Source organism: Achromobacter sp. MYb9 (assembly GCF_002975275.1).
In the GTDB taxonomy this organism is placed as follows: Bacteria; Pseudomonadota; Gammaproteobacteria; order Burkholderiales; family Burkholderiaceae_B; genus Achromobacter.
In genome coordinates, this window is sequence record NZ_PCOQ01000002.1 from 390706 (window position 1) to 446214 (window position 55509).

The following is a 55509-nucleotide window of genomic DNA, read 5'->3' on the forward strand; positions in this document are numbered from 1 at the left end:
GTTCCGGCAACCATTGCGCGGCGGCGCGGGCCAGCCGGGCCTGCTTGTCGCGGCCGATGCTGGCCGCGGCGCCACCGTAGCGGGTTGGGCCGCGGGCCCGGACCTCCACGAACACCAGCGTGTCGCCGTCGCGCATGGCCAGGTCAATTTCGCCCGCCCGGGTCCAGAGGTTGCGGGCCAGCAGCACCAGGCCCTGGGCCAGCAGCAGGCGCAGCGCGGCGTCTTCATGGAAGTCGCCGCGGCGTTGCATGGGTGAGCGGCGCACGGGCGCGTCTTCCGGCGCGCCACGTGGCCGGGCGCGGCGGCGGCGCTTGTCCGCGCGGCGCCGCGCGGCCAGCGCCAGTTCGCAGGCCAGGCGCAGGGTGTCGTCCGTCATGGGGGCTCCGAAGGGGCGGGCATTGGCGGCTACACTGACATGGTTTTCCGTGTCAGTAGGCTGCAATGAATCAAAATGTCTCACCCCCGCCTGCCGGCGATGCCTGGAACCGCGTGGCTGAACGCGTGGCCGGGCAGCATTGGCCTGCGTCGACGTTGTACGTCGTGGCCACGCCGATCGGCAACCTGGGCGACCTGGGGCTGAGGGCCTGGCATGCCCTGCAACGCGCCGATGTGATCGCGGCCGAAGACACGCGGGCCAGCCGGACCTTGTTGGACGCCTGGGGCGTCAGCACGCCGCTCATGGCGGCCCACCGCCACAACGAGGCCGCCGCCGCGCAGGCCATCTGTGAACGCTTGGCGCAAGGCCAGCGCGTGGCGCTCGTGTCGGACGCGGGCGCGCCCGCCGTCAGCGATCCGGGCGCGCGCGTGGTGCGCGCCGTGCGCGAAGCGGGGTTCACCGTGGTGCCCGTGCCCGGTCCCAGCGCGGTGATTACGGCCCTGATGGGTAGCGGCGTCACCACCGACGAAAACCCGGCTTATGCCTTCGCCGGCTTTCCGCCGCCCAAGGCCGTGGCGCGCCAACGCTGGCTGCGTTCCTGGTGCGCCTTGCCGGCGCCGGTCGTCATGTTCGAGTCGCCGCACCGGTTGGCCGCCACCCTGGCCGATCTGCTGGAGGTCTGCGGCCCCGACCGCCAACTGACCGTCGCGCGCGAGCTCACCAAACGATTTGAAGAGATCGCTACCTTCACGCTGGGCGAGGCCGCAGGTTGGCTGGCCGCGGACTCGCATCGCGAACAGGGCGAATTCGTGTTGATTGCCCACGCGCAAGCCGGACAAGACGTCGACGAGGAAACCGACCCTCGCACGGACGTGCTGCTGGACGCGTTGCTGGAATCGATGTCGGTGCGCGACGCCACCCGCGTGGCTGCCAAGGTCACGGGCGTAGCGCGCGACGTGTTGTACAACCGGGCGCTGGCCCGCAAGAAGTCGTCGGAGTAAGGCATGGTGTATTCAACGGTCGTGGCGAACAAGCCCGCCGATCCCCTCGAACCGATCACCTATCGCGATATGCCCACGCCGCTGGGTGAAATGCGCCTGGTCGCCAGCCCCAAGGGCCTGCGCGGCGCGTGGTTCACTGACCAGGAACTGCTGCCGTCGGCCGAAGGCTGGACGCATTCCGAAACCGATCCCATCCTGGAGCAGGCGCGGCGCGAGCTGGACGAATGGTTCTTGGGCAAGCGCCGCGGCTTCGATGTGGCGCTTGATCCCGTGGGCACGACATTCCAGCACAAAGTCTGGCACGCGCTGTGCGCGCTGGATTTCGGCAAGCTCGCCAGCTATGGCGATCTGGCGCGCACCGTCGGGCGTCCGAAGGGCGCGCAGGCGGTGGGCGGCGCAGTGGGCCGCAACCCGATCATCATCATCATCCCCTGTCATCGCGTGATCGGCGCCGATACCTCGCTGACGGGCTTCGGTGGCGGCTTGCCGCGCAAGCAGGCGCTGCTGGCGCACGAAGGCAACCGGTATGTCAGCCGCAACGCGCGTGCGCGCCGCGTCTGCGACGGACAGGCCGAACTGCCCTGGTAAGTGCGGATAGGGGGCGGGTGTGACCCGCCGCCGTGCTTATTGCGCGGCGATGCTCGGCAGGATGCCGATTCGGTCCGACACCAGCTGCACGGCGTCCAAGGCGCTTTGCCGATCGGGGTAAGGCCCGATTCTGACCCGATACAGGTTGTTGGATTGTTCCACCTGCGCGGGCGGCGCGCCCGCCGTGCCCAACTGCGAATTGATGCGGGCGACGAGCGATTGCGCGTTGGCCGGCTGGCTGAACGCGCCCACTTGCAAATAGACCGTGCCCGCGCCGCCCGACGGGGTTTGGCGCACCGGCGCGGAGCCCGGGGCAGGGCCTGGCAGCGGCTCGGCTGTCAGCGCGACGGGCTCGGCGGCCACCGGCGCCAGCACGGGCAACGAGCCCGTGGCGGAAGCGGGTTCCGGCGCGGCCGGCGCGCCCTGCGAGGCCAGCCGGCGGATCTCCGCTTGCGGAATGCTCTCCACGACCACCTGGCCGCTGCCCGGCCCGATGATCCCCAGCTTGTACGCCGCGACATAGGACAGGTCCATGATCCGGTCGCTATGGAACGGCCCGCGGTCGTTCACGCGCACGACGATCGTCTTGCCGTTGACCAGGCTCGTGACGCGCGCATAGCTGGGGATGGGCAGCGTCGTATGGGCGGCCGTCATGGCGTACATGTCGTAGGACTCGCCGATGGACGTGGAATTGCCGTGGAATTTCTTGCCGTACCAGGACGCAATGCCGCGCTGCTTGTACGGTTGGCCGCTGGTGTCCGGCACATAGCGCTGGCCGAACACCACGTAGGGCCGGTTGGCGCCGCTGGCGTAGGGTTCGATGCGCGGCACCGCGTCGGGTATCTGGTCCAGGTTGGACGGCGGGTTGGCGTCCGGGCCGTCGTCCTTGTAATAACCGCCGCCCTTTTTGCGTCCACCGGTGGATGAGCATCCCGCCACGGCAATGGCCAGCAGCAACATCAGGATAAGGTGGAGCGGGCGGGACAGGATCATGCGGATTCGGTGGGCAATTGGTTGCGGTGGCGCACCAGCAGGGGGTCGTGATCGGCGAAGCGCAGGGCCAATTGCTCGACCACATAGACCGAGCGGTGCTGGCCGCCCGTGCAGCCGATCGCCACGGTCAGGTAGTTGCGGGTGTCTTGCGTGTACTGCGGCAGCCAGCGGTTCAGGAAACCGGCGATATCGTCGATCATCTGCCCGACCTGCTCATACCCCGCCAGCCACGTGGCCACGGGTTCGTCGCGGCCAGTCAGCGGGCGCAGGTTGCGGTCGTAATGGGGGTTGGGCAGGCAGCGCACGTCGAACACCAGATCGGCGTCGCCGGGCACGCCGCGCTTGTAGGCGAAGGATTCGAACGTCAGCACCAACGGCGCCCGGTCGGCCTGGATCAGGTCGCGCACCCAGGCGCGCAATTGGCCGGGCGTCAGGTCGGACGTGTCGATCACGTGTTCCTGCTCGCGCAGCGGCGCCAGCAGTTCGCGCTCCAGCGCGATGCAGTCGGTGAGCGACGGCGCGGTGCCGCCGCGCTGCAGGCGGTCGGTCAGCGGATGGCGGCGCCGGGATTCCGAGTAGCGTTGCACCAGCGTCGAGGTGTTGGCGTCCAGGAACACCACGCGCAGGCTGGTGCCCATGGCGCGCAGGGCCGTGACCACGTCGGGCAGCTCTGCCAGTTCGCCGGGGGACCGGACATCGATGGCGACGGCAACGCGCTCCAGGCCGTCATCCCGCGCGTTGGCGATGAACTCGGTCAGGAAGCGGACGGGCAGGTTGTCGACGCAGGTGTAGCTGGCATCTTCAAGCATGCGCAGGGCAACGGATTTGCCTGAGCCTGAGATGCCGGTGACAAGGACGACTTTCAACATGGACATGATTGTGGCACGCTTTTCCAGGACGATGCCGGCGGGATGGCATCTGGTATGGCCGTAAACTGGGAATCTGCGCCTGTACCGTTTCGTGTGCCCTGGCGTAAGCTTGGGGCCGGATACTTGATCGATTCACTTACGCGCCCCGCCGTCATGCGTTTCGGGGGATTGGAATTCGACCTAGATGTTAGCCCTCATTTCGTTTTGTAGTGTTTCACTGCCGCGGTTTGGGGCGATTTTCCGCGTGATGCCGGCAGCTGTTGTTGTCTTTATGGCAACGTCCGTCCTGGCGCAGCCTGCCGCTCCCGACACATTGCGCCCCGACACCATGGCGGCCCGGGTCGCGGCCTGTACGGCCTGCCATGGCGCGCAGGGCAAGGCCGGCACCGACGGCTATTACCCGCGCCTGGCCGGCAAGCCGCAGGACTACCTGTATCACCAATTGTTGAATTTTCGGGACGACCGCCGCCAGTACCGCCCCATGGCGCATCTGCTGGCCGGCCTGCCCGACGACTACCTGCGCGAGATGGCCGCGTATTTTTCCCAGCAGCATGTGCCGTATCCGCCGCCGACGCGCGCGCAGGTGTCCAACGCCACGATGGAAGCCGGCCGCACGCTGGCCTTGCACGGCGACGCTGCCCGCGGCCTGCCCGCCTGTGCTTCCTGTCACGGCGCCGCCCTCAGCGGCCTGATGCCGGCCATCCCCGGTCTGCTGGGCTTGCCGCGCGACTACATCGGTTCGCAGATCGGCAGCTGGAAGAACGGCCTGCGCCGCGCCGCCGCGCCGGACTGCATGGCCGATATCGCCAACAAGCTCACTCCCACCGACATCGGCGCCCTGGCGGCGTGGCTGTCGTCGCAACCGGTCGTCGAGCCCTATGCGCCCGAGGCCGCCGGATCGCTGCGCCTGCCTGCGGAATGCGGCAGCCAGGCTCAACGCTGAAGGGCGCCCGATGAAATTGCTGAAGAGAATTCTCTGTGCATTGTTGCTGGCCGTGGTGGTTACCGCGGGCGCCCTGTATTGGCTGGGCACGCGTGATGACTCCAGCACCGGGCCCGCCGCGGCGCCCGCCGACGCCTCCACGCTGATCGAGCGCGGGCGCTATCTGGCGCTGGCGGGCAATTGCATGGCCTGTCACACCAGCCGGGGCGGCAAGGCGCTGGCGGGCGGCACGCCCATCCCGACGCCGTTCGGCACCGTGTTCGGCCCGAACATTACCCCCGACGACAAGACCGGCATCGGCACGTGGACCGCCGATGACTTCTGGCAGGCGCTGCATAACGGCAAATCGAAAGACGGCACGTTGCTGTATCCCGCCTTTCCGTACACGGAATACACGCGGGTCACGCGCGCCGACGCCGATGCGCTCTATGCCTATCTGCGCAGCGTGGCGCCCGTCAGCCAGCCCAATCGCCCACCCGAATTGGACTTCCCGTACGACCAGCGCGCCTTACTGGCCGCATGGCGCGCGCTGTACTTCAAGCCCGGCGTGCGGGAAACCGACGCGAGCCAGTCGGTGCAGTGGAACCGCGGGCGCTATCTGGTCGAAGGGGTGGGGCACTGCGCGGCCTGCCATACGCCACGCAACAGCCTGGGTGCGACGCGCGCGTCGGCGTCCCTGACCGGTGGCGTCATTCCCGTGCTGGACTGGTATGCCCCGCCGCTGACCAACGACATGCAGACGGGCATGGGTCGCTGGACGGCGGCCGATATCGCGGCCTTGCTCAAGACCGGCATTTCCGCGCATTCCAGCGCTAGTGGACCGATGGCCGAAGTGGTGCTGGGCAGCACGCAGCACCTGACCGACGACGATGCGTTGGCGATCGGGGTCTACATCAAGTCGCTGCCAGCCACGCCGGCCTCCACGCCGCGCCAGCAGGTGGCGGCCGCGCCGGCTGTGATGGAGCTGGGCAGCAAGATCTACGAACAACAGTGCGCGCAGTGCCATCAGTCGAAAGGCGAGGGAAGCGGCACGGCCTGGCCTGCGCTGGCGGGCAACCCCACGGTGACGGCGCCGTCGCCCGTCAACGTGATCCGCATGGTGCTGGATGGCGGCTATGCGCCGGCGACGGCGGCCAACCCCCGGCCGCACGGCATGCCGCCGTTCGGGCAGATCCTGAATGACAACGACATCGCCATGCTGGTGTCGTACCTGCGCAATAGCTGGGGCAACGAGGCCGGCGGCGTCACGGCGCTTGAGGTCAAACGGGCGCGCGCGGCCTCGACGTTGAACTGACGTTGCCTTGACGGCGCGCTAGCGCGGCCGGACCGCCTGCGCGCAGGCTTGCCGCGCCAGGGCCCCCAGCGTTTGGATGGCGGTGTCGTGCGCAGCGTCCCAGGGGTGCCCATAGTTCAGGCGCACGGCGCTGGCGAACTGGCCGCTTGCCGAAAATATCGGGCCGGGCGCCACGCTGATGCCGCGCGCCAGCGCATCGCGATGCAAGGCCAGCGCATCCACCGCTGCGGGCAACTCCAGCCACAGGAAAAATCCTCCCTGCGGACGCGTCACGCGCGTGCCGGCGGGGAACTCGCGCGCAATCGCATCGGCCATGCGTTCTTGCTGCGCCTGCAGCGTTTCGCGTAGCCGGCGCAGATGGCGGTCGTAGCCGCCTTGTTCCAGGTACTCGGCGATCGCACCCTGCGCGGGGCCCGACGCGGACAGCGTGGACGTCAACTTCAAGCGCTGCACGCGCTGCGCGTAGCGGCCGGCGGATACCCAGCCGATGCGGTAGCCAGGCGCCAGGCATTTGGAAAACGACGAGCAATGCAGCACCAGCCCCTGCTTGTCGTAGGCTTTGGCGGGCACCGGCCGCGCAGCGCCAAAATACAGTTCACCGTAGACGTCGTCTTCGATCAGCGGGATGTCGTGGCGCGCCAGCAATTCCACCAATTGCCGCTTCCTGTCGTCCGGCATCAGGCTGCCCAGCGGGTTCTGGAATTGCGTCATCAGCCAGCAGGCCTTGGGGGCGTGCCGCTGGATGGCGGCTTCCATCGCGTCCAGGTCGATGCCGGTACGCGGATGGGTCGGCACTTCCAGCGCCTTGAGCCCCTGTCGTTCAAGTGCCTGCAATGCGCCGTAGAACGTGGGCGCTTCGACGATCACGGTATCGCCCGGCTGGGTGACAGCTTGCAGGCACAGGTTCAGCGCTTCCAGCGCGCCGTTGGTCACCACGATGTCGCTGGCGGGCACGTTGATGCCGCCGATCAGGTAGCGCAACGCGATCTGCCGTCGCAGGCCCGGATTGCCAGGGCTCAAGTCTTCGACGGTATCCAGGGGATCGTGGCGCTTCAGGTGCGTGGCCATCGCTTGCGCCAGCCGCGCCAGCGGAAACAGCAATGGCGAGGGAAAGGCGGACCCCAATGGCGTCACGTCGCGGTTGCGCACGGACCCCAGGATGTCGAAGATGCGTTCGCTGATCGCGAGTTCGGTGGACTCGCCGTCGGGGCTGGATGCGCCTGGTTCGGGGGGAAGGGATTCCGCGGGGGCGTGCACGTAGTAGCCCGAGCGTGGCTGCGCACGGATGAGGCCGCGCGCTTCCAGCAGGTAGTACGCCTGGAATACCGTGGAAGGGCTGACGCCCCGGGCCGCACAGGCATCGCGCACGGACGGCAGTTTGTCGCCGACACGCAATACGCCATCCGCGATCGATTTGGCGATCTCGGCGGCCAGGGTTTCGTACAGGCTCACGGTGCCGCGTGGCGACGCGCGTTCATTTACTGCTTTGCAGGATCGCCATGGCCTGGCGTTCCATGAACTCGCCCAGCGTATCGATACCGCGCAACTTGAGTATCGTGTTGCGCACGGCGGCTTCGACCAGCACGGCCAGGTTGCGGCCGGCGGCCACTTGCAGCATCACCTTGCGCACGGGCAGGCCCAGCATGTCTTGCGTGATGTCTTGCAGCGGCAGCCGTTCGAACTTGTCTTGCGCGGTGGCGCGCACCAGATGCACGATCAGTTTCAAGCGCATCTTCCGGCGCACCGAGGTTTCGCCGAAGATGGTGCGGATGTCGAGCAAGCCCAGGCCGCGCACTTCCAGCAGGTTCTGCAGCAGTTGCGGGCAGTGGCCTTCGATCATGTTGGGCGCGGTGCGCGAGAATTCCACGGCGTCGTCGGCCACCAGGCCGTGCCCGCGTGAAATCAGTTCCAGCGCCAGTTCGCTTTTGCCCAGGCCGGACTCGCCGGTGATCAGCACGCCCAGGCCCAGCACGTCGAGGAATACGCCGTGCACCGTGGTGGTGGGCGCAAGCTTCTTGCCGAGGTAGATGCGCAGCAGGTCGATCAACTGGGCGGCGGCCACGGGGGTGGACAGCAGCGGAACCTGATGCTGGTCGCATTGGTCGACCAGGTCTTGCGGCGGCGTCAGGCCGTCGGCCAGCAGGATGGCGGGCACGCCGCCGATCAGCAGCTCGTCCATGTGGTGCATGCGGCGGCGCAGGTCGAAGCGCGTGTAGTACGCCAGTTCTTCCTGCCCGAACACCTGGATGCGCGAGGGGTGGATCAGGTTCAAGTGGCCGACGAGGTCGGCGGCCGCCATGCCGTCATCGGGAATTGCGCGGTCCGCGGCGCCTTGGCCCGAGATCCAGTTGAAGGGGATTTTGTCGGCGTTGTCGTCGACGAGTTCCTGCACCGTGAGCATGGCAGCGTTTCCGCGGAGGGTCAGAGTTGGCCGGTCGTGAGCATCTTGTGGACGATGGCCGGATCGGCCTCCGTGGCCAGGGCCTCGCGCAATGCCTTGTTGGACATCAGTTGAGCGAGTTCGGCCAGGATGTCCAGGTGCTGCTGGGTGGCCGTTTCCGGCACCAGCAGGCAGAGCAGCATCGACACCGGTTGCCCGTCGGGCGCGTCGAAGGTGATGGGCTGCGCCAGGCGGATGAATGCCGCCAGCGCCTGCTCCAAGCCCTTCACGCGGCCATGGGGAACGGCAACGCCCTGCCCAAGGGCAGTGGAGCCTAGGCGTTCCCGGGCAAACAGGCTGTCGAACACGAGCGCACGCGCCAGGCCATGGTTGTTTTCAAAGAGAAGGCCGGCTTGTTCGAATGCTCGTTTCTTGCTCGTTGCGAGCATATCGAGCACGACGTTGCCGGCGGGTAGGATGCGCGACAAATGATTCATCGGATCATTATATGGTTATATGACGCAGTGCAATAAATTGGCCTCGCGCCGTGCCCATAGTGTGGGCGGACGGCCGTACGGCAAGAGCGACAGCATAGACTGATCGCGCCGGATTGTGGGCATTCCAGGGGGCGAAGGTGTTTTCAAAAGCGCCAATAGGGTGCGAAAAGCCGGAAATCCACTACGCAACGAGGCTTCTCCGGAAGAAACCGAAGATTCAGGGACAAAGCTCTTGGGGGAGTCACGCGGAAGGGGGAGTGCGGGGACTTTTGCCGATGCCCCGGCTGGACTGACGTCTAGCGGGACACCGGGACTTAGGCAGGATTTCTAGAATCGCTGTTTAGCTTGATCGCCCAGGGCGAGTGATCATGAAGCGCATTACTGCTGGGGTGGCGAGAGGCTCGCCGCTTGCCGCTTCACGGACTCCGCTGAGTGACTTCGTACCTTGTCCTTGTGCTTGATGACCTGACGGTCGACTTTGTCAGCAAGAAGGTCTATGGCTGCATAGAGATTTTCATCGGTTGCTTCACAATGAATGTCTTTACCGCTAAGACGCATGGTGATTTCGGCTCTATGCCGCAGGGGCTCTACTGAGAGCATGACCTGGGTATCGATGACGTGATCGAAATGCCGCAGCACTCGCGCCAATTTGTTCATGACATATTCCCGGATTGCCGGGGTGACGTCGAGGTGACGACCGCAGATGCTCAGGTTCATAGCGTGCTCTCCTTCTAAAAGAGAAAAATGGGTGCGCAAAATGCGCGGTGAGGTCGTTAGGCGTTCTCCTTTATTTGGGTGGTTCGTTAAGTACTAGTGTATAGACTCGGGCCGATAAAACAAGCTGACCTAGCGCAAGAACATGGCATTTTTATGGCGGAGTCCCAGGGGAGTATCCCTCCTTGCCCGCAGGGGGCCTAGGGGTCTTCCCCAGGGTGCCAGTTACATGCGGAAGTGCTCGCCCAGATAGACGCGGCGCACGGCCGGATCGCCCACGATTTCGTCGGGGTGGCCGTCGGTCAGCACTTTGCCTTCGCTGATGATGTAGGCGCGGTCGCAGATGCCCAGCGTTTCGCGCACGTTGTGGTCGGTGATCAGCACGCCGATGCCGCGGCCCTTCAGGAACCGGACGATGCGCTGGATTTCGATGACGGCGATGGGGTCCACGCCGGCGAAGGGCTCATCCAGCAGGATGAAGCGCGGGCTGGTCGCCAGCGCGCGCGCGATTTCCACGCGGCGGCGTTCGCCGCCCGACAGCGAGATCGCGGCATTGCTGCGGATATGGCCGATCTGGAGCTCTTCCAGCAAGGCTTCCATCTGCTCGTTGATCTTGGGCGTGGAAAGCGCACGGCCGTCTGCGTCGACCTGCAATTCCAGCACGGCGCGGATGTTCTGTTCCACCGTCAGCCGACGGAACACGGAGGCGTCCTGCGGCAGGTACGACAGGCCCATGCGCGCGCGCTTGTGGATCGGCATTGCCGTGATGACCGAGCCGTCGATTTCGATGCGGCCGGCATCCGCGGGCACCAGGCCCACGATCATGTAGAAGCTGGTGGTCTTGCCGGCGCCGTTGGGGCCAAGCAGGCCGACGACTTCGCCGCTGACGACGGACAGGGACACGTCCTGCACCACGGTCCGGCCGTTATAGGTCTTGCGCAAACCGGTTGCGCGCAGGCTGCCCTGCTTGACCCCCGAGGGGGCGGAGGTCACGGGGGTCGGCACAGAAGGTTGGTTCATCGTGGCTGCGAGTGGTGTTGCATGGGGGGCGGCTTAGCGCCCTTTCTTGGCGGCTTGTTGCTTGCGGCATTCGGCGACCGCCGCGTCCGACTTGGCGCGGGGTTCGGCGACCGAGCGGACGCGTCCGCCAGCGGCTGCGGAATTGGGGCCGCCTTGGGCTTCGTACGTGCCGGTTTTCTCGTTGTAGCGTACCCGTTCGCCGCGAATCGTGTCGAACGGTTTGCCACAGACATAACGGACGACCACGGCTTGGCCGATCAGGTCGAAGGTGTTCTTGGTGCCGTCGTATTCGGCGCGCAGCCCCTTGCCTTCGATCAGTTCGAAGGTCTCGGGACGTTCCTGGCGGATGGTCACGACTTTGCCTTTGTTGGCCGTCGCCGTGCCGTATTGGCCGCCCTGGGCGTCCTCGTGCATTTCCAGCGTATCGGAGGTCAGCGTCATGAGGCCGCGCGTCATGTTGACGTTGCCCGTGAAGACGCTTTGCTTTTTCACGTCGTCATAGTGCAGGGTGTCCGACAGGATCAGCGTGCTGGGCTCCTCGGCGGGGGTTGCCGCCTTGCTGGCGCCGGCTGCGGGCTTGGGCGCGGCGTCCTGGGCGTGGGCCGGCGCAAGCACCGAAGCCGTCAGCAGGACCGCGCCGAGCAGGCGGGTCGTCGGGGCAAGGAGAATCCGGAGGTCGGTCATGGCTTTTTCTGGTCAGAGTTGTTGGCGGGTATCTCGGTCCGGCGTTGTTGCCTGCCTTCGGAACCGGAGATCTCGACGTCCGTCGACGCGGATACCTGCAATTGGCGTGTTTTGTTGTTGTAGTGCATGCCCTTGCCGTTCATGCGCGAACGGCCCTTGATCACCTCGGCGGGCAGATCCGTGAAAACCACATCTTCGTCCGGCAGGATGATCAACTGCTGGCTGCGCACGTCCAGCACGTCGTTGTTGGCGTCGGGCTGGCGATGCACGTGCGCGTCGCCGTTCATGACGATGCGCTTGCCGCCTTGCTCCATCACGGCGGTCTTCGAGACGCCCACCGTGATCGGGTTGGCTTCGCGTTGGCCCACCGCGCGCGGCGCGGTGATGTGGTACGAGTCATCGTCCGGAAAGTGTTCGGCGTATTCGCCTTCCAGCCGGTTGATGGGGCGTCCCGACGGATCGGTGCGCAGCATCACGAAATCGCGTGACCACGCGTCCATCTCGTGCGTGAGGCGCCGCGGCGGGTCCACCTGGATGGCGCGCTGCGCGTAATCGGCCGCCCACCACGAACTGGTGACGAGCACCAGCAGGAGGAACAGCGCGATCAGTGAAGGGAAACGTTCTTTCATCAGGTTCGCCGCGCGGGCGTGTGCGGGTTCAAGAGGGTCATTGGATGGCGCCGGGGCCAAGCAGGCCCGGCGCCGCCAGGAATGCGCCAAGGCGCCCCTGGGAGGCCAGCAGCAGGTCGCAGCATTCGCGCACCGCGCCGCTGCCGCCCGGTTGCGTCGAGACCCAATGCGCTGCCTGGCTGACATAGCCGGGCGCGTTCGGCACGCTGACGGCGAAGCCGGCGCGCTGCATGGCCGGCAGATCGATGATGTCATCGCCCATATAGCCGGTCTGATTCAGTTGGACCGCGTTGCGCTGCGCAAGTTCTACCAGGGCCGCGCCCTTGTCGCGAACGCCCTGCATGACTTCCGCGATGCCCAGTTCGGCGGCGCGGCGCGCCACGATGGGGCCCGAGCGGCCCGTCATCAGCGCCACCTTCAGCCCGCCTTCCATCAGCAGGCGCAGGCCGTGGCCGTCCAGTGCGTGGAAGCGCTTTTGCAGTTCGCCGCTTTCGCCATAGTAGAGGCTGCCATCGGTCAGCACGCCGTCGACGTCGAAGACCATCAGGCGCACCGCTGCGGCACGGTCGCGCACGGTGGCGGGAATACGGGCAAGGACCAGCGCTTCGGCCGGGTGAGTCACGGAAGCAGGAAGATTCATAGTCATACCACTTTAGCGGCCATCAGATCGTGCATGTGCAAGGCGCCGAGCAGCGCGCCATCGTTGTCCAGCACCAGCATCTGGCTGAGCCGGAGCTCGTCCATCTGCTGGGCGGCTTCGACGGCAAGCGCGTCGGGGTTGATGCTGCGTGGCGACCGGGTCATGCCGGCCTCCACGGTCAGACTGCGGATATCGCCGTGCCGGGCGATCAGGCGGCGCAAATCGCCGTCGGTGAAGATGCCCAGCGGGCGGTGCTGCGCGTCGGTGACGACGGTCATGCCCATGCCTTTGGCCGACATGACTTCCAGCGCCTGGGACACCGGGGTGCCGGACAGCACGATCGGCAGGGCGTTGCCCTGGCGCATGACGTCGCGCACGTGGGTCAGCAGGCGGCGGCCAAGGGCGCCGCCCGGATGCGACCGCGCGAAATCCTGGGGGCCGAAGCCGCGGGCTTCCAGGCAGGCGACCGCGAGGGCGTCGCCCAGGGCCAGCGCTGCCGTGGTGCTGGCCGTGGGCGCCAAATTCAACGGGCAGGCCTCCAGCGCCACGCTGCCATCCAGGTGCACATCGGCCAGCAGGGCCAATTCCGATTGCGGGTGGCCGGTGATCGCCACCAGCTTCGCGCCCATGCGGCGCGCCACCGGCAAGATGGTCAGCAGCTCTTGGCCGGCGCCCGAATACGAAATGGCGATGACGACATCGTCCCGCGTGATCATGCCCAGGTCGCCATGGACGGCTTCCGCGGCGTGCACGAAGAAGGCCGGGGTGCCGGTCGAGGCGAACGTCGCGGCGATCTTGCGGGCGATATGGCCCGTCTTGCCGATGCCGGTGACGACGACCCGGCCGCGGCAGGCCAGCAGCAGGGCGACGACCTGGGTGAAGGTGTCGTCCAGCCGGGCGGACAGGTCCAGCAGACCCTGACTTTCGATTTGCAGCGTTCTGCGCGCGGATGCCAGCGCGGTATCGGACGATGTAGTGGGATGATCAGTCATGCGGCGATTTTAATATCAGTATGCGGGTTTGCCCCCAGCAGGGGCGTATGGCATCCTGGCGGCTGTTTTCAACGGCTTTCAATCCTTCTATCCAGGCCCGCTCCATGTCCAGCATTTCCAGCCCCGTCCTTGGCACGCCCCTGTCCCCCCTGGCCACCCGAGTCATGCTGCTCGGGTCGGGTGAATTGGGTAAAGAGGTCATCATTGCCCTGCAGAGGCTGGGCGTGGAAGTCATTGCGGTGGACCGGTACGCGGATGCGCCGGGCCACCAGGTGGCGCACCGGGCGCACGTGGTCTCGATGACCGACGCGGACGCCCTGAAGAAGATCATCGAACAGGAACGGCCGCACGTTATTGTCCCCGAAATCGAGGCTATTGCCACGAGTTTGCTGGTGGAACTGGAAGCGGCCGGCGTGGCGCGCGTGACCCCGACCGCCCGCGCGGCCCAATTGACCATGAACCGCGAGGGTATCCGCCGCCTGGCGGCCGAGACCCTGGGCCTGCCGACTTCCCCCTATAAATTCGTCGACACCGAGGCGGAACTGCGCGCCGCGATCGACGGCGGCATCGGCTACCCCTGCGTCATCAAGCCGGTCATGTCTTCGTCCGGCAAGGGCCAGTCGGTGATCAAAAGCGCGGACGATGTGGGGCAATCGTGGCGCTACGCCCAGGAAGGCGGCCGCGTGGGCGGTGGCCGGGCCATCGTCGAAGGTTTCATCCGCTTCGACTATGAAATCACCCTGCTGACCGTCCGCGCCCGGGGCGCCGACGGCCGCGTCGAGACCCACTATTGCGAGCCCATCGGCCACAAGCAGGTCGATGGCGACTACGTCGAAAGCTGGCAGCCGCACCCGATGTCGCCCGCCGCGCTGGCGCGGGCCCGGGAAATCGCCCTGGCCGTCACGGCCGACCTGGGCGGGCTGGGCATCTTCGGCGTCGAACTGTTCGTGGCCGGCGACCAGGTCTGGTTCTCGGAAGTCAGCCCGCGTCCGCACGACACGGGCATGGTGACCATGATCACGCAGGCCCAGAACGAATTCGAATTGCACGCCCGCGCGCTGCTGGGGCTGCCGGTGGACACCCGCCTGCGCCAGCCGGGCGCCAGCAGCGTCATCTATGGCGGGGTGGATGCCGCCGCCGTGTCGTTCCATAACGTGGCGGAAGCCCTGGCGGAAGCCGGCACGGATATCCGCCTGTTCGGCAAGCCCGAATCCTTCGTCAAGCGCCGCATGGGCGTGGGCCTGGCCGTCGCCGACGATGTCGCGACCGCCCGCGCCAAGGCCAAGCGCGTGTCCGCCGCCGTTTCGGTTAAGGCGGGCTGATATCGCCGGGCGACGCCCGACCTGTTGTCGTTCCCCCGGGGTACCGCCCCGTTCGCAGCCACCCGCCTTTCGGCCGGTGGCTGTTTGCATTGGGTGTCTCCCCGACCGAAGCGAGGCTTGCGCCGTTGCCCCTACCGCCAGTGTGGTTTGCGCTTTCGCACAGTTTGTTCGATAATTTCAGGAATTACTGAAAGCGGTGTAACTGTATTTATCAGCCATGCCGTGATCCGACTCGTTGGCGCTGATAACTCATGGTTCTTACCCCTCAAAACGAACGCTTCGTGCTGCATTTCGGCGAAATGGGCAGCCGCTGGGGCGTGAACCGCACCGTGGGCCAGATCTACGCCCTGCTGTTCCTGCATCCCGACCCGCTGAATGCCGACGACATTGCGGAAACGCTGGGGTTCTCGCGCTCGAACGTCAGCCTGGGACTGAAAGAGCTGCAGTCTTGGCGGCTGGTCAAGCTGATCCACCAGGTGGGCGACCGCCGCGACTACTTCGAGACGCCCAAAGACGTGTGGGAGATCTTCCGCATCCTGATGGAAGAAAAGCGCAAGCGCGAAATCAATCCCACGCTCACCTTGCTGCGCGACACCTTGCTGGAAACCCCTTCGGGGCCCAACGACGCCTACGCGCAGCAACGCATGACCGAAATGCTGGAGCTCATCGAACTGTCTTCCGGATGGTTCGATGAGGTTCAACGCCTGCCCCCGGAGACCGTGCAAAAGCTCATGCGACTGGGTTCGCAAGTGCAAAAAGTGCTGGGCTTCGCCGGCAAATTGCGGGGCAAGGGCTAAGTGGCTCATCCGCCCCGATTTTTCAGGAAACCTCTATGAAGTTGTTTGCAACGCCCGTAACATGGCGCGAGAGACGGCCTGGGAACCATGCCGGTTGCCGCGGCACCTCCACTGCTTGGGAGCGCCCCAATGATTGATCTCGACGTTGTAAATCTGTCGCGATTCCAGTTTGCCGCGACCGCGCTTTACCACTTCCTGTTCGTCCCTCTCACGCTTGGCCTGTCGTTCATCCTGGCCATCATGGAAAGCGTGTACGTCATGACCGGCCGCCCCATCTGGAAGCGGATGACCATGTTCTGGGGCACGCTTTTCGGCATCAATTTCGCGCTCGGCGTCGCCACCGGGGTGGTGATGGAATTCCAGTTCGGTATGAACTGGTCTTACTACAGCCACTACGTAGGCGACATCTTCGGCGCCCCGCTTGCGCTGGAAGGGCTGATGGCCTTCTTCCTGGAAGCCACCTTCGTCGGCCTGTTCTTCTTCGGCTGGAACCGCATGTCCAAGGTCAGCCACCTGGTGGTGACCTGGCTGGTGGCGTTCGGCACGAACTTCTCGGCCCTGTGGATCCTGATCGCCAACGGCTGGATGCAGAACCCGGTGGGCGCGATTTTCAATCCCGACACCATGCGCATGGAGATGACCGACTTCGCGGCGGTGATCTTCAACCCGGTGGCGCAAGCCAAGTTCGTGCACACGGTCAGCGCGGGCTACGTGGCCGGCGCCATGTTCGTGATGTCGATCAGCGCCTGGTACCTGTTGAAGGGGCGTCATACCGACCTGGCCAAGCGTTCGATGGCGGTGGCCGCCAGCTTCGGCCTGGCGGGCGCGCTGTCGGTCGTGGTGCTGGGCGACGAAAGCGGCTACCTGACCACGGAACACCAGAAGATGAAGATCGCGGCGATGGAGTCGATGTGGCACACCGAGCCCGCGCCGGCATCCTTCAACCTGATCGCGATCCCCAACCAGGCTGAACGCAAGAACGACTTCGCCATCGAGATCCCGTACGTCATGGGCATCATCGGCACGCGTTCCCTGACCACGCCGCTGCTGGGCATCGATGACCTGATCCTGCGCGCTGAAAACCGCATCCGCGATGGCATGGTTGCCTACGACGCGTTGCAGAAAATCCGCGCCAATCCCAAGGACGTGGACGCGCGCCTGACGTTCGACAAGACCTGGCCCGACCTGGGCTACGCCTTGCTGGTCAAGCGGTATCAGGAAGACATGAGCAAGGTCACCGAAGCCGATATCAAGAAGGCCGCGGTGGACACCGTGCCCAATGTGGCGCCGCTGTTCTGGGCGTTCCGCATCATGGTGGCGGTGGGCATGTACCTGATTCTGTTCTTCGGCGTGGCGTTCTGGCTGGCCTCTCGCGGCCGCCTCGATAGCCGCCGCGGCCTGCTCAAGGTGGCGTTGTGGAGCCTGCCGCTGCCATGGGTCGCCATTGAAAGCGGCTGGTTCGTGGCTGAATACGGCCGCCAGCCCTGGGTGATCGAGGGTGTGCTGCCAACGTACTACGCCGCCTCGGGCCTGACGATCGCCGACCTGGCCATCAGCCTGGCTATCTTCCTGGTGCTGTACACGGTCCTGCTGATCATTGGCGTGAAGGTAATGTTGCACGCCATCAAGGCGGGTCCGAAATCCGATGGGCCGACGGCGGGCAACGCCGCCGCCGATCCTGTGCGCGCCGCCGTGCGCGCCTGAGGGGGAGAAGCAGATGGATACCCTTATTCCTTTTGACTATGGCACCTTGCGCGTGATCTGGTGGGTGCTGCTGGGCGCGTTGCTGATCGGCTTCGCCGTCATGGACGGCTTCGACCTGGGGGTGGCCGCCTTGCTGCCCGTCGTGGCCAAGACCGACGCCGAGCGCCGCGTGGTGATCAACGTGGTCGGCCCCGTGTGGGAAGGCAACCAGGTCTGGCTGATCACGGCGGGCGGCGCGATCTTCGCTGCCTGGCCGCTGCTGTATGCCGCGTCGTTCTCCGGGTTCTACCTGGCGATGATGTTGGCGTTGATTGCGCTGATCCTGCGTCCCGTGGGCTTCAAGTACCGCAGCAAGATGGAAGGCAGCCGCTGGCGCAACAGCTGGGATGGCGTGCTGTGTTTTTCGGGCGTGGTGGCCTCGCTGGTATTCGGCGTGGCGGTCGGCAACATCATTCTGGGCGTGCCGTTCACGTTCCAGGGTTCCGCGCTGCGAATGATGTACGAAGGCCATTTCTACCAGCTGTTCACGCCGTTCGCGCTATTGTGCGGCGTGTTGAGCGTGGTGATGCTGGCCATGCACGGCGCGGTGCTGCTGGCCTGGCGCACGGAAGACCCCATTTCGTCGCGGGCCCGCAATTGGGGGCGTCTGCTGGCGTTGCTGACGGTGGCGCTGTTCGTCGCGGGCGGCTTCTGGGTCGCGGGCGGTCTCAACGGCCACGTCATCACCAGCGCGGTCGACATGAAGGGGCCGTCGGACCCCATGCTCAAGTCCGTGAGCGTGCAGGCCGGCGCCTGGATGGCCAACTACGCGAAATGGCCGTTGATGTGGATCGCGCCCGCGCTGGGCGTGGCCGGTGCGGTGCTGGTGCTGCTGCTCTTGAGCGTGCGCGCCCATGTCCTGTCGTTCCTGGCCTCTGCGCTGTCGATCGCGGGCGTCATCCTGACCGTGGGCTTTTCGCTGTTCCCGTTCCTGATGCCGTCGTCGACCAACCCGCAAGCCGGCCTGACCGTCTGGGACGCGTCGTCCAGCCATCTGACGCTGTGGATCATGGTGATCGCGGTGGTCATCTTCCTGCCTATCGTCACGCTCTACACCGCCTGGGTGTATCGCGTCATGCGCGGCAAGGTCACCCATGATTCCGTGGGCGACACGCCCAACTCTTACTGAAAAAGGAGCCTCCACCATGTGGTATTTCTCGTGGATACTCGGCTTGGGCCTGGCGTGTGCGTTCGCTATCCTCAATGCAATGTGGTTCGAGCTGCGCGAAGGGCATTCGCATGACCCGCGCGCCAGCCGTGGCGACGAGTGAGCGGCGGCGCTAGCACCCTCGAGCACGATCCCTCGGCCAGTCTGCAGAAACCGCCGCGCGAACAGTCGCGGTGGTTGATGGCGCTTGCCAAGGCGGCGAGGGTTCCATTGATGCTGGCGGGGGCCGCGCCGCTGGTCAGCGGCGCCTTGCTGGTCGTGCAGGCGTGGCTGCTGGCCAGCGTGCTGGACGCGGCCATCGTCCGCCAGGCGCCGCGCCAGGAATTGCTGGGCGCCATCTTGGGCATCGCCGGGTTGATGTTGCTGCGCGCGTGCATCACCTGGGCCGGGGAGCGCGCCGGGGCGGACGCCGCTGAACGCATCAAGCGCCACGTGCGCCAGGCGCTGTTTGCCCGGTTGGTGGCGAAGGGGCCGTACTGGAGCCGCGGCAAGGCGTCGGGTGAATTGGCCAGCGCGGTCGTCGACCAGGTCGAGGCGTTGGACGGCTTCTTTGCCAAGTACCTGCCCGCGATGGCCGCAGCCGCGATGTTGCCGGTGGCGTTTTCGGTGCTGTTGTTGCCGGTGGACGTGATCGCGGGTCTGGTGTTGTTGATCACCGCGCCGCTGATCCCGCTGTTCATGGCGTTGGTGGGGTGGGGCGCGCAAGGCGCCAGCCGCCGTCACCTGCGTGCTTTCGCTCGCTTGTCCGGCTTTTTCGCCGACCGCCTGCGCGGGCTGTCCACGTTGAAACTCTATGGCCGGGCGCAAGCCGAGGCGGCCTCTGTCGTGGCCGCCAGCGATGCGTTGCGCCAGCGCACGATGTCGGTGCTGCGCATCGCTTTCCTGTCGTCCGCGGTACTGGAGTTTTTCGCCGCGCTGGGCGTGGCGGGAGTGGCCGTATATATCGGCCTGACCTATCTTGGATTCCTGGACCTGCGGTGGTCGCCTCTGACCTTGCAGGCGGGCCTGTTCTGCCTGTTGATGGCGCCGGAGGTCTATGCGCCGTTGCGCCAGTTCGCCGCGCACTATCACGACCGCGCCACGGCGTTGGCGGCCGTGACGCAGATCGCCGTGCTGTTCGATGGCCTGCCGCAAGATGCCGAAGCTGGTCCGGCCGCGCCGGGGGCGGTCGCGCTGGCTGCGTCCGGTGCGGGCGCGCAGGTCGACGTGATTGGCTTGCGCGTGAACGCGCCCGGACGCGGGCAGACTGTTCTGGATGGCGCCGGATTGCATCTGGCGCCGGGCGAGCAGGTCGCGTTGATGGGGCCCAGTGGCATCGGCAAGTCCACGTTGATCGAAGCCCTTGCGCGCTTGCGGCCGTTTGACGGCGAGGTCCGCATCGACGGCGTGCCGCTGGCCGACTGGGATGAAGCTGTCTTGCGCCAGCGCGTGGCGCTGATCGGGCAAAAGCCGCAGCTGCTGGCGGGGTCGATTGCCGACAACCTCCGGCTGGGCCGCCCGGGCGCGTCCGATGCCGAATTGCGCGACGCGGCCCGCCGCGCCTGTGTGCTGGAATTTTCGGACGAGCTGCCGCAAGGCCTGGACACGCCGCTGGGCAGCCGCGGCCATGGCCTGTCAGGCGGGCAGGCGCAGCGTGTTGCGCTGGCGCGCCTGTTCCTGCGGGATCCCGGGCTGATCCTCCTGGACGAACCCACGGCGCATCTCGACGAGGCTACCCAGGCCCGGGTGCTGGATGAAATCCTGGAATTCTCCGTGGGCCGCACGTTGCTGCTGGCCACGCATGCGCCGGCGGTCGCGGCCCGGTTCGGTCGCGTGCTGCGGGTAGCGAGCGGAAAAGTGGAAGACGCATGAAGAATTTGCTGTTGCTGGCGCCGTTGTACGCACGCCGAAAAAGCGGGCTTTTGCTCGCATTGTTCTGTGCGTTGGCAACCGTTGCCGCAGGCGTTGGCCTGTTGGGGGTGTCCGGTTGGTTCCTGACGGGCGCGGCCCTGGCGGGGGCAGGCGGGGTGTTCAACTTGTTCGCGCCGTCGGCGCTGGTGCGCGGCCTGTCATTTCTGCGCATCGTGTCGCGCTATGCGGATCGCGTCGTGGGCCACTCGGCTACCTTGCGTCTGCTGGCCGATCTGCGCGCCACGGTGTTCGGGGCGCTGATCAGGCTGACGCCGCGTCAGTTGGCGAAGTACCGCAGCGGCGATCTGGTGGCGCGAATGACGGGCGACGTCGATGCGCTGGATACCGTGTTCCTGTTCGTGCTGGCGCCGTTGGCGACCGCCATCCTGGGGGGCGCCGTGCTGACCGCAGTGCTTGGCATGTGGGTGCCGGCCGCCGCGCTGACGTTCGCGCTGGCGTTGCTGGCCGCCTGTGTCCTGGTGCCTGGGTGGCTGCTGCGCGCGGCGCGCAAGCCGGGCGCAGCAGCCCAGGAAAGCGCGTCGGGATTGCGCGCGGCGACGTTGGACGCGGTGGACGGCCACGCGGACATGGTGGCGTTGCATGCGCAGGCGCCGACCACCGCGCATTTCGAACGGCTGTGCGAAGCCAGCGCGCGGGCCCGTCGCAGCCAGGCCCGGGTGGCGGCGCGCGGACAGTGGTTCCTGCAAGTCGCGGCGGGCCTGTCGGTGTTGGCGTTGCTGTGGTTCGGGTTGGGGACGCATGAGGCCGGGCAGATCGAAGGCCCCGTCCTGGTGGGCTTGTTGCTGGCCGTGATCGGCATTTTCGAAGTGGCGGGGCCGATCATGCGCGGCGCGTCCCGCATGGGGTCGGCGATGTCGGCCGCGGCGCGCATCCGGGAAGTGACGCAAGCGCAGCCGGACATGCAGGATGCGCCCGTCGTGCGCGCCTTGCCGTCCGCGGGGGCGCTGGAGCTGGACGGGGTCGTGTTCCGTTATCCGTCCCGGGGGCAGGGTGTGTACCCCGCAGTGCTGGACGGCGTCAGCTTGCGGGTCGAGCCCGGCGAGCGGGTCGCCATCATGGGGGCAAGCGGGCAGGGCAAATCCACGCTGTTGCATCTGATCCTGCGCCTGGAGGATCCGCAGTCGGGACAGGTGCGCTTCGGCGGCTGCGATGCGCGCGATTGCACGCAGGCGGATTGGCACCGGCGCATTGCATTGCTGTCCCAGGACGCCCCGGTGTTCCTGGGTACCTTGCGCACGAATCTGCTGATCGGCGACCCCGACGCGGACGATGCGGCGCTATGGGGTGCGTTGGACGCGGCCAGGCTGGGCGATTTCGTGCGTGGCCTGCCCGACGGACTGGACACGTGGGCGGGCGAGACCGGTTCGCAGCTGTCGGCGGGCCAGGCGCGCCGCCTGTGCCTGGCGCGGGCGCTGCTGTCGCCAGCGGCGGTCATCGTGCTGGACGAACCCACCGCAGGTCTGGACGCCGCGGCGCAGACCGACTTTTTCAATGACCTGGAACGCGCGGTGCGGGGACGCACGGTGGTGCTGGCCACGCACGCGGCCTTGCCCGCCGGCGCGGTCGACCGCTGCTACGAGTTGCGTCACGCTCGATTACATGACTTGTCACGGGAGGCAATCCTGGCTTAAGCGCGGTGGCAAGGTTATAGTTCGCCTTGCTTCAATTCTTCAGGGCCGCCTTCCATGCAGACCGACAACGCCGAGTACATCCGGCGCACCATCCGCAGCGTTCCGGACTGGCCCCAACCGGGTGTCGTGTTCCGCGACATCACGCCGGTTCTGCAAGATCCGCGCGCGTTCCGGGTGCTGATCGATCTGTTCGTCTACCGTTATATGCGCCAGCGCCTTGACCTGGTGGCGGGCGTCGACGCACGCGGCTTCATCGTGGGCAGCGTGCTGGCCTACGAACTGAATCTGGGTTTCGTGCCCGTGCGCAAGAAGGGTAAGTTGCCCTTTCGCACCGTGGCCGAGGAATACTCGCTTGAATACGGCAACGCCGCCGTCGAGATGCACACCGATTCCGTGCGCACCGGCCAGCGTGTGTTGCTGGTCGATGACCTGATCGCCACGGGCGGCACCATGCTGGCCGCCATCAAGTTGCTACAGCGCCTGGGCGCGAACGTGGTCGAAGCCGCCGCCATCATCGATCTGCCCGATCTGGGCGGTTCGGCCAAGGTGGCCGCCACCGGCACGCCGCTCTACACGGTCTGTCAGTACGGCGGCACCACGCCGTAATCGGCGGCGCGGCCGGGTGCCCGGTGTGCCGGGCCCTGGCCACGGCGTGCTCCGGGCGTCACCCGTCCTATGAATCGGACAGGCGGGGCTGGATGAAGTCCAGGAACGCCTTGGTTTTGGCGGGCAGCATGCGGGACGGCAGCAGTGCGAACAGCGGCAGGGGCGTCAGGCTCCAGTCGGGCAGCACGCGCACCAATCCCGCCTGCTTGATGGCGCGCTCCATCGCATCGAACACCAGCAGCGGCGTAATGCCCAGCCCTTGGCCGGCCAGGCGTCCCAGCATGCCCACATTGTTCGCCGACAGGCGGCCGGAAACCTGCACGCGCTCTACCTTGTCGCCCGAGTGGAGCATCCAGAAAGAGGATTCCTCGCGCATGGTCGGCCGCAGGCATTCATGGTGCGTCAGGTCGGCGGGCACGCGCGGTTCGCCGTGGCGCGCCAGGTAGGCCGGCGACGCATACAACTGGTGGGCCATCAGCACGATCTTGCGCGAGATCAGGCTGGAATCGGGCTGCTGCCCGAAGCGCAGGATCAGGTCGAACGGATTGCTGATGGGGTCGATCGGGCGCATGCTCAGGTCGAAATCGCATTCGATGTCGGGATGCTGCTCTCGAAATTCACTGATGACGGCAGGCAGGAACAACTGGGCCAGGCTGGTGGGCAACGAAATGCGCAGGCGGCCCTTGGGCTGCACCGCCATGTCCAGCAACTGGTCGTGCGCGATGCGCGCTTCTTCCACGATGTGCCGGCAGCGTTCGAAGTAGATGGCGCCCGCTTCAGTCAGATCGATCTTGCGCGTGCTGCGGTTCAACAGGCGCATGCCCACGCTGCGTTCCAGTTCGCTGACCCGGCGAGAGAGCGTGGAGGTCGGAATATTCAAGGCTTCCGCAGCGTGGCTGAAGTTCTTGCGCTTGGCGACTTCGACGAAAAGCGCGATGTCGTTAAGCTGGATATCCATAAGGCCCTCTAGACTCAAAATTCCATTTCTGGCAGATTTGTATGATAAATGGAATTATTGTCCCGCCAGCAGAAATGTCTATTTCCCCACGCGGAACTTCCTGTTCCCGGCGGGTGGCCGCAGGTTCCGCGACCCAGCTTGCTTGTAGCTGAATGCCTGCAGGGCTTGTCGCGCCTGGCTTGGCAGAAAAGCTGCGCAAGAATCGCGCAGATGGCGCCGGATACATCGTGCAATTGTCCCATCCGTGAAAATATGTTCACCAAAATAAGGGTTTTTACTAGGCGCCAATCGCCAGATACTTCGTCCCAGCAATCAAACAGTCACATCGCAGCTGCCAGCCTGGCAGAAGACGCTGTGCAAGGTTTAGGATGGAGTCATCACAATGAAAGCCCTAGCAACCGCACTTATGGTCACCGCAACCCTGGTTGGCATGTCCGCCGCTCACGCCGATGGCAAGACGCGTGAACAGGTTCAACAAGAACTGCAGGCCGCCAAGGCCGCAGGCCAAGTCACGTTCGGCGAACTGGATTACCCGCCCGCCGCCGCTGCTCAGACCAGCATGACGCGCGATCAGGTGCAGCAAGAACTGCAAAGCGCCAAGGCCGCAGGCCAGGTCACGACCGCCGAACTGGACTACCCGCCCCGCGCTGCCGTGTCGCAGTCCGGCGGCAAGACCCGCGAGCAGGTCCGCCAGGAATTGGCCGAAGCCAAGGCCCGTGGCGAATACACCTTCGGTGAACTGGACTACCCGCCCAAGGGCAAGTAAGGCCCGACGCCGGACGACGTCTGGCCCCGGATGGTCACGAGAAACCCCTTGAGACGCCGAGGGGTTTTTTATTGCCGGTTTGCGGCGGGGACGGCGACACAGTGTGGCGTTTTTGCCGCAAAACTGTGCGCGTGCTTGAACAAGTGTTGTCGGTGAATCCGGCACGCTAACGGGGTAAGAGCGCGCGCATTTTCGATTTGCGAGCAAAGATTCATATTTATTTTCAAGGCGTTAACGCAGGTTTCCAGACCTGGCGAGGTGTCAGCTGGCCGTCATTATCCCAACCATGGAAAGTAGTTCTTCGAAATCCGTGTTACTTCGGGTTGGCGCAAGCCGGACACTAGATTCCGTGCAGACGCCGCTTGCGTGTTCGCAGCGGCACGCAAAGGCCCCGTCGTTGGGACGGCGCGGTTGCGGATGCCTTTTATCTCGCCATTTTGGGGACTTATATGAAGAAGACGCTATTGGCCGTCGCGTTGCTGGCAGGCTTTGCCGGCGCCGCGCAAGCCGCAGACTCCGTGACGCTGTACGGCTTGATCGACGCCGGTATCGGCTACGAACAAGTGAAGTTCAATGGGGTGTCGCAAAGCCGCTTCGGCGGCGTGCAGGGCGTGAGCAGCGGTTCGCGCTTCGGCCTGCGCGGCACGGAAGACCTGGGCGACGGCTTGCGCGCCGTGTTCACGCTGGAAGGCGGTTTCGGTCCCATGAACGGCAAGTCGCTGCAGAGCGGCCGCCTGTTCGGCCGTCAGGCCACCGTGGGCCTGGACAGCGATTCCTGGGGCCGTCTGGAATTCGGCCGCCAAACGAACCTGGCGTCGAAGTACTTCGGTTCGATCGACCCGTTCTCGATCAGCTACAACACCGCGAACATGGGTACCACGTTCGGTAGCGCCAACACGATGCGCCTGGACAACCTGGTTCTGTACCAGACCCCGAGCATGGGCGGCTTCAAGGCAGGCGTGGGCTATTCGTTCAGCGCCGACGACAGCGTCAGCGACACGACCCAGACCGGCTTTGCCACGGGCGACAACAATCGCGTGCTGACCGCCGGCGTGCAATACGTCAACGGCCCGCTGAACGTGGCCCTGGCCTACGACCGTTTCGATCCGACGAACAAGCGCGTCGGCGGCAAAGACTCGGCCCGCATCCAGGAATACATCATCGGCGGTTCGTACGACTTTGAAGTCGTGAAGCTGGCTGCCGCTTTCGGCCAGACCCGCGACGGCTGGTTCATCGGCCAGAACATGGGCACCACGCCCGACGGCATGAACAACCTGGGTTCGTTCAAGTTGGCTGATGGCTTCCGCGCCAACTCCTACATGATCGGCGCCACCGTGCCGCTGGGCCGCCACGCCGTGTTCGGTTCGTGGCAGCGCGCCACCGCGGGCAACGACAAGCTGACGGGCGACGACGCCACGTTCAACGTGTACAGCCTGGGCTACACCTACGACTTCACCAAGCGCACCAACCTGTACGCGTACGCTTCCTACGGCGACAACTACGCGTTCCAGCACGATGCACGCGACACCGCCGTTGCAATGGGTATTCGTCACCGGTTCTAAGCGGCAACGCATCCGGCCGGGCCTTGCTGAATGCGCGGCTTATCTCCGTAAGCCGCCGAGTGACAGCGACCCCCCCCGCTTATTTGGGTCCGGCCGGGCGTGTTTGACGTACAGAAGGGAAGGGCCTCCGCAAGGAGGCCCTCTCGCATTGGGGCGGCAGGCAGCGCCGGGCGCTTACAGGAACAGCTTGTAGGCCGGGTTGTCGGTCTCGTTCCAATGCGGATAGCCGAGTTCGGCTACGAACGAACGGAATTGTTTCTTGTCCGCCGCGGGCACCTGGATGCCGATCAGGATGCGGCCGTAGTCGGCGCCCTGGTTGCGGTAGTGGAACAAGCTGATGTTCCAGTTCGGATTCATCGCATTCAAGAAACGCATCAGCGCGCCCGGGCGTTCCGGGAATTCAAAGCGGTACAGCAATTCATCGCGCGCCAGGGCCGAACGCCCGCCGACCATGTGGCGCAGGTGGGTCTTGGCCATTTCGTCGTGCGTCAGGTCCAGCGTGTCGAACCCGTGGCGGCGGAAATTGGCGGCGATCTTGTCCGGCTCGGCGGCGGACGACACCTGGATGCCGACAAAGACGTGGGCGCGGTCGGCATCCGAGATGCGGTAGTTGAATTCGGTGACGCTGCGTTCGCCGACCAGTTCGCAGAAACGGCGGAAGCTGCCGCGTTGCTCGGGCATCGTCACGGCAAAGACGGCCTCGCGCATTTCGCCCACTTCGGCGCGTTCGGCCACGAAGCGCAGGCGGTCGAAGTTCATGTTCGCGCCGCAGGCGATGGCCACCAGCGTCTTGCCCTTCAGGTGGTGTTCGGCCGCGTACTGCTTGGCGCCGGCCACCGCCATGGCGCCCGCCGGTTCCAGCACGCTACGCGTGTCCTGGAAGACATCCTTGATCGCGGCGCAGATGGAATCGGTGTCGACCACCACGAAGTCGTCGACGTATTTGCGGGTCAGCTTGAAGGTTTCGGCGCCCACCATCTTGACGGCCGTGCCATCGGAGAACAGGCCCACATCGCTCAGTTGCACGCGACGGCCGGCGCGCACGCTGCGCAGCATGGCGTCGGAGTCCTCGGTTTGCACGCCGATGATCTTGATCTCGGGCCGCAACTGCTTGATATAGGCGGCCACGCCGGAAATCAGGCCACCGCCGCCGATGGCGACGAAGATGGCGTCGATGGGGCCTGGGTGCTGGCGCAGGATCTCCATGCCCACCGTGCCCTGGCCGGCGATCACGTCGGGATCGTCAAAGGGGTGGACGAAGGTCAGCTTCTCTTTCTTTTCCAGGATCTGCGCGTGCGCGAAGGCATCGGTGAAGCTCTCGCCCGCCAGCACGACTTCGCCGCCCAGCCGGCGCACCGCGTCGATCTTTACCTGCGGGCTGGTCGTGGGCATGACGATGACGGCGCGGCACCCCAGCCGGCTGGCGGCCAGCGCCACGCCCTGGGCGTGGTTGCCGGCCGATGCCGCGATGACGCCGCGGTTGCGCACGGCGGGCGCAAGGTTGGCCATCTTGTTGTAGGCCCCGCGCAGCTTGAAGCTGAAAACCGCCTGGGTGTCCTCGCGTTTGAGCAGGACCGTGTTTGCGATCCGCGCGGATAGCTGGGGCGCCGGTTCCAGCGGCGATTCGACCGCGACGTCGTAAACCTTCGAGGTCAGAATGCGTTTCAGATAATCAGTGGACATGGACTGCGGCAGGGACAAGAGTGAGGACGTGGGCAGGATTATTGCAGGGAAAGCCGGGTTGCCCGAAAGGTTTATGGCCAGAATGACGCCGCGTGGACGGCGAAGGCGCGATCGATTCCTGATCGTTACGTGCTTGGGCGCGGCTACACTCGCTCATCATGGAAGAAAGCCTCTTATCCGCTGTTCACTGGCTGTTGGGAATGCTGGCGCTGCCCTCGGTGGGCCTGTCGGCCATTTTCACGGTGTCGCTCGTGTCCGCCACCTTGCTGCCGCTAGGCTCCGAGCCGGCGGTGTTCGGCTACATCAAGTTGTCGCCTGACATGTTCTGGCCTGCCGTTCTGGTGGCCACCGCGGGCAATACCGTGGGCGGGGCGATCAGCTATTGGATGGGCCTGGGCGCTGAAAAGGCCGTCGAGCGCTGGAAGGAAAAGCACCCCCATCCGCACCCCGACGCGACCGAAAGCGGCCGCATGCGCGGGCGCTGGAACGAGCGGGCGCATGACTGGATCCACCGCATGGGGCCGCCGGCCTTGCTGCTATCTTGGCTGCCCGCGGTGGGCGACCCGCTGTGCGCGGTGGCGGGATGGTTGCGGCTGTCGTTCTGGCCGTGCGTGCTGTATATGGCCATCGGCAAATTCCTGCGTTATCTGGTGATGACCGCCAGCTTGCTGTGGTTCTTTCCCGGGCAGGTTTGAGGCTGACTGAAAGCTTAAATGGGGACGCATTGGTGCCGTTTCCCCACGCTTTTGGCCGGCTTCCTAGGGGTATTTGGGGTCAAGTCCGGCTGATGGCATAAAATAATTTTTTATGGGCCCCTCTTGCCGCCATGAACGCCCCACTCGCTAGCCACATCTTGAACGGGGCGATGCCGCCCGCAGCACCCGCGCGATTGCGCGAAATTCCCTACAACTACACGTCGTTTTCCGACCGCGAGATTGTCGGCCGGCTATTGGGCGAAGACGCCTGGAGCCTGCTGTCCGACCTGCGCGGCGAACGCCGTACCGGCCGCTCCGCGCGGATGCTGTACGAAGTGCTGGGCGACATCTGGGTCGTGCGCCGCAATCCGTATCTGCAGGACGACCTGCTGGACAACCCCAAGCGCCGCAAGCAGCTCATCGACGCCTTGCATCACCGCCTGGGAGAGATCGACCGCCGCCGCGAACCGGGCACGCCCACCGAGGAAGGCCACGATCCGCACCGTGACGAAAAGGTCGTTGGCCTGCTGGCCCGCGCCCGTTCCGCCATCGCCGCGTTCGAGGGCGAATTCGACCAGACCACCATGATGCGCAAGCAGGCGCAGAAGGTGCTGGGCCGCATCACGGCGCGCGACAACATCAAGTTCGACGGCCTGTCGCGCGTGTCCCACGTGACGGACGCGACCGACTGGCGCGTGGAATACCCGTTCGTGGTGCTGACGCCGGATTCCGAAGACGAGATCGCCGCGCTGGTCACGGCCTGTATCGAGCTGGGCCTGACCATCGTCCCGCGCGGGGGCGGCACCGGTTATACCGGCGGCGCCATCCCGCTGACGTGGAAGTCGGCCGTCATCAACACCGAGAAATTCGACAAGCTGGGCAAGGTCGAGTCCTGTATCTTGCCCGGGCTGACCGAGCCCGTGGCCGTCATCCATGCCGGCGCCGGCGTGGTGACCAAGCGGGTGTCGGAAGCGGCCGAAGCCGCCGGCTTCGTGTTCGCGGTGGACCCGACGTCGGCCGAAGCGTCTTGCGTGGGCGGCAACATCGCCATGAACGCGGGCGGCAAAAAGGCCGTGCTGTGGGGCACCGCGCTGGACAACCTGGCCTGGTGGCGCATGGTCGATCCGGACGGCAACTGGCTGGAAGTCACCCGCCTGGAACACAACATGGGCAAGATCCATGATGTGGAGCTGGCCCGTTTCGAACTCAAGTGGTTTGACGGCAAAGGCAAGCCCGGCGAACGCCTGCTCAAGACCGAAACGCTGGAAATCAAAGGCCGCGTGTTCCGCAAGGAAGGGCTGGGCAAGGACGTCACGGACAAGTTCCTGGCCGGCCTGCCGGGCATCCAGAAGGAAGGTTGCGACGGCCTGATCACGTCCGCGCGCTGGGTGCTGCACCGCATGCCGCGCCACACGCGCACGGTCTGCATGGAATTCTTCGGGCAGGCGCGCGACGCCATCCCGTCGATTGTCGAGGTCAAGGGCTACCTGGACGGCGAAGGCCGCGCGCGCGGCGCCATCCTGGCCGGGCTGGAACACCTGGACGAACGCTATCTGCGCGCGGTCGGCTACGCCACCAAGAGCAAGCGGGGCGTGCTGCCCAAGATGGTCCTGATCGGCGACATCGTCGGCGACGACGATGACGCCGTGGCCGCTGCCGCCAGCGAAGTCGTGCGCCTGGCCAACACGCGCCACGGCGAAGGCTTTGTGGCCGTCAGCCCCGAGGCGCGCAAGAAGTTCTGGCTGGACCGCTCGCGCACCGCCGCCATCGCGCGCCACACCAACGCCTTCAAGATCAACGAAGACGTGGTGATTCCGTTGCCCCGCATGGGCGAATACACGGATCACATCGAACGCATCAATATCGAACTGTCGACCAGCAACAAGTTGAAGCTGCTGGGCGCGCTGGACGCCTACCTGTGCACCCCGCTGCCGGTGGGCAAGGCCGACGACGCCGATATCGAAAGCACTCGCGCCGAAGTGCTGGCCGACCGCACGCGCCAGGCGCTTGAGCTGCTGGGCAGCGTGCGCCAGCGCTGGCAATGGCTGCTGGACAACCTGGACCTGCCGCTGGCGCAGGCGTTGCCGGACCTGCAAGCGCTGGGCCTGGGCGACGTCCATGCCACGCTGACGGACCGCTTGGCCGCGCAACCGACCGCCCGAGTGTTCGACGTGGTGCAGGACCGCACGATCCGCGTGTCCTGGAAGGTCGAAGTGCTGCCCGGCCTGCAGCGCGCGTTCTCCGGCGCCGCTTACAAGAAGATCGTCGATGAGCTCGTCGCCATCCACGGCCGCGTGTTGAAAAGCCGCGTGTTCGTCGCGCTGCACATGCACGCCGGCGACGGCAACGTGCACACCAACATCCCGGTCAACTCGGACGACTACGAAATGCTGCGCGAGGCCCATCAGGCCGTCGACCGCATCATGCAGATCGCCCGCGACCTGGACGGCGTGATCTCCGGCGAGCACGGCATCGGCCTGACCAAGTACGAATTCCTGACCGAAGCCGAACTGGCGCCGTTCCAGGACTACAAGCGTCGCGTCGACCCCAACGGCCACTTCAACGCCGGCAAGCTGATGCCGGGCGCCGACCTGCGCCACGCCTGGACGCCCAGCTTCAACCTGATGGGCCACGAGTCGCTGATCATGCAGCAAAGCGACATCGGCGCCATCTCGGAATCCATCAAGGACTGCCTGCGTTGCGGCAAGTGCAAGCCGGTGTGCGCCACCCACGTGCCGCGTGCCAACCTGCTGTATTCGCCCCGTAACAAGATCCTGGCGACGTCGTTGCTGGTTGAAGCCTTCCTGTACGAAGAGCAGACCCGCCGCGGTGTCAGCCTGAAGCACTGGGAAGAATTCGAAGACGTGGCCGATCACTGCACGGTCTGCCACAAGTGCTACAACCCCTGTCCGGTCGATATCGACTTCGGCGACGTGTCGATGAACATGCGCGCCGTGCTGCGCCGCATGGGCCGCAAGTCGTTCAACCCGGGCACGGCCAGCGCCATGTTCTTCCTGAACGCCAAGGATCCGGCCACGATCAACGCCACCCGCAAGGCGATGGTGGGCGTGGGCTACAAGGTGCAGCGCGCCGCGCATGACCTGTTCTCGGGTCTTGTGAAGAAGCAGACGGCCAAGCCGCCGGCCACCGTTGGCAAGCCGCCGCTGCGCGAGCAGATCGTGCACTTCGTGAACAAGAAAATGCCCGGCGGGCTGCCCAAACAGGCGGCGCGCAAGCTGCTGGACATCGAAGACGCGAACTACGTGCCGATCATCCGGGACCCCAAGGCCACGACCGCCGACACCGAGGCCGTGTTCTATTTCCCTGGCTGCGGTTCCGAACGCCTGTTCTCGCAAGTCGGCCTGGCCACGCAGGCCATGCTGTGGCATGCGGGCGTGCAGACCGTGCTGCCGCCGGGCTACCTGTGCTGCGGCTATCCTCAGCGCGGCAACGGCATGACGGACAAGGCCGAGCAGATCATCACCGACAACCGGGTGCTGTTCCACCGGGTCGCCAATACGCTGAACTACCTGGATATCAAGACGGTGGTGGTCAGCTGCGGCACCTGCTATGACCAGTTGTCGGGCTATGAATTCGACAAGATCTTCCCGGGCTGCCGTCTGATCGACATTCACGAGTACCTGCTTGAAAAGGGCATCAAGCTGGAAGGCGCCAAGGGCGTGCGGTACATGTACCACGACCCCTGCCACACGCCGATGAAGCTGCAGGAGCCGATGAAGACGGTGCGCGCCCTGGTGGGCGACGACGCCGTCAAGAGCGACCGCTGCTGCGGCGAGTCGGGCACCCTGGCGGTCAGCCGGCCGGACATCTCCACGCAAGTGCGCTTCCGCAAGCAAGAAGAACTGCTGAAGGGCGATGCCGCGCTGCGCAGCGACGGCTTCGCGGGCGACGTGAAAGTGCTGACGTCCTGCCCGTCCTGCTTGCAGGGCCTGTCGCGCTATGAAGGCGACGTCAAGATGGAAGCCGACTACATCGTTGTCGAAATGGCCCGCCACATCCTGGGCGAAGGCTGGATGGAAGACTACGTGAAACGCGCGAACGCGGGCGGCATCGAGCGCGTGCTGGTGTAAGCGGCACGAGCAAGCCGCCTTTGCGCAAAAAAAAACGCGGCCAGCGATGGCCGCGTTTTTTACGTCTTGCCGGATCACTCCAGCTTGATGTTTGCCTTCTTGATGACGTCGGCCCAGGCGCTACGCTCCTGTTCGGCATACGCCTTGAAGTCCTGCGCGGACATCGGCATGGGGATCACGCCCATGTCCAGCATCTTTTGCGATACGGCGGGGTTTTTAAGCGTGGCGTCCAGATCGGCCGACAGTTTCTTGACCACGGCTTCCGGCACGCCGGCCGGGCCGACCAGGCCTTGCCATGCATAGGCGGTGAAGTTGGCCACGCCTTGTTCGGCCATCGTGGGCGTGTCGGGCAGCACGGACACGCGCTCGGGGGTGGCGGCGGCCAGGACGCGCAACTTGCCGGCCTTCACGTTGGGCAGGCCCGAGGCCAGGTCGATGAACATCACGTCCACCTGTCCGCCCAGCAGGTCCTGGATGGCGGGGGCGGCGCCCTTGTAGGGCACGTGCAGCAGGTTGGCGCCCGTGCGCTGCTTGAAGAGCTCCAGCGCCAGGTGATGCGGCGAGCCCGCGCCGGCGGAGGCCGCCGTCAGCTTGCCCGGTTCCTTCTTGGCGGCGGCCAGCACGTCGTCGACCGTCTTGTACGGCGAATTGACGTTCACGGCCAGCAACAGCGGGAACTTGGCGATGCCGCCGATGTAGGTGAATCTGGCCGGATCGTAGGACAGCTTCGCGTACAGCGACGAGTTGAACGCCAGCGTGCCGGAGTCGGCCGTGCCGATCAGGTAGCCGGTGGGCTCGGCTTGCGCGATGGCCGTGGCGCCGATGATGGTGGCGGCGCCGGGGCGGTTTTCAACGACGATGGTCTGGCCCAAGGGCTTTTCCAGCCCACTGGCGACCGTGCGGGCCACCACGTCCGTGCCGCCGCCGGCGGGGTAGGGCACGATCCAGCGGATCGGCTGCGTGGGCCAGGATTGGGCGGATGCCGTGGCGGCGGCCAGCGACAGGGCGGCCAGCGCCAATAGGCGCCGTGCGGGGTTCTGCATGGGGTGTCTCCTCGTGCGGGGTCTGTATTGAGCGCGACGCCAGTGGCAATCGAGTCTTGCGCCGTCAGTGTGCGTCGCTATTTTTGCGACGCTATTATGCCTCGCGTTGCCACCGGAAAGGCGGGGTCATGCCCCCCGGTTTTCCCGCACAGCACCCCGCCGCGGGCTACTGCGGATCCGGGTAGGTGCGCGCCCCGAAGATCGCCGTGCCGATGCGCACTTCGGTCGACCCTTCCTCGATCGCCAGTTCGAAATCGCCGCTCATGCCCATCGACAAGCGATCCAGCGAGATCCCGGCGATGTCTTCGGCGCGTAACTGGTCGCGTAGTTCGCGTAGCGCGCGAAAGCAGGCGCGGACTTCCTCGGGGTCAGGCGAATTCACGGCCAGCGTCATCAAGCCCTTTACCCGCAAGGTGGGGAATTCGGCGGCGATGCGCCGCAGGAAGGCGGCCACGTCTTCGGGGGCCATGCCAAACTTGCTGGGTTCCGCCGAGGTCTTCACCTGCACCAGGACGTCCAGCGTGCGGCCTTCGTTCAGCAGCCGGCGGTGCAGCGCTTCGGCCAGGTCGGGCCGGTCCAGGGACTGGACTTCGGTCGCGTCGCGGGCGGCGTCTTTGGATTTGTTGGTCTGCAGGTGCCCGATCAGCACCCATTGCAGGCCCTGGCCGCTCAACGCGGCGGCTTTCTGGCGAATTTCCTGCGTCTTGTTTTCGCCAAACCGGGTCAGGCCCAGCGCCATGGCTTCGCGGATCGCGTCCACGTCGAAGGTCTTGCTGACGGGCAGCAGGACGACGCTGTCGGGCGCGCGTCCGGCGCGCGCGCACGCGCGGGCGATGCGTTGCTGGATATGGGCGAGGCGCCCGGCCATGGTGTCTACGACGGTCATGCAGCTCTCTTGCAGGAACAGGATGTCCCATAGTGTAGGACTGCGCAGGATCGTTTCGCCACACTGGCCGCTTTCGCCGTTGACCCTGCGTAATCGGCAGGCTTAGAATTTATGGAGATTTGTTTATATTTCAATGTTCTATGCCACCTGTGCCGCCCGCCGGACGACACGGTTTCCCCCCTTTCCAGTCCCCCGCCATGTCCAGCGCTGCGCCAGAATACGCCTTTGCCACGCCTTTCCTGAATCCCCCCGCTTCCCCCATCCGATCGCTCATGCCCTACGCCATGCGGCCGGGCACGATCTCGCTGGCGGGCGGCTACCCCGCGCAAGAGCTTTTCGATGTGGAAGGCCTGTCCATCGCGTCGACCCAGGTGCTGGCCCGCCTGGGCGCCTGCCTGCAGTATTCCAATATCGACGGCCAGGCCACCCTGCGCCACGAATTGGCGCGCCTGTCCGCCGCGCGCGGCCTGCAATGCAACGCCGACACCGAACTGATGGTGACCGGCGGATCGCAGCAGGCGCTGGCGCTGCTGACCCGCGTGATGTTGCAACCCGGCGACCACGCCATCATCGAATCGCCCGCCTTTCCGAATTCCGTCCAGGCCCTGCGCTATACGGGCGCCACCGTGCATACCGTGCCCTCCGGGCCCGACGGGATCGATGTGGACGCGCTGGACGAGCTGGCCAGCCGGATCAAGCCGAAGATGGTCTGCGTGGTGGCGTCGTTCTCGAACCCGTGTGGCGCGACCCTTACGCGCCAGCGCCGCCTGCGGCTGCTTGAACTGGCGGTGAAGCACCGTTTCCTGATCGTCGAAGACGATCCCTACAGCGAATTGCGCTTTGCCGGCGAGGCGGTGCCGCCCATCGCCGCCCTGGCCGAGGGCGAGGCCCGGCATTGGGCGGTGTATCTGGCCAGCATGTCCAAAACGATGGCGCCCGCGCTTCGCATCGGCTGGCTGGTGGCGCCGCCCGAGATCCGCCGCCGCTGCGTCGGCGCCAAGGCGGCCGACGACATGGCTTCGTCCGCCTGGATCCAGGAAGTCGTGGCGCAATACCTTGCCAATGGCCGCTACGAAGAGCACGTGCCGCGCATTCGCGCCGCGTATGGTCGGCGTTGCGACGCGATGGCGGAATCGCTGGCCCGCGAACTCAACGGCCGCGTCCGCTTCAGCAAGCCCGAAGGCGGCATGTTCTTCTGGGCGCGCCTGACGGGCGACGTGGATGCCACGCGCCTGTTGCCTTACGCAATCGAGCACGAAGTGGTTTATGTGCCCGGCAAGGCGTTCTACGCCAATGCGGATCAGGCGGACCTGTTCGCCATGCGCATGTCGTTCGCCACCATGAACGAAAGCCAGATCGCCCAGGGCATGGTCCGGCTGGGCCGCGCGCTCGATGCCTGCGAAGCCAACGAACCCGTGTCGATTTCGCTGGCGGCTTGATCCGGGCCACGCCCGCCCGCGCACGGCGTGGCTATGCTGAAGGCCGGTTCCGCCGTGCCCGCATCGGGCGGCGGACGGGCATACCTAAATAAGCGCTTGTTATTTGGCGTGGGCGCTTCATGTCTATAAGCTTCTCGCCTCGGCGCGTTCCCGCGCCCGGCATAACAGGAATCCAGGTCATGAACATTGCAAAAGGATTGGCGGGCGCGGCGCTCTTGATGGCGGCGGCGCAAGGCGCGCAGGCGGCAACACTGGACGTCGTGCGTCAGCGCGGCGCAGTGGCTTGCGGCACGACCACGGGCTTCGCAGGTTTTTCGGCGCCCGACGCGCAAGGCAAATGGCAGGGGCTGGACGTGGATCTGTGCCGCGCCATCGCCGCAGCGGTTTTCGGCGACGCCGACAAGATCAAGGTGGTGCCGTTGAATTCTCAGCAGCGCTTCACCGCGCTGCAATCCGGCGAAGTCGACGTGCTGACGCGCAACACCACCGTGACGCAGCAGCGCGATACCGCGCTGGGCATCATCCACGCTGGCATCAACTTCTACGACGGCCAGGGCTTCCTGGTGCCCAAGTCGCTGGGCGTGAAGAGCGCCAAAGAGATCAACGGCGCCACCATCTGCCTGCAGACCGGCACGTCCAACGAGAACACGCTGGCCGACTGGGCGCGCGCCAACAACGTGACCTACAAGCCGGTGGTGATCGAGACCTTCAACGAAGTGGTGAACGCGTTCGCCGCGGGCCGCTGCGACGTCTTTTCCACGGATGCCTCGGGCCTGGCCTCGATCCGTATCTCGAAGCTGCAAAATCCCGACGACTACATCGTGCTGCCCGAGATCATCTCGAAAGAGCCGCTGGGCCCCTTCGTGCGCCAGGGCGATGATGCCTGGCTCAATATCGTGCGCTGGTCGTTGTCGGCAATGATCGAAGCCGAGGAATACGGCGTGACGTCCAAGAACGTGGACGAACAGGCCAAGAGCACCAACCCCAACATCAAGCGCATCCTGGGCGTCACGCCCGGCGGCGGCGCCAATCTGGGGCTGAACGAAAAATGGGCCTACAACATCGTCAAGCAGGTGGGGAACTATGGCGAGAGTTTCGAGCGCAACGTCGGCCAGGGTAGCCCGCTGAAGATCAAGCGCGGCCTGAATGCACAGTGGACGCAAGGCGGCTTGATGTACGCGTTGCCGATCCGCTGACCGGCTACCTCGTCATCCCCGCCGATACAGCTGCGCGATTTTCACAAAGGCGCTGCGCAATTCGCGCGTGCCTCCCTGGAGGATCACCGGCCGTCCCCGGTGGGTGAACACCACCAGCCGTTTCGAGAACAGCATGGGCACGAAGCGCGCGTAGCGCACGTCTTCCCAGGCGACTTCGCGGCGGGTGAACCACGTCTGGCGCAGGCCGCGTTCATCGATGGTGGTGATCGACGTCTGCATGTGCCACGACACGAACAGCAGGCCCACGAAGCACAGCACCACCACCACCGCCAGCACGGTATCGAACGGCTGCGCGGGCGCGCGGATGGCGGTCGTCACCACCTGCACGCCCAGCACCGCCAGGATCACCCATGCCAGGATGCGCACCCAGTCGGGCCATGCTTGGCCCGACAGTGGCAGCGGGCCGATGTCGCGCAGCAACGCTGCGCGATCTTCCATGGCGGGGGCGGTGTCAGGCGTGGTCATGCGGCCCGTTTGGCGGCGATCGCGTTGCCGGCCCGGCTGGAACCCTTGCGGTTCAGATGGGCTGACATCCATTGGCCGATGTCGACCACGGCGTCAAAGTCCACGCCGGTGTCGATGTCCAGGCCGCGCAGCATGTAGAGCACGTCTTCGGTGGCGACGTTGCCGGTGGCGCCCTTGGCGTAGGGGCAGCCGCCCAGGCCGGCGACCGACGTGTGGAAGATGGAAATGCCGGTTTCCAACGCGGCCAGAATGTTGGCCAGCGCCTGGCCGTAGGTGTCATGGAAGTGGCCGGACACGCGGGCCGGGTCGACCACGCGCGTGACCGCCGTCATCACGTCGCGCACGCGCTGCGGCGTGCCCACGCCGATGGTGTCGGCCACGTCGATCTCGTCGACGTGCATCGCCAGGTAGCGCTGCGCCACGTCGACCACGGACGCCACGGGAACGTCGCCCTGGTAGGGGCAGCCCAACGCGCAACTGATGCTGCCGCGCACGCGGATGCCGGCTTCGCGCGCGGCTTGCACCACGGGTTCGAAGCGGGCGATGGACTCCGCGATGGAACAATTGATGTTCTTTTGCGAGAACGCTTCGCTGGCGGCGCCGAAGATCACGATTTCGTCCGCACCAGCGGCCAGCGCGCCTTCGAAGCCCTTCATGTTCGGGGTCAGCACTGAATAGATCGTGCCGGGCCGGCGTTCGATGCGTGCCATCACGTCGGCGCCGTCGGCCATCTGCGGCACCCACTTGGGCGATACGAACGAAGCGGCTTCCACATTGGGGAAGCCCGCGGCCGCCAGCCGGTTGACCAGTTCCACCTTGATGTCGGTGGGCACGAATTCCTTTTCATTCTGCAGACCGTCGCGAGGCGACACCTCGACGATCTTCACGCGGGAGGGCAAAGCCATGTCTCTTCCTGGTTCGGTATTGGGTGACGCGGCGCGCAAGGCTGCGGCGCTTGCGTCAATATTAGCGCCATCGCGCGGCAGTTCGCTTACGCCGCGCGGGGAATGCGGCCCTACTTCAGCCGTTGGTAGCGGCCATCGTCCAGACGGGCGACGCGGCCCTGTAATTCCAGTTCGACCAGTTGTGCTTGCAGGTCGCCGGTATTCAGTGTCAGACGCGTTTGCAGGGTGTCCAGGTGCAGCGGGTCGAAGCCAAGCGCTTCCAGCACGGGATGGTCGGGCAGCGGGGCTTCGGGCCGGGGCGCGGCGCGCACGGCGGGGGTGGGGCCGGCGCCCAGTTCATCGGTGATGTCGGCCGCGGTTTCCACCAGCTTGGCGCCTTGGCGGATCAGCGCATGGCAGCCGCGCGACAAGGGGGAATGGATAGAGCCAGGGATGGCGAAGACCTCGCGTCCGCTTTCACCGGCCAGCCGCGCCGTGATGAGCGAGCCGCTTTGCTTGGCCGCTTCCACTACCAGCACGCCGCGCGCCAGCCCGGCCACAATGCGGTTGCGTTTGGGAAAGTGCGGCGGCAAGGCCCCGGTGCCCAGTGGAAACTCGGAAACCAGCGCGCCATGCGCGGCGATGCGGTGCGCCAGGTCGCGATGGCGGGCGGGGTAGATGCGGTCGATGCCGGTACCCATGACGGCTACCGTGCCCGCGCCCTCCGGACCGGCGTCCAGCGCGCCTTCATGCGCCGCCGCATCGATGCCCAGGGCCAGTCCGCTGACGACGCGCCAGCCGTGCGCGGCCAGGTGGCGGGCGAAGGCGCGGGCGTTTTCCTGGCCGCCGGGCGTGGCGTTGCGGGCGCCCACGACGGCCAGCGACGGGCCTTGCAGATAGGCCGGGTCGCCGGCGACATAAAGCAGGATGGGCGGATCCGCGATGGTCAGCAGGCTTTGCGGATAGGTGGGGTCGGCCAGCGTCAGGATGTGCCGGCCGGGGACGCTGACCCATTCCAGCGCGTTGTCTACCTGCGCCGCCATGTCTTCGGGCATGGGCGCGGCCAATTGGCGCGCCAACGCCTCGGGAACATGGCGCACCAGCGCCGTGGCCCGTTGCGCGTAAATCTGTTCGGGCAGGCCCAGGGCGCCCAGCAGCATGCAGGCGGTGGCGGACCCGATATTGGGTTCCAGGGACAGCCGCAGCCAGGCGGCTAGTTCGGCGGAAGAATGCGTGAGCGGCATGGGGCAAGCGAGTAAGGCGTCGAAGGGTGCATGAGTGTCGCATGCGGGGCAGGACGGGCCCTGCGGGAGCGGGACGGAACTGTCGCGGCGGCCCCGCCGCACGGGCCTGAATAAACCGGGGACGCAGCAATGCCCGCAATGCTCGACTTAGCCGAAAACTATTAGAAATCAAGACTCTAATGAATTAAACTCTTAGGTAAGCATCAATCACTGGCGATACCCCTTCAATGGCTTTACTTCCTATCCTTCGCTACCCGGACCCGCGCTTGCACAAAAAGGCCAAGCCGGTAGCCGAAGTCGACGACCGCATCCGTCAACTGGTGCGCGACATGGCCGAAACCATGTATGACGCGCCCGGCGTCGGCCTGGCCGCGACCCAGGTCGATGTGCACGAGCGCGTCGTCGTGATCGACGTGTCCGAGGACAGCAATGACCTGCTGACCCTGATCAACCCCGAGATCACCTGGCGCAGCGACGACTACAAGATCTACGAAGAGGGCTGTCTGTCCGTGCCCGGCGTTTACGACGAGGTCGAACGCGCGTCGCGTATCCGCTGCAAGGCGCTGGACATCGACGGCAAGCCGTTCGAGTTCGAAGCCGACGGCCTGCTGGCCGTGTGCGTGCAGCACGAGCTCGACCACCTGGAAGGCAAGGTCTTCGTCGAATACCTGTCCAACCTGAAGCAGAACCGCATCAAGACCAAGCTGAAGAAAGCCGAGCGCGAAGCGCTGCGCGACTGACGAGAAGCCCCCTCCCCAACCCGCTTGCCTTGTTCTTCATCCCATGCGCCTAGTCTTTGCCGGCACGCCGGAGTTCGCCCGTATCGCCTTCGACGCCTTGCGGGCCGCAGGTCACGACATTGCCCTCGTCATGACGCAGCCCGACCGCCCGGCCGGACGGGGGCTGAAGCTTTCGCCCAGCCCGGTCAAACAGGCCGCGCTGGATGCGGGCATCCCCGTCGCTCAACCGCGCAGCCTGCGCCTGGACGGCCGCTATCCCGACGAAGCCGCCGAGGCCCGTGCGCTGCTGGAACAGGTGGCGCCCGATGTGATGGTGGTGGCGGCCTACGGCCTGATCCTGCCGCAATGGGTGCTGGATCTGCCGCGCCTGGGTTGCCTGAACATCCACGCCAGCCTGCTGCCGCGCTGGCGTGGCGCGGCGCCCATCCAGCGCGCCATCGAAGCCGGCGATTCGCAGACGGGCGTGACGATCATGCAGATGGATCAGGGCCTGGATACCGGTGACATGCTGCTGGAGCGCGTGGTGCCCATCCTGGGCGATACCAATGCGGCGCAATTGCACGACGCATTGGCCCTGGCGGGCGGCGAGGCCATCGTTGAAGCACTGGCCGCATTGGCCCAAGGCGGCCTGACCCCGATCAAACAGCCCGAAGCCGGCGTGATCTACGCAGCCAAGCTGGACAAGGCGGAAGCGGCATTGGATTGCACCCAGTCGGCTGAATTGCTGGAACGCCGCGTGCGTGCCTTCAACCCGGTGCCCGGCGCCAGCATTCGCCTGCCCGGCTTGTCCGACCCCGTGAAGGTCTGGCGCGCGCAGGCGCTGGCGTCGTCGACGTCGGGGGAGCCCGGCAGCGTGTTGCGCGCCGATGCCTCGGGAATCGATATCGCGACGGGCAATGGCGTGCTGCGCCTGCTTGAATTGCAGAAAGCCGGCGGCAAGCGCCAGCCGGTAGACGTCTTCGTGCGCGGCTGGCAGCCGGCCTGAACGTTCAAGTCCGGCGGTCGGCCAGCAAGTCCAGGTAGGCGCCCGACAGCAGCTGCGTGGGCGCCACGCCCAGGCTCTGCATCAAGGTCCGGGCTTCTTCCATGCCGGCTTCGGCGCTTTCGCCGTCGCGCAGCACCACTTCCAATTCCAGGAATTCCCCCAGGCCCTCCACGTTGTCCAGGTGGATGCGGGTGCGTCCGGCCATGAACACCGTCCGCTGCTTTTTCACGCGGCCGATCGCGCCGTAGGCCCGCGTAAGCGCGTCGCGCAAGGTGCTGGGCGAATTGGTCGGCGAGATGACGTAGAAGCTCTCTTTGGGCCCGGTATCGTCGGCGCGCTGATAGAAGATCAGTTCACCCGTGCCATCGGCGAACGCGCGCAGCTTCAGCCGGCCGTGGGTGCAGGTGAAGAAGGTGTCGTCCTGGGCAATGAAAACCGGTTCTTGCCCGGACAGCGCGGCGGCCAGGGGCTCGATGGCCGCCAGGCTGTCGACCTGCGCCTTGATTTCCACGTTGCGTGCCATGCGGAGCGTCCTTCTTCCAGCGTCAATACAGGGTGCCGGCCACGCGCCCGGGCAGGTCGCGATCGTAGGTGGCGCCGTCGAAAGTGCCGGCGGTCAGGTCCGACAGGATGCGGCCGACGCTGGGCAGGGCGCTGCGCGGCACCTGCGTCGCCGGATCCCACAGGCGCGAGCGCAACAGGGCGCGCGAGCACTGGAAGTACACCGTCTGCACGTCCACGATCAGCACGGAGCGCGGCAGCTTGCCGTCGATCTCGAAGCGCGTCAGCAGCGCGGGTTCCACGCTGATGCGCGCCGTGCCATTCACGCGCAGGGTCTCGCCCACGCCAGGCACCAGGAACAGCAACGCCACGCGGGGATCGGTCAGGATGTTCAACAGGCTGTCGACGCGGTTGTTGCCGCGGCGGTCGGGCAGCAGCAGCGTCTTTTCATCTTCGACCACCACGAAGCCCGCCGGGTCGCCGCGCGGCGAAGCGTCCAGCCGGCCGGGGCCGGACGTGGCCAGCACCGCGAACGGCGCGGCTTCGATGAAGGCCTGATAGTGCGGATGCACGTGATCCACTTCCTTCTTCAGCGAGGCTTCTCCGGGCGAGCCATACAGCGCCTGCAAGGCGGCGGCGTCGGTGATGAGATGAGCGGGATCGGTGTGCATGGCGGGGTCCAGGTTCAGGCCAGGATGGCGGGCAGGTCGTCGACGGTCAGGAAAATCTCGTTGGGGCCGCGTTCGCGGAGCGCGTCCACATGGTTATAACCCCAGGCGACGGAACCAACGTGCACGCCCGCCTTGCGGGCGGCGTCGATGTCGCGCATTTCGTCGCCCACCAGCAGGAAGCGGGCGGGGGCGATTTCGTGGCGGCGCATCAGGCGGTCGATCTTGGCAGCCTTGCCGAACAGGTCGGTGCCGCATTCGTAGTCGTCGAACAGCGCGGTGGCATCCGGGCCCAGCACGCGCTGCACGTTCTCGATGGAATTCGAGCTGATCACGGCCAACCGCAATCCACCGGCCTTCAGGCGCGCGAGCACCTCGGGAATGCCGTCGAACAGGTGCACGCTGGGATCGATGTCCTGCATCAGGGTGCGCACGTGCGACATGATCGCCGGCAGCTTCCACAGCGGTATCCCCAGATACTTCAGGATGTCGGCGGCTTCGCGGTGGCGCAGGTTTTCGCGCTCCGACAGGTCGATCTTGCGGAAGCCGTATTTATCGGCCACGGTGTTCAGGATGGAATTGAACCAGGGCATGGTGTCCGCCAGGGTTCCGTCAAAATCAAAAGCGGCGATGTCGTATTTCAAGTGGGATCCAGTAGACGGCGCAGGCGTGGCTACAAGCCGTTGGGGTGAAGCAGATAGTGGACAACCGGCGCCAGGGCTTCCAGCGGCGGCGCGCTGGCCACGACGCGGGCGGCGTTCGTCCAGGGGTAATCCAGCGCCAGCAGCCAGCCGAAGACGGCGGCCGTGTCGCCCGGCGGCAGCGTCACCATGGTTTCGATCGTGATGGTGAGGTCCGTGGCGCGGTATGGGGAGGCCTGGAATTTCCAGTCGTACCGGCCGCAGCCCACGCGCACGTTGCCGGTGGCCTTCTCGGTCATGGCCACGATCCAGTCGCATTGGTAGTCGGGCAGACAGGCGTCCGGTGCCGGCCGCGACAGGTAGAACGTGTAGACGTTGTCGTAGGTCTGGCCGAACTTGCGCACCAGCGTGTCGGCGATTGCCGCCAGCCCATGCGATTCGGGGGGGAAGGCGATGGCTTGCGTGCGCAGCGCCATTTTCAGCACGGCGTTGTCTGCGAATGCCCGCGACATGTAGTGCGGGCGATTCTCGTCCTTGGCGTGAAAATAGTCGCGCAGGACGGACTCGGTGCTGGAAGGGGACAACGAATCGGGCATCATTGCGTAAGCTTCCGTTGGGTCATGGGAGGGCGGCTTCAGGCCTTGATGGGATCGAACCACTTCGAGACATTGGGTGCCTCGTAGATGGCATAGCGGTCCAGCAAAACGGCGGGGTCTTCTTCCACCACCAGCATGTCTCGATGCTGGGGGCGGATGAACGCTTCATCGACGGCATGGTCCACGAACTGCACCAGCGCGTCGTAGTATCCCGCGATGTTCAGCAGGCCGCAGGGCTTCTGGTGCATGTTCAACTGCGCCCAGGTCCAGACTTCGAAGAACTCTTCCAGCGTGCCGGCGCCGCCGGGCAGCGCGATGAATCCGTCGGCCTTTTCAATCATCATGGCCTTGCGCTCGTGCATATTCTGCACCAGATGCAGTTCGGTCAGGCCGCGGTGCGCTTGTTCCTTCTTTTGCAGCAGCTCGGGTATGACCCCGATCACGCGGCCGCCGCCCGCCAGCACTTCATTGGCCACGACGCCCATGATGCCGACCACCGATCCGCCGTACACCAGGCCCAGGTCCCGCTTGACCAGTTCGCGCGCCAGCACGCGGGCCTGTTCGATGTAGTCCGGGCGGGAGCCCGGATTCGAGCCGCAATACACGCAAATGTTCTTCAGAGTCATAAAAAGTCGGAGATGGCCGTCCCGTTACAGATTGCGTCACGGGCTTTTCGGGAAGCCGATAGTTTACGCAAGGTTTGGCCAGGGGTTTTATTGCCCGGGGGCGCGGCCAAGCCCGGCGCAACGCAATGTTTGGACACAGCACGATCCGCCATGACCGGTAGACTGGGTTGTTCGGCACGACTGGAAATCCAGCGTCGTAGTGCTTTCACTAACCCGAGGAGCTAACGATATGGAACACGCAACCCGAACCCCCCAGAACACGAGCCGCCCTTTCGACATGGACGTGAAGGCCATTCGCGCCAAGGCGCGCCAGGATATCGAATCGGGCGCCGTGACGGACACCTACCGCGCGGACCGGCAAACGGTGCTGAAGCTGCTGAACGAAGCACTGGCCACCGAGATCGTCTGTGTGTTGCGCTATAAGCGCCACTTCTTCATGGCACGCGGCCTGAATGCGGAACCGGTGGCGGCGGAATTCGCCGAACACGCCACGCAAGAGCAGGACCACGCCGACCGCCTGGCCGAGCGCATCGTGCAGCTGGGTGGCGAGCCGAACCTGTCGCCCAAGGGACTCTTGGAGCGCAGCCATTCGGAATATGTCGAAGGCAACACGCTGGAAGAGATGATCAAGGAAAACCTGATCGCCGAACGTATCGCCATCGACAGCTACCGCCAGATGATCGAATACATTGGCGAACAGGACTCCACCACGCGCCGTCTGTTGGAAGAGATCCTGGCGGTGGAAGAAGAGCACGCCGACGACCTGTCGGACTTCCTGGCAAAGGCGTAGAAGGGCAGCGCAAAAAAAAACCGGCCTCGCAAGGCCGGTTTTTTCGTCGCGGCGGCGGCCAGCGGGCCGCCCGCCTCGATCAGATTGCGTCGCCCCAGAGGTCGTATTCGTCCGAATCGGTGATGCGCACGCGCACCATGTCGCCCGCCTTCAACGGCTTGTCCGAGCTGACATAGACGCAGCCGTCGATCTCGGGCGCGTCGGCGCTGCTGCGCCCCACGGCGCCATCTTCGTCCACTTCATCGATCAGCACGTCGATCTCGCGGCCCACCTTGCGAGCCAGGCGCGCGGTCGAGATGCCTTGCTGCAATTCCATGAAGCGTTCCCAGCGGTCTTGCTTCACGTCGTCCGGCACGGGATTGTCCAGCAGGTTCGCGGGCGCGCCTTCCACCGGCGAATACTGGAAACAGCCCACGCGGTCCAGCTGCGCTTCCTGCATCCAGTCCAGCAGGTACTGGAAGTCTTCTTCGGTTTCGCCGGGGAAGCCGACGATGAAGGTCGAACGAATGGTCAGGTCGGGGCAGATCTCGCGCCAGCGCTTAATGCGCGCCAGGGTCTTGTCTTCGAACGCCGGGCGCTTCATGGCCTTCAGGATGCGCGGGCTGGCGTGCTGGAACGGGATGTCCAGGTACGGCAGGATCTTGCCTTCCGCCATCAGCGGGATCACTTCGTCCACGTGCGGGTACGGGTACACGTAGTGCAGGCGCGTCCAGATGCCCATTTCGGACAAGGCCAGACAGAGCTCGGTCATGCGGGTCTTGACGGGCCGGCCGTTCCAGAAGCCGCTGCGGTACTTCACGTCCACGCCGTACGCGCTGGTGTCTTGCGAGATCACCAGCATTTCCTTCACGCCGGCCTTGACCAGGCGCTCGGCTTCGCTCAGCACGTCGCCCACCGGGCGGCTGACCAGGTCGCCGCGCATCGACGGAATGATGCAGAAGCTGCAACGGTGATTACAGCCTTCCGAGATCTTCAGGTAGGCGTAGTGGCGCGGCGTAAGCTTGACGCCCTGCGGAGGCACCAGGTCCAGATAGGGATTGTGGTCTTTCTTGGGCGGGGCGGCGTCGTGCACGGCACGCACCACCTCTTCATATTGCTGGGGACCGGTCACCGACAGCACGCTGGGGTGCACCTGGCGGATCACCGATTCCTCGACGCCCATGCAGCCGGTGACGATGACCTTGCCGTTCTCGGCCAGCGCTTCGCCGATGGCTTCCAGCGATTCGGCCTTGGCGCTGTCGATGAATCCACAGGTGTTGACGACGACGACATCCGCATCGTTGTATTCGGGCGTGACTTCGTACCCTTCGGTGCGCAGTTGGGTCAGGATGCGCTCGGAGTCCACCAAAGCTTTGGGACAGCCCAGCGACACGAACCCCACGCGCGGCGCGCGGCCCGGGTCGGCGCCCTGGGCCGCAGCCGTGATGGCGTCAAGCGTCGAGCTGCTGCCACTGCTGGCGGAAGTGCCGGCGCCTTTGCCGGGCCGGGATTGTTCAAGAATTTCCAATCTAGTTCACCGTAGGTTCGCGCACTGGCTGTTGCGGTGCGGCGGGGTATTCGTCAGGTATTCGGGTTCAGGCGGGTTTGCCTGTCTGGCGGGGTGGCAGGTCGCGTAGCGTTTCGGGGTGCAGAATGGCCACTTGCAGCAGGGTCTGAGCGGCGCCGGACGGATGGCGGCGGCCCTGTTCCCAGTCCTGCAAGGTACGTACGCTTACGCCCAACAATTCCGCGAAATCCGCTTGCGGCAAACCGACGCGGCTGCGCGCTTCGCTGATATGTGATGCCTGCCACCGGGCGGGAAGCGCCGGTGGAGCTGCTTTTTTCATGACTCGTTCAATTTACGGGCAGCGCTGCTTCTCGCCATCGCTTGGGATTCATGCGATGCGCCGGGGGCAGCAACTGCGGGGAAGCGGGGAATTATACGGCAATGCCGTAGGGCGCGATAGCAAACCGGGTTCCGCGGCACGGCACAGGCTTGCCGCCGCGCGCTATCGGATGGATCCGGGCATCGTCGCCATTCTGGCCTGTCGCCGCCAGAAAGCGCCTGGCTATTGACAGCCTGGGTTCCCCGGGCGCGGTCCTTTTTACGGCGCCCCGCGCCGGTACAGCGCCAGCGTGCCCGCCAGCCCGATCATCAAGCTGCCGCAGACGCGGTTCAGCCAGCGCAGGCCCGACCCCTGGAAGGCGCGCACCAGTTGAGCGCCCAGCGCGGCGTAGACCAGCATCGTCAAGATATTGATGGTGGCCAGGACGCAGGCCACGATGGCGTATTGGGTCGCCAGCGGCGCTTGCGGGTCGATGAACTGGGGCAAAAAGGCCGACATGAACAGCAGCGCCTTGGGGTTGGTCAGCGCCACCATGAAGCTGCGCAGCCCCAGCGACAGGCCCACGGGCCGGTCCGGCCCGGGCGCGGCCGACGGCAGGATCAGCGCCGCGTCCGAGCGCAGCATCTTCCAGCCCAGATAAGCCAGATACGCCGCGCCCACCCATTTGATGAGCTGAAAGGCGACTTCGGACGCTGCCAGCACCACGCCCAGGCCCGAGGCCACCGCGCCGACCAGGATCAGGTCCGCCAAGACCGCGCCGGCCATCCCCCAGCCTGCGGCGCGCACGCCGTGGCGCGAGCCGTTGCTCAGGGCCAGCAGGGTCGTCGGGCCCGGCGTCACGATGGCGACGGCGGAGGCCAGGATGAACAGCAGCAGCGTGGCGGTAGTCATGGGGAAAGCGCTCCAGGCGAGGGGCCAGTTTGACGCGCGCGCCGCCATTCGTCCAGGTCCGGCTACCATATCGGTCTTATCCTCTGAATTTCCACCATGTCCACGCGTTCCGACTCCCCCCATCTGGCCCCCCCGCTTTCCTCCGTTCTTCTTTCCAGCGCGGGGGTGGTCGAGGGCGTGCTGGACGGCCGTTCCCTGACGGACGCGTTGACCGACGTAAGTTCCGCCCTGCGCCCGGCCACCCAGGCCGTGTCGTTCCATGCGATGCGGTATCTGGGCTGGGCCGACGCCGTCGGCCGCGAGCTCGTCCAGCGCTATCCCAGCGTGCTGTTCGAATCGCTGTTGCTGGTGTCCCTGACCTTGCTGAAAGAAGAGGGCGACGCCGCCGCCGCGCTGCCCGGCATGCCGGTGTACGCGCCGCATACGGTGGTGGACCAGGCCGTGACGGCCGCCTCCAATACTCGCGCCCTGGCGTCCTTCAAGGGCATGCTCAACGCCTGCCTGCGCCGCTTCCTGCGCGAGCGGGCGGCGCTGGAAGCCGCGGTGGCCGACAGCCCCGAGGCCCAATGGAACCACCCCGGCTGGTGGGTCAAGCAACTGGGCGTGGCGTATCCGCAAGAATGGCGCGAGATCCTGGCCTCGGCCAACGTGCCGGCCCCGCTGACGCTGCGCGTGAACCGCCGCCGCGCCAGCCGCGAGCAGGTGCTGGCGGCCTTCCAGGACGCCGGCCTGTCGGCGGAACCCGTGGGCCAGGCCGGTCTGGTGATGAGCAGCCCCAAGCCCGTGACCCAATTGCCCGGTTTCGCCGAAGGGTGGTGGTCGGTGCAGGACGCCGGCGCGCAACTGGCGGCCGAATTGCTGGCGCCGGCCGACGGCATGCGCGTGCTGGACGCCTGCTCGGCGCCCGGCGGCAAGACCGCCCACCTGCTGGAATTGGCCGATATCGACCTCGTGGCGCTGGACGCCGACGGCGAACGGCTGGAACGCGTGGAGCAGAATCTGGACCGCCTGGGCCTGGCAAGCAGTCGCGTCCAGCTGGAGGCCGCCGACGCATCCGACCTGGACGCCTGGTGGGACGGCAAGCCTTTTGACGCGGTGCTGGCGGACGTGCCCTGCACGGCGTCGGGCATCGTGCGCCGCCACCCCGACATCCGCTGGCTGCGCCGCGAAAACGATGTGCGCCGCACGGCCACCTTGCAGGCCAAGCTCCTGGATTCGCTATGGCAGACGGTCGCGCCCGGCGGCCGGCTGCTCTATGTGACGTGTTCGGTCTTCCCGATCGAAGGCGCGCGCCAGGCGCTGGAGTTCCTGCAACGGCATCCGGAGGCCCAGCGGCTGGACGCGCCGGGCCAATTGCTGCCTGTTGCGCTCGATGCAACACCGGCCGCCCAACATGACGGGTTTTTCTACGCCTTGTTTGCCAAGCAGTCCTGAATCACCAAGAATAGGGGCATGACGGTGTTTCGGTGTCGTATGTCCATTATTTCGCGTTTATTTCTTGGGTTGTTGCTGGTATCCGCCTTGCTTTCCCTGGTGCCGGGCGGCGAAGCATATGGCGCCGAGCCTAAGGTTGTGCGGGTCGAGCCGGTCGTGCGCAACGGCCGTCTCGAGATCGACGCGGACATCGAATTCGAACTGAATCAGCAATTGCGGGACGCGGCTCAGCGCGGCGTCCCCCTCTATTTCACGGCCGACCTGACCATGACGCAGGAACGCTGGTGGTGGTTCGACAAGCCGCTGGTGGACACGTCCCGCACGTGGCGCGTCGTCTATAACGCCTTGACCCGGCAATGGCGCGCCGGCGTGGGCGAACTTTCCTTCCCCGTGGCCTCGCTGGACGACGCCATGAGCGTCATCCGCCACATTCGCAATTGGTCGGTGGCTGACGCCGGCGACTTCGACGAAGGGGTGATGTACGGCGGCCAGCTGCGGCTGCGCCTGGACACCTCGCTCTTGCCCCGGCCGTTCCAGGTGAATGCCTTGAACAGCAGCTCCTGGGCGCAGGGGACTCCCTGGACGGACTTCTCATTCACGCTGAGCGGCAAGGAGAAAGATCCCTCATGAGGCTGTTGCTCCGCCTGGCCCTGATGGTGGGTGCCGTAAGTGGCCTGGCGTTGCTGGGGTTGCTGGCATGGTCCACGGGCAATGCCTCGCGCTTTGCACGCTACTACGACACGCTGTTGGTGCTGAACGGCATTTTCGCCCTGGCGCTGTTCATCTGGGTGGTGGCGCTGACAGTGCGGCTGGCCCGCCAGATCCGGCGCCGGCAGTTTGGCGCCCGCCTGACGGCGCGCTTTTCGCTGGCATTCGCGCTGATCGGCGTGGTCCCCGGCGCCCTGATCTACACCGTCTCGGTGCAGTTCATGTCTCGCTCCATCGAATCCTGGTTCAACGTGCGGGTGGACACGGCGCTGGAGGCCGGGCTTAACCTGGGCCGCGCCGCGCTGGATTCGCTGCTGGCCGACCTGGATGCGCGCGCGCGCTCCATGGCCATGGAATTGAACCGCAGCACCGACAGCGGCGTGATGCTGGCCCTGACCCGGCTGCGTGAAACCAACGGCGTGCAAGAGGCCATGGTGTTCACGGGCAGCGGGCGCATGGTGGCGTTTTCCACCAGCCAGTATGGCCAGTTGCTGCCCGCCATGCCGCCGTCGACGGTGATGAACCAGCTGCGGCTGGCGCGCGGCTATTCCGCGGCCGAAGCCGATGACCCCGTCACGGCAGGCGCCGAGGGCGGGCTGCACCTGCGCGTGGTGATTCCCCTGACGGGGCCCGACCGCTATGACAACCTGTTGGGCGCGGCATCCGAACCGCGCTGGCTGCAGTTGCTGCAGCCCGTGCCGGAACAGATCGCCCACAACGCCAACCTGGTGCAGCAGGGTTTCCGCGACTATCAAGAGCTTGCACTGTCCCGCCTGGGGCTGCGCAAGCTTTACGGCATCACGTTGACGTTGGCGCTGTTGCTTGCCGCGTTCGGCGCGATCGCGGTGGCGCTGTCGCTGTCCAAGCGGCTGGTGCGGCCGCTGCTGAGTCTGGCGGGCGGCACGCAGGCCGTGGGCGTGGGCGACTACCGGCCCCTGCCCGAACCGCCCGAGCGCGACGAAGTCGGCCAGCTGACGCGGTCGTTCAACGCCATGACGCGGCAGTTGGACGAAGCCCGCCGCATGGTCGAAAGCAATCGCCAGCAGCTGGAGCGGTCCAACGTCTATCTGGAAAGCGTGCTGTCCAACCTGTCGTCCGGGGTGCTGGTTTTCGACGAATCGTTCCGCGTCACCACGGTCAACCAGGGCGCCCAGACGATCCTGGGGGTGGATCTGCGGTCGGTGATCGGCCGTCCGTTGGAAACCGTGGACGGCATGCTGGAATTCGCCAACATCGTGCGGCAGGCGTTTTCGACCCACGCGGCCGTGGGCTCGGAGCGCCAGCACTGGCAACAGCAGTTCGAAATCAGCCCGGCCCAGGGCGCCGCGCCCGCCCCACCCCAGCCGCTGACCCTGCTGGCGCGTGGCACCCACCTACGCGTGGATGGGCGGGGCAATGGCTATCTGGTGGTGTTTGACGATATTACCGAAGTGATTTCGGCCAACCGCACCGTGGCGTGGGGCGAAGTGGCTCGCCGGCTGGCGCACGAGATCAAGAACCCCCTGACCCCCATCCAGCTGTCGGCCGAGCGCCTGGCCATGAAGCTGGAAGGCAAGCTGCAACCCACCGAAGCGCAGATCGTCACACGGTCCACCAACACCATCGTCAGCCAGGTGGCCTCGCTCAAGCAGATGGTGGATGACTTCCGCGAGTATGCCCGCACGCCGCCGGCCGTCATGCAGCGCATCGATTTCAACGCACTGGTGGCCGACGTGCTGTCGCTGTATGGCTGGGAGCCGGACGGCGGTTCGTCCCGCCTGACCGGCAAGGCGCTGAATCTGGACGTGAACCTGGGGGCGGACCTGCCGGCGATCGAAGGCGATCCGACGCAGCTGCGCCAGGTGATCCACAACTTGATGTCCAACGCCCGCGACGCGATCGCCGAAATGGGCGGCGAGGGCAGAGTCAGCGTGACGACCCAACTCATGCGCAGCGAACAGCCCGACCGGGCCGATCAGCAGGCACTTAGATTTACCGTTGCCGACACCGGGCCGGGCTTCCCGCCGCAGGTGATGCAGCGCGCGTTCGAGCCCTACGTAACCACCAAGTCCCACGGGACTGGGTTAGGATTGGCAATCGTACGCAAGATTGTGGAAGAGCACGGCGGACGTATCGACCTTGCCAACCGCAAGGAAGGAGGCGCGCGGATTTCCATCTTGTTGACCCGGTTGGCTCCCGGGCCAGACACTATGGACGCGACCGCGCAAGAAAAGGATAATGCGGCTACGCAATAGGTGGATGCTTTATGGCCAGAATTCTGGTGGTTGACGACGAAGTCGGTATACGCGAGCTTTTGTCGGAGATCCTTTACGACGAAGGACACACGGTCGAACTGGCCGAAAACGCGGCGCAAGCGCGCGCCGCACGCCTTCGCATGCGTCCTGATCTGGTGTTGCTGGACATCTGGATGCCCGACACCGATGGCGTGAGCTTGTTGAAAGAGTGGGGCTCGCAAGGCCTGCTCGACATGCCCGTGATCATGATGAGCGGCCACGCCACCATCGATACGGCGGTCGAGGCCACGCGCATCGGCGCCATGGATTTCCTGGAAAAGCCCATCACGCTGCAACGGCTGCTGAAAACCGTCGCGGCGGGTTTGGCGCGCGGGCGTGCCCCGCATCCGGTGCCGGCCGCCGTGCATCCGGCCACCGCCAACGCCACCGTGGCGCTGGAAGACGAGCTGGATCCCCCCGCCGTGGTGGCCGCGCCCGCCAACGAAGTGCCCGTCACGTCCAACGGCCAACTGGGCAGCATTTCGCTGGACCAGCCGCTACGTGAAGCGCGCGACGAATTCGAGCGCATCTATTTTGAATACCACCTGGTCCGCGAAAGCCACAGCATGACGCGCGTGTCCGAACGCACCGGGCTGGAACGCACCCACCTCTACCGCAAGCTCAAGCAATTGGGCATCGAGTCGGCGCGCAAGCGCAGCACATGAAGATCCTGATCATGGGCGCTGGTCGCGTAGGCACCAGCGTGGCCGAAAACCTGGTGTCCGAAGAAAACGACATCACCGTGGTGGATACCGATGCCACGCAACTTCGGTACTTGCAAGAACACTTCGACCTGCGCGTCGTCCATGGCGACGGCTCGCAGGTGTCGGTGCTGGAAACCGCCGGCGCGGCCGACACCGACTTGTTCATTGCCTGTGCGGCCTCCGACACCGCCAATATGGTGGCGTGCAAGATCGCCCGCCAGCTGTTCAACATTCCCCGCCGCATTGCCCGCATCCGCTCGGCCGAGTTCCCGGAACACCCGGAACTGATGAGCGAAGAGGGCTTTTGCATCGACGCCCTGATCAGCCCCGAACGCAGCGTCACCACCTATCTGCACAGCCTGATCGAATTCCCCGAGGCCTTGCAGGTCGTGGAATTCGCCGAAGGCCGCGTCTGCGTGGTGACCGTGCGGGTGGGGCATGGCAGCCCGATGGCGCATTCGTCCGTGGACAAGCTGCGCGACGTATGGCCCGACGTGAAGGCGCGCGTGATCGACGTGCTGCGCGGCGGCCGTCCCTTGCGGGCCGGCAGCGGCACGGTCATCGCCCCGGGCGACGAGGTCGTTCTGGTGGTGGATTCGCGCGATGCGCGCCGCGCCGTGCGCCAATTGCGTGAAGCCGAACGCGCCGTGCGACGCGTGATGATCGCGGGCGGCGGCAATATCGGCCTGCGTCTGGCGCGCCAGTTGGCCGAAGAAAAGTACAGCGTTCGCATCGTCGAACGCGACCTGAAGCGCTGCGAATACCTGGCGACCCAACTGCCCGACAGCGTCCTGATCCTGCATGGCAGCGGCACGGACGAAGCCCTGTTGGAACGCGAGAACATCGAAGACATGGACACGTGGCTGGCGCTGACCAGCGACGACGAAGACAACATCATGTCGTCGCTGCTGGCCAAGCGCCTGGGCGCCCGCAAGGTGATCGCGCTGATCAACCGCCAGGCGTATGGCGAATTGATGCAGGGCAGCCACATCGATATCGCCGTGTCGCCGTCGCAGGCCACGATGAGCGAGCTGCTGCGCCACGTGCGCCGCGGCGACGTCGCGGCCGTGCATCGCTTGCGCCAGGGCGTGGCCGAGGCCCTGGAGGCCATCGCCCACGGCGACCGCTCGACCTCCAAGGTCGTGGGCCGGGCCGTGGGGCAGATCAGCCTGCCCAAGGGGGCCAGCATTGGCGCGCTGGTTCGTGGCGACGAGATCATCCTGCCGGATGCCGATACCGTGATCGAAACGGACGACCACGTGATCGTCTTCGTGCCGTCGCGCCGGCAGATGCCGCGCGTGGAAAAGCTGTTCCAAGTGTCGGCGTCGTTCTTCTGATGCGCACCCATCCCATGCCCCGCCGCAGGCCGCGCGCCGCAGGATAGCTCCCATGAAGCGCGTTCTGGCCACCCTTTATATCCTGGGCCTGACCATGGTGATGTTCGCCCTCACCATGCTGATTCCGCTGCTTGTCGCCTATGTGGGCGGCGATGCCGCGCGCGAGGCATTCCTGAACGGCTTCCTGATTTCGGTGGGCATCGGGGGTGGTTTGGCCGCCCTGACCCGGCGCAGCCGTTGCGAACTGCGCGCGCGCGATGGCTTTGTGCTGGTGTCGGCCGTATGGGCCGGCCTGCCGCTGCTGGCGGCCATACCGCTATTGCTGTATTTCCACGGGGCCGGGTTGCCGCTGTCGTTCACTGGCGCCTACTTCGAAGCCATGTCCGGGTTGACGACCACGGGCGCCACGGTGCTGACCAACCTGGACGCGTTGCCCGCGTCGATCAACCTGTGGCGCGCCACGCTGATCTGGATCGGCGGCATGGGCATCCTGGTGCTGGCGGTGGCGATTCTGCCCCTGTTGGGGGTGGGCGGCCATCAGGTCGTGCGGGCTGAAACGCCGGGCCCCATGAAAGACGAGCGCCTGACGCCACGCATCGCCAGTACCGCCAAGGCCCTGTATGCGGTGTATTTCGTGTTTTCGATTCTGTGCTTCCTGGCCTACCGCGCCGTGGGGCTGTCGTGGTTCGAGGCCTGGTGCCACATGGCCACGACGATGGGGCTGGGCGGGTTTTCGACCTGGGACGACGGGTTCGCCCATTTCGATTCGGTCGCGGTGGAAATGGTGGCCATGGTGTTCATGCTGATCGCCGGCATCAACTTCGCCACTCATTTCAACGCCTTCCGCCAACGCAGCGCGCGCGCCTATTGGCGGTGCCCGGAAGCCATTCCCTACCTGGTCATCGTGCTGGGCGCGGGCCTGGTCATCTCCACCTTCCTGTACGTGAAGGACGTCTATGGCTCGCCGCTCGAGGCGCTGCGCTATGGCATGTTCAACACCATCTCGATGGCGACCACCACGGGTTATGCCAATACCGACTTCGCGCAATGGCCCCTGT

54 protein-coding genes (2 of these 54 cut by a window edge) are annotated in these 55509 nt (G+C 65.7%); 27 read left to right on the forward strand and 27 right to left on the reverse strand.

What is annotated here, in order from left to right:
- A protein-coding gene (locus CQ050_RS06100) for a YraN family protein (protein ID WP_105555900.1) crosses the window boundary here: on the reverse strand, nt 1–376 show its 5' portion. Its footprint begins 107 nt before the window's first position; 376 of the gene's 483 nt are visible here — the first part of the coding sequence; the start codon lies at nt 374–376; its stop codon lies off the left edge, out of view.
- 65 nt (nt 377–441) lie between these two features.
- Here CQ050_RS06100 and rsmI point away from each other — a divergent pair, with 65 nt between their 5' ends.
- Both rsmI and CQ050_RS06110 read left to right on the forward strand, forming a co-directional pair.
- Nucleotides 442–1377, forward strand: coding sequence for a 16S rRNA (cytidine(1402)-2'-O)-methyltransferase (gene rsmI, locus CQ050_RS06105; protein ID WP_105555901.1), 936 nt, complete (start codon nt 442–444; stop codon nt 1375–1377).
- 3 nt (nt 1378–1380) lie between these two features.
- Entirely contained in the window at nt 1381–1965 is a 585-nt protein-coding gene (locus CQ050_RS06110; RefSeq protein WP_105555902.1) for a methylated-DNA--[protein]-cysteine S-methyltransferase, read from the forward strand.
- 36 nt (nt 1966–2001) lie between these two features.
- On the opposite strand, the gene CQ050_RS06115 is transcribed toward CQ050_RS06110, so the two are convergent.
- Nucleotides 2002–2958 (reverse strand): septal ring lytic transglycosylase RlpA family protein, encoded by a 957-nt coding sequence (locus CQ050_RS06115; protein WP_105555903.1) that lies wholly within the window; start codon nt 2956–2958, stop codon nt 2002–2004.
- Entirely contained in the window at nt 2955–3827 is an 873-nt protein-coding gene (gene rapZ / locus CQ050_RS06120; RefSeq protein WP_105555986.1) for an RNase adapter RapZ, read from the reverse strand. Before rapZ ends, CQ050_RS06115 begins: the two co-directional genes overlap by 4 nt.
- Nucleotides 3828–4011: 184 nt before the next feature.
- On the opposite strand from rapZ, the gene CQ050_RS06125 reads away from it, so the two are divergent.
- On the forward strand, nt 4012–4770 hold the full coding sequence (locus CQ050_RS06125; RefSeq protein ID WP_105555904.1) for a c-type cytochrome: 759 nt from the start codon (nt 4012–4014) through the stop codon (nt 4768–4770).
- A 10-nt stretch (nt 4771–4780) separates the two neighbouring features.
- Complete coding sequence (locus CQ050_RS06130; RefSeq protein ID WP_105555905.1) at nt 4781–6064, forward strand: cytochrome c; 1284 nt, start codon at nt 4781–4783, stop codon at nt 6062–6064.
- 18 nt (nt 6065–6082) lie between these two features.
- Here the strand turns inward: CQ050_RS06130 and CQ050_RS06135 are convergent, their stop codons facing one another.
- The 9 genes from CQ050_RS06135 to CQ050_RS06175 form a co-directional block, all read right to left on the reverse strand.
- Nucleotides 6083–7516 (reverse strand): PLP-dependent aminotransferase family protein, encoded by a 1434-nt coding sequence (locus CQ050_RS06135; RefSeq protein WP_105555906.1) that lies wholly within the window; start codon nt 7514–7516, stop codon nt 6083–6085.
- A gap of 22 nt (nt 7517–7538) precedes the next feature.
- A complete protein-coding gene (hprK, locus tag CQ050_RS06140; RefSeq protein WP_006216298.1) occupies nt 7539–8465 on the reverse strand; it encodes an HPr(Ser) kinase/phosphatase in 927 nt (308 codons plus the stop codon).
- 20 nt (nt 8466–8485) lie between these two features.
- Entirely contained in the window at nt 8486–8941 is a 456-nt protein-coding gene (locus CQ050_RS06145) for a PTS sugar transporter subunit IIA (protein ID WP_006224727.1), read from the reverse strand.
- A gap of 378 nt (nt 8942–9319) precedes the next feature.
- Nucleotides 9320–9658 (reverse strand): ribosome hibernation-promoting factor, HPF/YfiA family, encoded by a 339-nt coding sequence (hpf, locus tag CQ050_RS06150; RefSeq protein ID WP_006216296.1) that lies wholly within the window; start codon nt 9656–9658, stop codon nt 9320–9322.
- Between the two features lie 222 nt (nt 9659–9880).
- On the reverse strand, nt 9881–10675 hold the full coding sequence (gene lptB / locus CQ050_RS06155; protein ID WP_105555907.1) for an LPS export ABC transporter ATP-binding protein: 795 nt from the start codon (nt 10673–10675) through the stop codon (nt 9881–9883).
- Nucleotides 10676–10708: 33 nt separating this feature from the next.
- Complete coding sequence (gene lptA, locus CQ050_RS06160) at nt 10709–11359, reverse strand: lipopolysaccharide transport periplasmic protein LptA (protein WP_105555908.1); 651 nt, start codon at nt 11357–11359, stop codon at nt 10709–10711.
- A complete protein-coding gene (lptC, locus tag CQ050_RS06165) occupies nt 11356–11988 on the reverse strand; it encodes an LPS export ABC transporter periplasmic protein LptC (protein WP_105555909.1) in 633 nt (210 codons plus the stop codon). The genes lptA and lptC overlap by 4 nt, the downstream gene beginning before the upstream one ends.
- A 37-nt stretch (nt 11989–12025) precedes the next feature.
- Nucleotides 12026–12634 carry an HAD family hydrolase gene (locus CQ050_RS06170; protein WP_105555910.1) on the reverse strand — a complete coding sequence of 203 codons (609 nt, stop codon included), beginning with the start codon at nt 12632–12634 and terminating at the stop codon, nt 12026–12028.
- On the reverse strand, nt 12631–13620 hold the full coding sequence (locus tag CQ050_RS06175; protein WP_105555911.1) for an SIS domain-containing protein: 990 nt from the start codon (nt 13618–13620) through the stop codon (nt 12631–12633). The genes CQ050_RS06170 and CQ050_RS06175 overlap by 4 nt, the downstream gene beginning before the upstream one ends.
- 104 nt (nt 13621–13724) lie before the next feature.
- On the opposite strand from CQ050_RS06175, the gene purT reads away from it, so the two are divergent.
- The 8 genes from purT (at nt 13725) to CQ050_RS06215 (ending at nt 22798) form a co-directional block, all read left to right on the forward strand.
- Nucleotides 13725–14942: a formate-dependent phosphoribosylglycinamide formyltransferase gene (gene purT, locus CQ050_RS06180; protein WP_105555987.1), complete on the forward strand. Its 1218-nt coding sequence runs from the start codon at nt 13725–13727 to the stop codon at nt 14940–14942.
- Nucleotides 14943–15193: 251 nt separating this feature from the next.
- The gene (locus CQ050_RS06185) at nt 15194–15739 is read left to right on the forward strand and encodes a GbsR/MarR family transcriptional regulator (protein WP_105555912.1); all 546 of its coding nucleotides are present in this window, start codon (nt 15194–15196) and stop codon (nt 15737–15739) included.
- Between the two features lie 129 nt (nt 15740–15868).
- Nucleotides 15869–17443 (forward strand): cytochrome ubiquinol oxidase subunit I, encoded by a 1575-nt coding sequence (locus CQ050_RS06190; RefSeq protein WP_105555913.1) that lies wholly within the window; start codon nt 15869–15871, stop codon nt 17441–17443.
- A gap of 13 nt (nt 17444–17456) precedes the next feature.
- A complete protein-coding gene (gene cydB / locus CQ050_RS06195) occupies nt 17457–18611 on the forward strand; it encodes a cytochrome d ubiquinol oxidase subunit II (RefSeq protein WP_105555914.1) in 1155 nt (384 codons plus the stop codon).
- A gap of 16 nt (nt 18612–18627) precedes the next feature.
- Nucleotides 18628–18753: a cytochrome bd-I oxidase subunit CydX gene (gene cydX / locus CQ050_RS06200; RefSeq protein WP_105555915.1), complete on the forward strand. Its 126-nt coding sequence runs from the start codon at nt 18628–18630 to the stop codon at nt 18751–18753.
- Nucleotides 18750–20501: a thiol reductant ABC exporter subunit CydD gene (cydD, locus tag CQ050_RS06205; RefSeq protein WP_105555916.1), complete on the forward strand. Its 1752-nt coding sequence runs from the start codon at nt 18750–18752 to the stop codon at nt 20499–20501. Before cydX ends, cydD begins: the two co-directional genes overlap by 4 nt.
- Nucleotides 20498–22192, forward strand: coding sequence for a thiol reductant ABC exporter subunit CydC (gene cydC / locus CQ050_RS06210; RefSeq protein ID WP_105555917.1), 1695 nt, complete (start codon nt 20498–20500; stop codon nt 22190–22192). The genes cydD and cydC overlap by 4 nt, the downstream gene beginning before the upstream one ends.
- Nucleotides 22193–22246: 54 nt before the next feature.
- A complete protein-coding gene (locus CQ050_RS06215; RefSeq protein ID WP_105555918.1) occupies nt 22247–22798 on the forward strand; it encodes an adenine phosphoribosyltransferase in 552 nt (183 codons plus the stop codon).
- A 67-nt stretch (nt 22799–22865) separates the two neighbouring features.
- On the opposite strand, the gene CQ050_RS06220 is transcribed toward CQ050_RS06215, so the two are convergent.
- Entirely contained in the window at nt 22866–23756 is an 891-nt protein-coding gene (locus CQ050_RS06220) for a LysR family transcriptional regulator (RefSeq protein ID WP_105555919.1), read from the reverse strand.
- 382 nt (nt 23757–24138) lie between these two features.
- Between CQ050_RS06220 and CQ050_RS06225 the strand changes: the two genes are divergently transcribed.
- Both CQ050_RS06225 and CQ050_RS06230 read left to right on the forward strand, forming a co-directional pair.
- Entirely contained in the window at nt 24139–24522 is a 384-nt protein-coding gene (locus tag CQ050_RS06225) for a DUF4148 domain-containing protein (RefSeq protein ID WP_105555920.1), read from the forward strand.
- Between the two features lie 449 nt (nt 24523–24971).
- A complete protein-coding gene (locus CQ050_RS06230) occupies nt 24972–26084 on the forward strand; it encodes a porin (RefSeq protein ID WP_105555921.1) in 1113 nt (370 codons plus the stop codon).
- Between the two features lie 174 nt (nt 26085–26258).
- Here the strand turns inward: CQ050_RS06230 and ilvA are convergent, their stop codons facing one another.
- Entirely contained in the window at nt 26259–27767 is a 1509-nt protein-coding gene (gene ilvA / locus CQ050_RS06235; RefSeq protein WP_105555922.1) for a threonine ammonia-lyase, biosynthetic, read from the reverse strand.
- 158 nt (nt 27768–27925) lie between these two features.
- On the opposite strand from ilvA, the gene CQ050_RS06240 reads away from it, so the two are divergent.
- Both CQ050_RS06240 and CQ050_RS06245 read left to right on the forward strand, forming a co-directional pair.
- The gene (locus CQ050_RS06240) at nt 27926–28462 is read left to right on the forward strand and encodes a YqaA family protein (protein WP_105555923.1); all 537 of its coding nucleotides are present in this window, start codon (nt 27926–27928) and stop codon (nt 28460–28462) included.
- A 131-nt stretch (nt 28463–28593) separates the two neighbouring features.
- Complete coding sequence (locus tag CQ050_RS06245; RefSeq protein WP_105555924.1) at nt 28594–32553, forward strand: FAD/FMN-binding oxidoreductase; 3960 nt, start codon at nt 28594–28596, stop codon at nt 32551–32553.
- A gap of 74 nt (nt 32554–32627) precedes the next feature.
- Here the strand turns inward: CQ050_RS06245 and CQ050_RS06250 are convergent, their stop codons facing one another.
- Entirely contained in the window at nt 32628–33596 is a 969-nt protein-coding gene (locus tag CQ050_RS06250) for a tripartite tricarboxylate transporter substrate binding protein (protein WP_105555925.1), read from the reverse strand.
- Nucleotides 33597–33762: 166 nt separating this feature from the next.
- Nucleotides 33763–34482, reverse strand: coding sequence for a YggS family pyridoxal phosphate-dependent enzyme (locus CQ050_RS06255; protein ID WP_105555926.1), 720 nt, complete (start codon nt 34480–34482; stop codon nt 33763–33765).
- A gap of 197 nt (nt 34483–34679) precedes the next feature.
- On the opposite strand from CQ050_RS06255, the gene CQ050_RS06260 reads away from it, so the two are divergent.
- Together CQ050_RS06260 and CQ050_RS06265 are read left to right on the forward strand one after the other, a co-directional pair.
- Nucleotides 34680–35921, forward strand: a complete 1242-nt coding sequence (locus CQ050_RS06260) for a PLP-dependent aminotransferase family protein (RefSeq protein WP_105555927.1) — start codon at nt 34680–34682, stop codon at nt 35919–35921.
- A gap of 179 nt (nt 35922–36100) precedes the next feature.
- The gene (locus CQ050_RS06265; RefSeq protein ID WP_105555928.1) at nt 36101–37117 is read left to right on the forward strand and encodes an amino acid ABC transporter substrate-binding protein; all 1017 of its coding nucleotides are present in this window, start codon (nt 36101–36103) and stop codon (nt 37115–37117) included.
- 12 nt (nt 37118–37129) lie between these two features.
- On the opposite strand, the gene CQ050_RS06270 is transcribed toward CQ050_RS06265, so the two are convergent.
- The 3 genes from CQ050_RS06270 to dprA all read right to left on the reverse strand — a co-directional run bounded on the left by CQ050_RS06270 (nt 37130) and on the right by dprA (nt 39731).
- The gene (locus tag CQ050_RS06270) at nt 37130–37603 is read right to left on the reverse strand and encodes a hypothetical protein (RefSeq protein WP_105555929.1); all 474 of its coding nucleotides are present in this window, start codon (nt 37601–37603) and stop codon (nt 37130–37132) included.
- Nucleotides 37600–38508, reverse strand: coding sequence for a hydroxymethylglutaryl-CoA lyase (locus CQ050_RS06275; protein WP_105555930.1), 909 nt, complete (start codon nt 38506–38508; stop codon nt 37600–37602). Before CQ050_RS06275 ends, CQ050_RS06270 begins: the two co-directional genes overlap by 4 nt.
- A gap of 110 nt (nt 38509–38618) precedes the next feature.
- Nucleotides 38619–39731, reverse strand: coding sequence for a DNA-processing protein DprA (gene dprA, locus CQ050_RS06280; RefSeq protein ID WP_105555931.1), 1113 nt, complete (start codon nt 39729–39731; stop codon nt 38619–38621).
- Nucleotides 39732–39958: 227 nt separating this feature from the next.
- On the opposite strand from dprA, the gene def reads away from it, so the two are divergent.
- Nucleotides 39959–40471: a peptide deformylase gene (def, locus tag CQ050_RS06285; protein ID WP_105555932.1), complete on the forward strand. Its 513-nt coding sequence runs from the start codon at nt 39959–39961 to the stop codon at nt 40469–40471.
- A 43-nt stretch (nt 40472–40514) separates the two neighbouring features.
- Nucleotides 40515–41456, forward strand: coding sequence for a methionyl-tRNA formyltransferase (fmt, locus tag CQ050_RS06290; protein ID WP_105555933.1), 942 nt, complete (start codon nt 40515–40517; stop codon nt 41454–41456).
- 4 nt (nt 41457–41460) lie between these two features.
- Here the strand turns inward: fmt and CQ050_RS06295 are convergent, their stop codons facing one another.
- The 5 genes from CQ050_RS06295 to CQ050_RS06315 are packed head-to-tail and all read right to left on the reverse strand — an operon-like array spanning nt 41461 to nt 44488.
- Nucleotides 41461–41979 (reverse strand): class IV adenylate cyclase, encoded by a 519-nt coding sequence (locus tag CQ050_RS06295; protein WP_105555934.1) that lies wholly within the window; start codon nt 41977–41979, stop codon nt 41461–41463.
- 22 nt (nt 41980–42001) lie between these two features.
- On the reverse strand, nt 42002–42628 hold the full coding sequence (locus tag CQ050_RS06300; protein ID WP_105555935.1) for a pyridoxamine 5'-phosphate oxidase family protein: 627 nt from the start codon (nt 42626–42628) through the stop codon (nt 42002–42004).
- Between the two features lie 14 nt (nt 42629–42642).
- Nucleotides 42643–43269, reverse strand: coding sequence for an HAD hydrolase-like protein (locus CQ050_RS06305; RefSeq protein ID WP_105555936.1), 627 nt, complete (start codon nt 43267–43269; stop codon nt 42643–42645).
- Between the two features lie 29 nt (nt 43270–43298).
- Entirely contained in the window at nt 43299–43865 is a 567-nt protein-coding gene (locus tag CQ050_RS06310; protein WP_105555937.1) for a hypothetical protein, read from the reverse strand.
- A gap of 35 nt (nt 43866–43900) precedes the next feature.
- A complete protein-coding gene (locus CQ050_RS06315; protein ID WP_105555938.1) occupies nt 43901–44488 on the reverse strand; it encodes a TIGR00730 family Rossman fold protein in 588 nt (195 codons plus the stop codon).
- Nucleotides 44489–44717: 229 nt separating this feature from the next.
- Between CQ050_RS06315 and CQ050_RS06320 the strand changes: the two genes are divergently transcribed.
- Entirely contained in the window at nt 44718–45278 is a 561-nt protein-coding gene (locus tag CQ050_RS06320) for a bacterioferritin (RefSeq protein ID WP_105555939.1), read from the forward strand.
- 79 nt (nt 45279–45357) lie between these two features.
- On the opposite strand, the gene rimO is transcribed toward CQ050_RS06320, so the two are convergent.
- From rimO to CQ050_RS06335, 3 genes are all read right to left on the reverse strand, one after another.
- A complete protein-coding gene (gene rimO, locus CQ050_RS06325) occupies nt 45358–46704 on the reverse strand; it encodes a 30S ribosomal protein S12 methylthiotransferase RimO (protein WP_105555988.1) in 1347 nt (448 codons plus the stop codon).
- A 148-nt stretch (nt 46705–46852) separates the two neighbouring features.
- Nucleotides 46853–47104 (reverse strand): DNA-binding transcriptional regulator, encoded by a 252-nt coding sequence (locus CQ050_RS06330; RefSeq protein WP_105555940.1) that lies wholly within the window; start codon nt 47102–47104, stop codon nt 46853–46855.
- Between the two features lie 258 nt (nt 47105–47362).
- Nucleotides 47363–47995, reverse strand: a complete 633-nt coding sequence (locus CQ050_RS06335; RefSeq protein ID WP_105555941.1) for a LysE family translocator — start codon at nt 47993–47995, stop codon at nt 47363–47365.
- 96 nt (nt 47996–48091) lie between these two features.
- Between CQ050_RS06335 and rsmB the strand changes: the two genes are divergently transcribed.
- The 6 genes in view from rsmB to CQ050_RS06365 are tightly spaced (at most 52 nt apart) and all read left to right on the forward strand, a layout consistent with a single transcriptional unit that may run on beyond the window.
- Complete coding sequence (gene rsmB / locus CQ050_RS06340; RefSeq protein ID WP_105555942.1) at nt 48092–49429, forward strand: 16S rRNA (cytosine(967)-C(5))-methyltransferase RsmB; 1338 nt, start codon at nt 48092–48094, stop codon at nt 49427–49429.
- Between the two features lie 39 nt (nt 49430–49468).
- Complete coding sequence (locus tag CQ050_RS06345) at nt 49469–50059, forward strand: DUF4390 domain-containing protein (RefSeq protein ID WP_105555943.1); 591 nt, start codon at nt 49469–49471, stop codon at nt 50057–50059.
- The gene (locus CQ050_RS06350) at nt 50056–52371 is read left to right on the forward strand and encodes an ATP-binding protein (protein WP_105555944.1); all 2316 of its coding nucleotides are present in this window, start codon (nt 50056–50058) and stop codon (nt 52369–52371) included. The genes CQ050_RS06345 and CQ050_RS06350 overlap by 4 nt, the downstream gene beginning before the upstream one ends.
- Nucleotides 52372–52382: 11 nt before the next feature.
- Nucleotides 52383–53075 (forward strand): response regulator, encoded by a 693-nt coding sequence (locus CQ050_RS06355; protein WP_105555945.1) that lies wholly within the window; start codon nt 52383–52385, stop codon nt 53073–53075.
- A complete protein-coding gene (gene trkA, locus CQ050_RS06360) occupies nt 53072–54451 on the forward strand; it encodes a Trk system potassium transporter TrkA (protein ID WP_105555946.1) in 1380 nt (459 codons plus the stop codon). The genes CQ050_RS06355 and trkA overlap by 4 nt, the downstream gene beginning before the upstream one ends.
- A gap of 52 nt (nt 54452–54503) precedes the next feature.
- Nucleotides 54504–55509 carry the 5' portion of a TrkH family potassium uptake protein gene (locus CQ050_RS06365; RefSeq protein ID WP_105555947.1) on the forward strand. 464 nt of this gene lie beyond the right edge of the window, so 1006 of the gene's 1470 nt are visible here — the first part of the coding sequence; it begins with the start codon at nt 54504–54506; the stop codon falls past the right edge of the window.

What these genes read in the sequence shown, in the direction of transcription:
- CQ050_RS06220 (WP_105555919.1), bottom strand. Translation starts at nt 23,756, where the DNA reads ATGGATATCCAGCTTAACGACATCGCGCTTTTCGTCGAAGTCGCCAAG.
- trkA (WP_105555946.1), top strand. Translation starts at nt 53,072, where the DNA reads ATGAAGATCCTGATCATGGGCGCTGGTCGCGTAGGCACCAGCGTGGCC.
- def (WP_105555932.1), top strand. Translation starts at nt 39,959, where the DNA reads ATGGCTTTACTTCCTATCCTTCGCTACCCGGACCCGCGCTTGCACAAA.
- CQ050_RS06190 (WP_105555913.1), top strand. Translation starts at nt 15,869, where the DNA reads ATGATTGATCTCGACGTTGTAAATCTGTCGCGATTCCAGTTTGCCGCG.
- CQ050_RS06115 (WP_105555903.1), bottom strand. Translation starts at nt 2,958, where the DNA reads ATGATCCTGTCCCGCCCGCTCCACCTTATCCTGATGTTGCTGCTGGCC.
- lptA (WP_105555908.1), bottom strand. Translation starts at nt 11,359, where the DNA reads ATGACCGACCTCCGGATTCTCCTTGCCCCGACGACCCGCCTGCTCGGC.
- CQ050_RS06225 (WP_105555920.1), top strand. Translation starts at nt 24,139, where the DNA reads ATGAAAGCCCTAGCAACCGCACTTATGGTCACCGCAACCCTGGTTGGC.
- cydB (WP_105555914.1), top strand. Translation starts at nt 17,457, where the DNA reads ATGGATACCCTTATTCCTTTTGACTATGGCACCTTGCGCGTGATCTGG.
- lptC (WP_105555909.1), bottom strand. Translation starts at nt 11,988, where the DNA reads ATGAAAGAACGTTTCCCTTCACTGATCGCGCTGTTCCTCCTGCTGGTG.
- CQ050_RS06240 (WP_105555923.1), top strand. Translation starts at nt 27,926, where the DNA reads ATGGAAGAAAGCCTCTTATCCGCTGTTCACTGGCTGTTGGGAATGCTG.
- rsmI (WP_105555901.1), top strand. Translation starts at nt 442, where the DNA reads ATGAATCAAAATGTCTCACCCCCGCCTGCCGGCGATGCCTGGAACCGC.
- CQ050_RS06345 (WP_105555943.1), top strand. Translation starts at nt 49,469, where the DNA reads ATGTCCATTATTTCGCGTTTATTTCTTGGGTTGTTGCTGGTATCCGCC.
- CQ050_RS06215 (WP_105555918.1), top strand. Translation starts at nt 22,247, where the DNA reads ATGCAGACCGACAACGCCGAGTACATCCGGCGCACCATCCGCAGCGTT.
- CQ050_RS06350 (WP_105555944.1), top strand. Translation starts at nt 50,056, where the DNA reads ATGAGGCTGTTGCTCCGCCTGGCCCTGATGGTGGGTGCCGTAAGTGGC.
- CQ050_RS06255 (WP_105555926.1), bottom strand. Translation starts at nt 34,482, where the DNA reads ATGACCGTCGTAGACACCATGGCCGGGCGCCTCGCCCATATCCAGCAA.
- CQ050_RS06170 (WP_105555910.1), bottom strand. Translation starts at nt 12,634, where the DNA reads ATGACTATGAATCTTCCTGCTTCCGTGACTCACCCGGCCGAAGCGCTG.
- CQ050_RS06125 (WP_105555904.1), top strand. Translation starts at nt 4,012, where the DNA reads ATGTTAGCCCTCATTTCGTTTTGTAGTGTTTCACTGCCGCGGTTTGGG.
- CQ050_RS06130 (WP_105555905.1), top strand. Translation starts at nt 4,781, where the DNA reads ATGAAATTGCTGAAGAGAATTCTCTGTGCATTGTTGCTGGCCGTGGTG.
- hpf (WP_006216296.1), bottom strand. Translation starts at nt 9,658, where the DNA reads ATGAACCTGAGCATCTGCGGTCGTCACCTCGACGTCACCCCGGCAATC.
- CQ050_RS06175 (WP_105555911.1), bottom strand. Translation starts at nt 13,620, where the DNA reads ATGACTGATCATCCCACTACATCGTCCGATACCGCGCTGGCATCCGCG.
- CQ050_RS06335 (WP_105555941.1), bottom strand. Translation starts at nt 47,995, where the DNA reads ATGACTACCGCCACGCTGCTGCTGTTCATCCTGGCCTCCGCCGTCGCC.
- CQ050_RS06265 (WP_105555928.1), top strand. Translation starts at nt 36,101, where the DNA reads ATGAACATTGCAAAAGGATTGGCGGGCGCGGCGCTCTTGATGGCGGCG.
- CQ050_RS06295 (WP_105555934.1), bottom strand. Translation starts at nt 41,979, where the DNA reads ATGGCACGCAACGTGGAAATCAAGGCGCAGGTCGACAGCCTGGCGGCC.
- rsmB (WP_105555942.1), top strand. Translation starts at nt 48,092, where the DNA reads ATGTCCACGCGTTCCGACTCCCCCCATCTGGCCCCCCCGCTTTCCTCC.
- cydC (WP_105555917.1), top strand. Translation starts at nt 20,498, where the DNA reads ATGAAGAATTTGCTGTTGCTGGCGCCGTTGTACGCACGCCGAAAAAGC.
- CQ050_RS06145 (WP_006224727.1), bottom strand. Translation starts at nt 8,941, where the DNA reads ATGAATCATTTGTCGCGCATCCTACCCGCCGGCAACGTCGTGCTCGAT.
- CQ050_RS06275 (WP_105555930.1), bottom strand. Translation starts at nt 38,508, where the DNA reads ATGGCTTTGCCCTCCCGCGTGAAGATCGTCGAGGTGTCGCCTCGCGAC.
- dprA (WP_105555931.1), bottom strand. Translation starts at nt 39,731, where the DNA reads ATGCCGCTCACGCATTCTTCCGCCGAACTAGCCGCCTGGCTGCGGCTG.
- CQ050_RS06270 (WP_105555929.1), bottom strand. Translation starts at nt 37,603, where the DNA reads ATGACCACGCCTGACACCGCCCCCGCCATGGAAGATCGCGCAGCGTTG.
- CQ050_RS06185 (WP_105555912.1), top strand. Translation starts at nt 15,194, where the DNA reads ATGGTTCTTACCCCTCAAAACGAACGCTTCGTGCTGCATTTCGGCGAA.
- fmt (WP_105555933.1), top strand. Translation starts at nt 40,515, where the DNA reads ATGCGCCTAGTCTTTGCCGGCACGCCGGAGTTCGCCCGTATCGCCTTC.
- CQ050_RS06315 (WP_105555938.1), bottom strand. Translation starts at nt 44,488, where the DNA reads ATGACTCTGAAGAACATTTGCGTGTATTGCGGCTCGAATCCGGGCTCC.
- hprK (WP_006216298.1), bottom strand. Translation starts at nt 8,465, where the DNA reads ATGCTCACGGTGCAGGAACTCGTCGACGACAACGCCGACAAAATCCCC.
- CQ050_RS06110 (WP_105555902.1), top strand. Translation starts at nt 1,381, where the DNA reads ATGGTGTATTCAACGGTCGTGGCGAACAAGCCCGCCGATCCCCTCGAA.
- rapZ (WP_105555986.1), bottom strand. Translation starts at nt 3,827, where the DNA reads ATGTTGAAAGTCGTCCTTGTCACCGGCATCTCAGGCTCAGGCAAATCC.
- lptB (WP_105555907.1), bottom strand. Translation starts at nt 10,675, where the DNA reads ATGAACCAACCTTCTGTGCCGACCCCCGTGACCTCCGCCCCCTCGGGG.
- CQ050_RS06230 (WP_105555921.1), top strand. Translation starts at nt 24,972, where the DNA reads ATGAAGAAGACGCTATTGGCCGTCGCGTTGCTGGCAGGCTTTGCCGGC.
- CQ050_RS06310 (WP_105555937.1), bottom strand. Translation starts at nt 43,865, where the DNA reads ATGATGCCCGATTCGTTGTCCCCTTCCAGCACCGAGTCCGTCCTGCGC.
- purT (WP_105555987.1), top strand. Translation starts at nt 13,725, where the DNA reads ATGTCCAGCATTTCCAGCCCCGTCCTTGGCACGCCCCTGTCCCCCCTG.
- CQ050_RS06300 (WP_105555935.1), bottom strand. Translation starts at nt 42,628, where the DNA reads ATGCACACCGATCCCGCTCATCTCATCACCGACGCCGCCGCCTTGCAG.
- cydX (WP_105555915.1), top strand. Translation starts at nt 18,628, where the DNA reads ATGTGGTATTTCTCGTGGATACTCGGCTTGGGCCTGGCGTGTGCGTTC.
- CQ050_RS06320 (WP_105555939.1), top strand. Translation starts at nt 44,718, where the DNA reads ATGGAACACGCAACCCGAACCCCCCAGAACACGAGCCGCCCTTTCGAC.
- CQ050_RS06355 (WP_105555945.1), top strand. Translation starts at nt 52,383, where the DNA reads ATGGCCAGAATTCTGGTGGTTGACGACGAAGTCGGTATACGCGAGCTT.
- ilvA (WP_105555922.1), bottom strand. Translation starts at nt 27,767, where the DNA reads ATGTCCACTGATTATCTGAAACGCATTCTGACCTCGAAGGTTTACGAC.
- CQ050_RS06245 (WP_105555924.1), top strand. Translation starts at nt 28,594, where the DNA reads ATGAACGCCCCACTCGCTAGCCACATCTTGAACGGGGCGATGCCGCCC.
- CQ050_RS06250 (WP_105555925.1), bottom strand. Translation starts at nt 33,596, where the DNA reads ATGCAGAACCCCGCACGGCGCCTATTGGCGCTGGCCGCCCTGTCGCTG.
- CQ050_RS06260 (WP_105555927.1), top strand. Translation starts at nt 34,680, where the DNA reads ATGTCCAGCGCTGCGCCAGAATACGCCTTTGCCACGCCTTTCCTGAAT.
- CQ050_RS06330 (WP_105555940.1), bottom strand. Translation starts at nt 47,104, where the DNA reads ATGAAAAAAGCAGCTCCACCGGCGCTTCCCGCCCGGTGGCAGGCATCA.